Origin of the sequence: Paraglaciecola sp. 2405UD69-4 (assembly GCF_047525415.1) — a bacterium.
Taxonomy (GTDB): domain Bacteria; phylum Pseudomonadota; class Gammaproteobacteria; order Enterobacterales; family Alteromonadaceae; genus Paraglaciecola.
The window spans coordinates 230,687-288,357 of record NZ_JBLIXM010000002.1; the positions used below are offsets into that span (position 1 = coordinate 230,687).

General features: G+C 38.4%; 48 protein-coding genes (2 of these 48 running past the window's edge). 34 read left to right on the forward strand and 14 right to left on the reverse strand.

Annotation, left to right across the window (positions count from 1 at the left end; translation table 11 throughout):
* The 11 genes from nhaC to rmf all read left to right on the forward strand — a co-directional run.
* Positions 1–1,276: the 3' portion of a Na+/H+ antiporter NhaC gene (gene nhaC / locus ACMUMK_RS07585; RefSeq protein ID WP_414700528.1), read on the forward strand. 185 nt of this gene lie to the left of the window's left edge; 1,276 of the gene's 1,461 nt are visible here — the last part of the coding sequence; its start codon lies beyond the left edge, outside the window; it ends in the stop codon at positions 1,274–1,276.
* A 91-nt stretch (positions 1,277–1,367) separates the two neighbouring features.
* Positions 1,368–3,950, forward strand: a complete 2,583-nt coding sequence (pepN, locus tag ACMUMK_RS07590) for an aminopeptidase N (protein ID WP_414700529.1) — start codon at positions 1,368–1,370, stop codon at positions 3,948–3,950.
* Between the two features lie 15 nt (positions 3,951–3,965).
* A complete protein-coding gene (locus tag ACMUMK_RS07595; protein WP_414700530.1) occupies positions 3,966–4,187 on the forward strand; it encodes a DUF2835 domain-containing protein in 222 nt (73 codons plus the stop codon).
* 295 nt (positions 4,188–4,482) lie between these two features.
* Positions 4,483–9,318, forward strand: coding sequence for an NAD-glutamate dehydrogenase (locus ACMUMK_RS07600; RefSeq protein ID WP_414700531.1), 4,836 nt, complete (start codon positions 4,483–4,485; stop codon positions 9,316–9,318).
* 73 nt (positions 9,319–9,391) lie between these two features.
* Positions 9,392–10,399 (forward strand): quinone-dependent dihydroorotate dehydrogenase, encoded by a 1,008-nt coding sequence (gene pyrD, locus ACMUMK_RS07605; RefSeq protein ID WP_414701385.1) that lies wholly within the window; start codon positions 9,392–9,394, stop codon positions 10,397–10,399.
* A gap of 134 nt (positions 10,400–10,533) precedes the next feature.
* Positions 10,534–11,046: a cell division protein ZapC domain-containing protein gene (locus ACMUMK_RS07610; protein WP_414700532.1), complete on the forward strand. Its 513-nt coding sequence runs from the start codon at positions 10,534–10,536 to the stop codon at positions 11,044–11,046.
* Positions 11,047–11,158: 112 nt separating this feature from the next.
* The gene (gene rlmKL, locus ACMUMK_RS07615; protein WP_414700533.1) at positions 11,159–13,258 is read left to right on the forward strand and encodes a bifunctional 23S rRNA (guanine(2069)-N(7))-methyltransferase RlmK/23S rRNA (guanine(2445)-N(2))-methyltransferase RlmL; all 2,100 of its coding nucleotides are present in this window, start codon (positions 11,159–11,161) and stop codon (positions 13,256–13,258) included.
* Between the two features lie 14 nt (positions 13,259–13,272).
* Positions 13,273–13,506 carry a glutaredoxin family protein gene (locus ACMUMK_RS07620; protein WP_414700534.1) on the forward strand — a complete coding sequence of 78 codons (234 nt, stop codon included), beginning with the start codon at positions 13,273–13,275 and terminating at the stop codon, positions 13,504–13,506.
* Positions 13,503–15,404: an ABC transporter ATP-binding protein gene (locus ACMUMK_RS07625; RefSeq protein WP_414700535.1), complete on the forward strand. Its 1,902-nt coding sequence runs from the start codon at positions 13,503–13,505 to the stop codon at positions 15,402–15,404. The genes ACMUMK_RS07620 and ACMUMK_RS07625 overlap by 4 nt, the downstream gene beginning before the upstream one ends.
* 26 nt (positions 15,405–15,430) lie before the next feature.
* The gene (locus ACMUMK_RS07630) at positions 15,431–17,128 is read left to right on the forward strand and encodes a DUF3466 family protein (protein WP_414700536.1); all 1,698 of its coding nucleotides are present in this window, start codon (positions 15,431–15,433) and stop codon (positions 17,126–17,128) included.
* A 272-nt stretch (positions 17,129–17,400) separates the two neighbouring features.
* On the forward strand, positions 17,401–17,574 hold the full coding sequence (gene rmf, locus ACMUMK_RS07635) for a ribosome modulation factor (protein ID WP_414700537.1): 174 nt from the start codon (positions 17,401–17,403) through the stop codon (positions 17,572–17,574).
* 47 nt (positions 17,575–17,621) lie between these two features.
* Here the strand turns inward: rmf and fabA are convergent, their stop codons facing one another.
* Entirely contained in the window at positions 17,622–18,140 is a 519-nt protein-coding gene (gene fabA / locus ACMUMK_RS07640; RefSeq protein WP_414700538.1) for a 3-hydroxyacyl-[acyl-carrier-protein] dehydratase FabA, read from the reverse strand.
* A gap of 136 nt (positions 18,141–18,276) precedes the next feature.
* On the opposite strand from fabA, the gene ACMUMK_RS07645 reads away from it, so the two are divergent.
* From ACMUMK_RS07645 to bfr (ACMUMK_RS07685), 9 genes are all read left to right on the forward strand, one after another.
* Entirely contained in the window at positions 18,277–18,528 is a 252-nt protein-coding gene (locus ACMUMK_RS07645) for a hypothetical protein (protein WP_133471555.1), read from the forward strand.
* Positions 18,529–18,535: 7 nt separating this feature from the next.
* The gene (locus ACMUMK_RS07650) at positions 18,536–19,243 is read left to right on the forward strand and encodes a heparan-alpha-glucosaminide N-acetyltransferase (protein ID WP_414700539.1); all 708 of its coding nucleotides are present in this window, start codon (positions 18,536–18,538) and stop codon (positions 19,241–19,243) included.
* Positions 19,244–19,338: 95 nt separating this feature from the next.
* Positions 19,339–19,755, forward strand: a complete 417-nt coding sequence (locus ACMUMK_RS07655; protein WP_414700540.1) for a hypothetical protein — start codon at positions 19,339–19,341, stop codon at positions 19,753–19,755.
* A 114-nt stretch (positions 19,756–19,869) separates the two neighbouring features.
* A complete protein-coding gene (locus ACMUMK_RS07660; protein ID WP_414700541.1) occupies positions 19,870–21,276 on the forward strand; it encodes a TolC family protein in 1,407 nt (468 codons plus the stop codon).
* The gene (locus tag ACMUMK_RS07665) at positions 21,269–22,870 is read left to right on the forward strand and encodes an efflux RND transporter periplasmic adaptor subunit (RefSeq protein ID WP_414700542.1); all 1,602 of its coding nucleotides are present in this window, start codon (positions 21,269–21,271) and stop codon (positions 22,868–22,870) included. Before ACMUMK_RS07660 ends, ACMUMK_RS07665 begins: the two co-directional genes overlap by 8 nt.
* A complete protein-coding gene (locus ACMUMK_RS07670) occupies positions 22,870–26,007 on the forward strand; it encodes an efflux RND transporter permease subunit (protein WP_414700543.1) in 3,138 nt (1,045 codons plus the stop codon). The genes ACMUMK_RS07665 and ACMUMK_RS07670 overlap by 1 nt, the downstream gene beginning before the upstream one ends.
* A 432-nt stretch (positions 26,008–26,439) precedes the next feature.
* Positions 26,440–28,026 carry a cation:proton antiporter gene (locus tag ACMUMK_RS07675; protein ID WP_414700544.1) on the forward strand — a complete coding sequence of 529 codons (1,587 nt, stop codon included), beginning with the start codon at positions 26,440–26,442 and terminating at the stop codon, positions 28,024–28,026.
* Between the two features lie 120 nt (positions 28,027–28,146).
* Entirely contained in the window at positions 28,147–28,620 is a 474-nt protein-coding gene (gene bfr / locus ACMUMK_RS07680; protein ID WP_414700545.1) for a bacterioferritin, read from the forward strand.
* 1 nt (position 28,621) lies between these two features.
* Positions 28,622–29,089, forward strand: coding sequence for a bacterioferritin (bfr, locus tag ACMUMK_RS07685; RefSeq protein ID WP_414700546.1), 468 nt, complete (start codon positions 28,622–28,624; stop codon positions 29,087–29,089).
* A 51-nt stretch (positions 29,090–29,140) separates the two neighbouring features.
* Here the strand turns inward: bfr (ACMUMK_RS07685) and ACMUMK_RS07690 are convergent, their stop codons facing one another.
* On the reverse strand, positions 29,141–29,602 hold the full coding sequence (locus tag ACMUMK_RS07690) for a hypothetical protein (RefSeq protein ID WP_414700547.1): 462 nt from the start codon (positions 29,600–29,602) through the stop codon (positions 29,141–29,143).
* 231 nt (positions 29,603–29,833) lie between these two features.
* Here ACMUMK_RS07690 and ccoN point away from each other — a divergent pair, with 231 nt between their 5' ends.
* The 11 genes from ccoN (at position 29,834) to ACMUMK_RS07745 (ending at position 39,999) form a co-directional block, all read left to right on the forward strand.
* The gene (gene ccoN / locus ACMUMK_RS07695; protein ID WP_414700548.1) at positions 29,834–31,267 is read left to right on the forward strand and encodes a cytochrome-c oxidase, cbb3-type subunit I; all 1,434 of its coding nucleotides are present in this window, start codon (positions 29,834–29,836) and stop codon (positions 31,265–31,267) included.
* 12 nt (positions 31,268–31,279) lie between these two features.
* The gene (ccoO, locus tag ACMUMK_RS07700; RefSeq protein ID WP_414700549.1) at positions 31,280–31,885 is read left to right on the forward strand and encodes a cytochrome-c oxidase, cbb3-type subunit II; all 606 of its coding nucleotides are present in this window, start codon (positions 31,280–31,282) and stop codon (positions 31,883–31,885) included.
* Position 31,886: 1 nt separating this feature from the next.
* A complete protein-coding gene (locus tag ACMUMK_RS07705; protein ID WP_414700550.1) occupies positions 31,887–32,060 on the forward strand; it encodes a cbb3-type cytochrome oxidase subunit 3 in 174 nt (57 codons plus the stop codon).
* The gene (gene ccoP, locus ACMUMK_RS07710) at positions 32,053–33,009 is read left to right on the forward strand and encodes a cytochrome-c oxidase, cbb3-type subunit III (RefSeq protein ID WP_414700551.1); all 957 of its coding nucleotides are present in this window, start codon (positions 32,053–32,055) and stop codon (positions 33,007–33,009) included. The genes ACMUMK_RS07705 and ccoP overlap by 8 nt, the downstream gene beginning before the upstream one ends.
* Positions 33,010–33,090: 81 nt before the next feature.
* On the forward strand, positions 33,091–33,582 hold the full coding sequence (locus ACMUMK_RS07715; RefSeq protein ID WP_414700552.1) for a FixH family protein: 492 nt from the start codon (positions 33,091–33,093) through the stop codon (positions 33,580–33,582).
* A 4-nt stretch (positions 33,583–33,586) separates the two neighbouring features.
* A complete protein-coding gene (locus tag ACMUMK_RS07720; RefSeq protein ID WP_414701386.1) occupies positions 33,587–35,956 on the forward strand; it encodes a heavy metal translocating P-type ATPase in 2,370 nt (789 codons plus the stop codon).
* A 13-nt stretch (positions 35,957–35,969) separates the two neighbouring features.
* Entirely contained in the window at positions 35,970–36,161 is a 192-nt protein-coding gene (gene ccoS, locus ACMUMK_RS07725; protein ID WP_414700553.1) for a cbb3-type cytochrome oxidase assembly protein CcoS, read from the forward strand.
* Entirely contained in the window at positions 36,154–36,825 is a 672-nt protein-coding gene (locus ACMUMK_RS07730; RefSeq protein ID WP_414700554.1) for a sulfite exporter TauE/SafE family protein, read from the forward strand. Before ccoS ends, ACMUMK_RS07730 begins: the two co-directional genes overlap by 8 nt.
* An 89-nt stretch (positions 36,826–36,914) precedes the next feature.
* Positions 36,915–37,853, forward strand: a complete 939-nt coding sequence (gene uspE, locus ACMUMK_RS07735; RefSeq protein ID WP_414700555.1) for a universal stress protein UspE — start codon at positions 36,915–36,917, stop codon at positions 37,851–37,853.
* A gap of 168 nt (positions 37,854–38,021) precedes the next feature.
* The gene (gene ttcA, locus ACMUMK_RS07740) at positions 38,022–38,942 is read left to right on the forward strand and encodes a tRNA 2-thiocytidine(32) synthetase TtcA (RefSeq protein ID WP_414700556.1); all 921 of its coding nucleotides are present in this window, start codon (positions 38,022–38,024) and stop codon (positions 38,940–38,942) included.
* Between the two features lie 10 nt (positions 38,943–38,952).
* Positions 38,953–39,999 carry a patatin-like phospholipase family protein gene (locus ACMUMK_RS07745; protein WP_414700557.1) on the forward strand — a complete coding sequence of 349 codons (1,047 nt, stop codon included), beginning with the start codon at positions 38,953–38,955 and terminating at the stop codon, positions 39,997–39,999.
* A gap of 33 nt (positions 40,000–40,032) precedes the next feature.
* On the opposite strand, the gene ACMUMK_RS07750 is transcribed toward ACMUMK_RS07745, so the two are convergent.
* From ACMUMK_RS07750 to ACMUMK_RS07795, 10 genes are all read right to left on the reverse strand, one after another.
* The gene (locus ACMUMK_RS07750) at positions 40,033–40,662 is read right to left on the reverse strand and encodes a DUF2987 domain-containing protein (RefSeq protein ID WP_414700558.1); all 630 of its coding nucleotides are present in this window, start codon (positions 40,660–40,662) and stop codon (positions 40,033–40,035) included.
* Positions 40,659–41,471: a glucosaminidase domain-containing protein gene (locus ACMUMK_RS07755; RefSeq protein WP_414700559.1), complete on the reverse strand. Its 813-nt coding sequence runs from the start codon at positions 41,469–41,471 to the stop codon at positions 40,659–40,661. The genes ACMUMK_RS07750 and ACMUMK_RS07755 overlap by 4 nt, the downstream gene beginning before the upstream one ends.
* A complete protein-coding gene (locus tag ACMUMK_RS07760; RefSeq protein WP_414700560.1) occupies positions 41,464–42,225 on the reverse strand; it encodes a hypothetical protein in 762 nt (253 codons plus the stop codon). Before ACMUMK_RS07760 ends, ACMUMK_RS07755 begins: the two co-directional genes overlap by 8 nt.
* Before the next feature lie 32 nt (positions 42,226–42,257).
* Positions 42,258–42,899, reverse strand: a complete 642-nt coding sequence (locus tag ACMUMK_RS07765; protein WP_414700561.1) for a LysE family transporter — start codon at positions 42,897–42,899, stop codon at positions 42,258–42,260.
* Between the two features lies 1 nt (position 42,900).
* On the reverse strand, positions 42,901–43,641 hold the full coding sequence (gene cobB / locus ACMUMK_RS07770; protein WP_414700562.1) for a Sir2 family NAD+-dependent deacetylase: 741 nt from the start codon (positions 43,639–43,641) through the stop codon (positions 42,901–42,903).
* 85 nt (positions 43,642–43,726) lie between these two features.
* The gene (locus tag ACMUMK_RS07775; RefSeq protein WP_414700563.1) at positions 43,727–44,374 is read right to left on the reverse strand and encodes a TetR/AcrR family transcriptional regulator; all 648 of its coding nucleotides are present in this window, start codon (positions 44,372–44,374) and stop codon (positions 43,727–43,729) included.
* 52 nt (positions 44,375–44,426) lie between these two features.
* A complete protein-coding gene (locus tag ACMUMK_RS07780) occupies positions 44,427–46,619 on the reverse strand; it encodes a malate synthase G (RefSeq protein WP_414700564.1) in 2,193 nt (730 codons plus the stop codon).
* Positions 46,620–46,680: 61 nt separating this feature from the next.
* On the reverse strand, positions 46,681–47,181 hold the full coding sequence (locus tag ACMUMK_RS07785; RefSeq protein WP_414700565.1) for an ureidoglycolate lyase: 501 nt from the start codon (positions 47,179–47,181) through the stop codon (positions 46,681–46,683).
* Positions 47,182–47,201: 20 nt separating this feature from the next.
* Positions 47,202–48,248, reverse strand: a complete 1,047-nt coding sequence (gene alc, locus ACMUMK_RS07790) for an allantoicase (RefSeq protein WP_414700566.1) — start codon at positions 48,246–48,248, stop codon at positions 47,202–47,204.
* A 192-nt stretch (positions 48,249–48,440) separates the two neighbouring features.
* A complete protein-coding gene (locus ACMUMK_RS07795; RefSeq protein ID WP_414700567.1) occupies positions 48,441–49,424 on the reverse strand; it encodes an NAD(P)H-quinone oxidoreductase in 984 nt (327 codons plus the stop codon).
* Between the two features lie 80 nt (positions 49,425–49,504).
* On the opposite strand from ACMUMK_RS07795, the gene ACMUMK_RS07800 reads away from it, so the two are divergent.
* Positions 49,505–50,692, forward strand: a complete 1,188-nt coding sequence (locus tag ACMUMK_RS07800; RefSeq protein ID WP_414700568.1) for a class I SAM-dependent rRNA methyltransferase — start codon at positions 49,505–49,507, stop codon at positions 50,690–50,692.
* Between the two features lie 48 nt (positions 50,693–50,740).
* On the opposite strand, the gene ACMUMK_RS07805 is transcribed toward ACMUMK_RS07800, so the two are convergent.
* Both ACMUMK_RS07805 and hrpA read right to left on the reverse strand, forming a co-directional pair.
* Positions 50,741–51,043, reverse strand: a complete 303-nt coding sequence (locus ACMUMK_RS07805; protein WP_414700569.1) for a PilZ domain-containing protein — start codon at positions 51,041–51,043, stop codon at positions 50,741–50,743.
* Between the two features lie 84 nt (positions 51,044–51,127).
* Positions 51,128–55,036 (reverse strand): ATP-dependent RNA helicase HrpA, encoded by a 3,909-nt coding sequence (gene hrpA, locus ACMUMK_RS07810; RefSeq protein ID WP_414700570.1) that lies wholly within the window; start codon positions 55,034–55,036, stop codon positions 51,128–51,130.
* 304 nt (positions 55,037–55,340) lie between these two features.
* Between hrpA and sbcB the strand changes: the two genes are divergently transcribed.
* Together sbcB and ACMUMK_RS07820 are read left to right on the forward strand one after the other, a co-directional pair.
* Positions 55,341–56,771: an exodeoxyribonuclease I gene (gene sbcB / locus ACMUMK_RS07815; RefSeq protein ID WP_414700571.1), complete on the forward strand. Its 1,431-nt coding sequence runs from the start codon at positions 55,341–55,343 to the stop codon at positions 56,769–56,771.
* Between the two features lie 120 nt (positions 56,772–56,891).
* Positions 56,892–57,671: the 5' end (the start) of a DUF342 domain-containing protein gene (locus ACMUMK_RS07820; RefSeq protein ID WP_414700572.1), read on the forward strand. Its footprint extends 876 nt past the window's final position; the window shows 780 of its 1,656 coding nt (coding positions 1–780); its start codon is at positions 56,892–56,894; the stop codon falls past the right edge of the window.

A 57,671-nucleotide genomic window follows, 5' to 3' on the forward strand; every position in this document is an offset into this window, starting at 1 on the left:
TAGCTGGGACGATATAGAACAAGGTATTATCAAGGGAATATCAAGATCTCTCGGGGCTATTTTAATATTGCTTGCGGTAGGCTCTTTAATTGGTACTTGGATGTTATCTGGCACAGTTCCAACGCTTATTTATTACGGTTTAGACCTATTAAACCCGTCGATGTTTTATGCTGCTAGTTGCTTAATATGCGGCATAGTGGCTATGAGTATTGGTAGCTCTTGGACTACTGCGGCCACAGTTGGTGTAGCCTTAATGGGTGTATCAATTGGTATGGGAATGTCAGAAGCCATCACAGCTGGTGCGGTGATATCAGGTGCATATTTTGGTGATAAAATATCTCCTTTATCTGAAACTACTAATTTGGCTCCCGCCATAGCCGGAACCAATCTTTTTGACCATATTCAATACATGATGTGGACGACTATACCTAGCATCATTATTACGCTCATTATTTTTATTATTATTGGATTTGGCGCTGATCAGCAGGATTCCAGTAGTAAAATTTTAGAAATGCAATCTATTTTAAAACAAGAATTTAACCTCGGATTACATATGTTGGTGCCTCTTGTGGTGCTTTTGGGTATGGCAGTGAAGAAAGTTCCTGCATTTCCTGCTGTCGCAATTGGCGCTTTATTAGGCGGAGTATGGGCGGTGATATTCCAACCTGATGTCATCACAAGTTTAGCTAGTTCACAATCAAGCTCACTAAGGGCGTCTATTAAGGTTGTATGGACGGCACTGTTTGACGGCGTTGCTTTTAATACATCAAGTGAGACTTTAAATTCATTACTTAGTCGTGGTGGCATGTCTAGCATGCTAAATACCATTTGGTTAATTATGTGTGCTATGACTTTTGGTGCGGTTTTAGAAAGAGTTGGGCTATTAAAACGTGCGGTAACAGCTTTCTTGAAAGGGGCAAAAGGGGCCGGTGATATGGTAACTCGAACTATACTTACCTGTATCGGTACTAACCTGATTACGGCTGACCAATACATGGCAATCGTAATGCCTGGCAGAATGTACAAAGACGAATTTGAAAAACGTGGTTTGGATCAATTAAACCTATCTAGAAGTTTAGAAGATGGCGGAACCTTGACATCACCTTTAATACCTTGGAATACCTGTGGTGTTTATATGCATGGTGTTCTAGCTGTTAACCCTTTAGATTATATGTTTTACGCATTTTTTAATTTAATTAATCCAGTTTTGTCTATTATTTATGCTTATTTAGGTATTAAAATTTTACGAATTCCAGTACCTGAAGCAAAGTCGTAATACATTTAAACTATGTATAGTTTTATAAAGGCTGTTTAAATCTAAGCAGCCTTGTTTCATTCATCTATATCTAATAAAACTTGAGAAAGTCATGTCTACTAATACACCTATCGTAAAAAAACGTTGTGATTACCTAAAGCCAGATTTTACAATAAATAAAGTAAATCTTGAGTTTCAACTAGAAGCAACTGCAACTCGAGTGATTTGCATTACGCAAATAGAGCGTCAAGGTGGACACCAAAAGCCACTGATACTTAATGGTGAAGGTTTAGAATTGTTGTCTGTTTCAGTAAACGGAGCAGAGTATAGTGATTACACGGTAGATAAAGAAAGCCTTAGTTTACATACAGATTTAGATAAGTTTGAATTACGTATAGAAAACCTAATTAACCCTCAAGAAAACACCAGTTTAGAAGGGTTATATTTGTCGGCTGGGGCTTTTTGTACCCAATGTGAGGCAGAAGGCTTTAGAAAAATCACTTACTTTCTAGACAGGCCAGATGTATTAGCTGTTTACGATGTAAAAATCATAGCCGATAAAACCCAATTTCCATTTTTATTATCAAATGGCAATAAGGTGGCTGCAGGTGATTTAGCGGATAATAAGCACTTTGTTTCCTGGCAAGACCCTTTCAATAAACCTAGCTATTTGTTTGCGTTAGTCGCTGGAGATTTTGACCTTCTTGAAGATACTTTTATTACCCAGTCGAATAGAGAAATTGCTCTGCAACTATTTGTTGATAAAGGAAAATTAAGCAGAGGACAACACGCGTTAGACTCATTAAAAAAAGCAATGAGATGGGACGAAACAGAGTTTGGTTTGGAGTATGACTTAGATATTTACATGATTGTAGCCGTAGACTTTTTCAACATGGGCGCCATGGAAAATAAAGGTCTTAACGTATTTAACAGTAAATTTGTACTAGCCAATTCAGAAACCGCTACCGATGAAGATTACTTCAATATTGAAGCGGTTATTGCCCACGAATATTTCCATAACTGGACCGGTAACAGAGTAACCTGTCGAGACTGGTTCCAATTGAGCTTGAAAGAAGGTTTAACTGTTTTCAGAGATCAGCAATTTAGTGCTGATATGGGCTCTGCTATTGTTAACCGAATTAAAAATGTAAGGATTATTAGAGAGCATCAATTTGCAGAAGATGCTAGTGCCATGTCACATCCCATCAGACCTGATGAAGTGATGGAAATGAATAATTTCTATACGGTTACTGTATACGACAAGGGCTCAGAAGTTATTAGGATGTTGCATACTATTTTAGGTAAGCAAGGCTTTTTAGCGGGAATAAAGTTGTACTTTGAACGTTTTGATGGTCAAGCGGTTACCTGTGATGATTTTGTTCAGGCTATGGAGGATGCAAATAACAAAGACTTAACCCAATTTAGGTTGTGGTATAGCCAATCTGGTACCCCAAGTATTGATGTGACTGATGAATACGATGCAGAGTCTAATAGCTATAAGATTACGTTTAAACAAACCAATGAAGCTACTTTTGGGCAACAAATTAAACACAATTTAGTGATACCTATTCAATTTAGCTTATTAAATACTGCCGATGAAAAAGAGCATACCTTTGAACTTAAAGATGAAATTCAAACCCTAGAGTTTAAAGAGGTGAAAAACAAACCTCTGCCATCGTTACTTCATAATTTTAGTGCCCCAGTCAAATTACATTATGATTATCAACCATCTGAGCTTGCAAAAGTCATGGTAGCTTCACCTGATGATTTTGCACGCTGGGATGCTGGGCAATCCTTGTTTAGTGAATGCATTCATCAGGCGAGTAAATTGGCTGAAAATGAAAGCCAGCAATTAATTGATAGTACGGTTAAATATTTTGAAGAAATCGTTAATAGTAAAGATATGGATATTGCCCTTAAAGCTGAGATGTTATCTGTGCCAAGCTTTGAAACACTATTTCAGCAAGCAAGCTCAGTTAACATCGACAGCCTATATAAAACACGAGAATCCCTTTTAGTTAAAATGGGGCAAGCATTTGAACCTCAGTGGACAGCTATTTATAAAAATAAATCACTACAGAAGTATAGCTATAATCAAAATCAGGTTGAGCAGCGTAAACTTACAAACTTAGCTCTCAAGTATCTGAGTTTTGGCAATAAGAGCCTAGCAGCTGATTGCATAAGAGAGCAATTCTCTGGTTGCGATAACATGACAGATTCACTGGGGGCATTGTCTGCTGCTCAGTCAACAGGTTTAGACCTATTTGAAAACCTAATGGAGCAATTTGAACAAAAGTGGCATGACGATCCTCTGGTACTGGATAAATGGTTTGCACTACATGCCAATACATACAGAACCGATATTTTGTCTCGAATAGAACTCTTGATGAGTCATAGCCAATTTACAATTAATAATCCTAACCGGGTTAGAGCGTTAATAGGATCATTTGCATTTTTTAATGTTAAAGGTTTCCATAACTTAGATGGGAGTGGCTACAAATTTGTCGCAGATTATTTAATTAAATTAAATAGTGTTAACCCTCAGGTTGCAGCTCGTATTATTACGCCTTTAATTCAATGGCAAAAAGTCGACAAAGAGCGCCAGGAAATGATGCAGCACCAGCTAATGCGCATTGGAGATACAGAGGGGCTTAGCAAAGATTTATTTGAAAAAATTTCGAAAAGTTTACCTTAAGATGAGAGCTTTTGAATGCAAGCCTTTTATTTTTCATTATCACTAACCTATGATGAATGTGAATCTCTTTATCAACCAGGTATAAACACAGTAGTTATGACTGCTGAAAACGGTAAACGGATTCAATTACCCACAAAAAATTTACGACCTCACGTTACCCGTTCGGGCATTAAAGGTAGGTACAGGCTTATTATTGATAATAATAGTAAGTTTAAAAGTTTCGAGAAAATGGCGTAACGACTACGCCATTTCTTAAAACTTTTTTTGCATAAATATTTACCCAAATATGCAGTTTTTGCCTATATAGGCGCTTTTCTTATATAAAGTTGCATAGCTATGAAATATGTTAAAATTACGTAAATTAATCCCTTTTCTTAGGGTTTATTTTTAGCGAGAATACAGTCACTTAAGCCAAAAACTGTATCTTTCTCAGTCTTTTGTCTAACCTATTATTGTTTGTCATCTAGAACGTTTACCATTCTGAATGATGAATACTTTTTCAAAATTTAGTCAACTTAGTTTGGGCAAGCATATGACAGTAGTAAACAATCAGCACTCTGTTCTTCTAGAAAACGTGTATCAGTTAATTTCTAAAAAGGTAGCCTTAAAAGATGTAGAGCAGGTTACTCGTTTCTCTAAAACCCTATTTAAAAATATCGCAAGTAACGACTTAGACAAAAGAAGTGACAGTGATTTGTACGGCGCAACCCTTAGTCTTTGGAATGAATTTGTAGATTACGAGGGTAATGCGCCATTTATTAGAGCCTTTAACCCAGAAATAGGGAAGCATGGCTGGCAATCTACTCATAGCATTGTTGAGGTTATCGTGCCGGACATGCCATTTTTAGTGGATTCTATCCGCATGGCGTTAAACCGTATGGGTATTACAGCACATCTACTATTACATAGTCCGATTGCTTTATGTCGCGATAAAAAGGGCAAATTGCTTTCCTTTGAAAGCCCAAACAGTGATAAAAAAGATTTACTTAAGCAAACTGTGTTTCTAATAGAGGTGGACCGACAAACTTCTAAAAAAGCCTTAGATACTTTAGCTAAGGAATTGATGTCCGTTGTAAATGACGTCTCTCTGGCAGTAAATGATTGGCAGCCAATGCGTAAGCGTCTCCTTGATTTAGTAGACAGTATTAGCAACAAGCCAGCCGTCACTAGCAAAGAAGAACATGAAGAACTGATTAAGTTTCTAAATTGGTTGAGTGATCATAACTTCACCTTGATGGGGTATCGTTCTTATAGTGTGACGGGAATCGATGGTGATCACCGCTGGGTAGCAGACAACGACACCAGTTTGGGGTTAATGAAAAACTCTAAAACTGATCGTGAACGTGTCCTTTCAAATATACCTTTAACTGCCCGAGAAGAAGCCCTTAGCTCAAATCCACTCATGTTAACAAAAACCAGTTCTAGGTCTCGTGTGCATCGCCCCGCATACCTTGATTATATTGGAATAAAACGTTTTGATGAATCTGGAAATGTAATAGGTGAAGACAGGTTTATAGGATTATATTCTGCTTCTTTTTACAATAGCAGTGCCACACAAATTCCCGTTCTACAGAAAAAAATTGAAGAGATTTCTAAATTGTCAGGATTTGACCCTGGCACACACGGGCACAAAGCTTTTCTCAACATTATAGAAACTTACCCTAGAGATGAATTGTTACAAGGTACAGTCGCTGAACTGGCACAAATTATCTTGGGCATATTTCAGATGCAAGAGCGGGGAATGTCTAGGTTATTTGTACGCAAAGACAACTTCGGCCGTTTTATATCTAGTATGGTGTTTGTTCCTAGAGAGCGCTACAACACAAAGCTAAGAAAAGAGACCCAAGCTTTGCTTAAAAAGTCATTTTTAAGTGAGCAAGAAGTAGAGTTTACCACTTATTTTTCAGAGTCTGTTTACGCCAGGACACACTACATAACCCGAGTTAAAAATAACAATGCGGAATATAATGTGAAGGAAATAGAGAAGAACATCATTGAGTTAAACAAAAGTTGGGAAGACAAACTTTCAGCGACTATCCGCGATAACCATGGTGAAGCCAAAGGTAAAAAGCTAGAGCGTAGTTATATCAATGGTTTCTCTAGCAGTTATAAAGAATGCAATTTACCCAGCGCAGCGCTTATTGATATTGAAAAGCTCGAACAGTTAAGTGCAGATAAAAATCTAGATATGTTGTTTTATCGTCCTTTAGAAGAAGGACCTGACAGCAAAGCAGTTAGATTAAAGCTATTCCACAGAAATGAGCCAATACATTTGTCTGCAGTTTTGCCTATGTTGGAGAACTTTGGGTTACGCGTAATCGACGAAAGTCCATATAAAGTAACCTTAGATGATGGTTCCGTAAACTGGATCATGGACTTTTCTATGTTACATAATGCCAGTAATGACTTAGACATGGACCAAGCACAAAGCTTATTCCAAGCTGCTTTTTCACAGGTTTGGTATAACCAATTAGAAGATGATTCTTTCAATAGATTGGTGTTAAGTGGAGGTTTGCCTGGACGTAACGTAACTATTTTACGTTCGTACGCTAAATACATGCGCCAAATTGGTAGTTCTTTCAGCCATGATTATATTGCCGGTACCATGGCAAATTATCCAAAAATCGCTGCCTTGTTGATAGCTTTGTTTCATCAAAAATTTGATCCTGCCATTAAGCGCAGTAGTAAAGATGAAGACAAGTTATTAGATACCATTAAAGAACAATTAGATGAGGTTTCGAATTTGGATGACGATAGAATCATTCGTCGTTATTTAGATTTAATACTAGCAACCTTAAGAACTAACTTTTATCAAAAAGACCATGAGGGTAACGATAAAGCTTACATATCTTACAAGCTATTACCTGAGCTGATCCCTGAAATGCCTTTACCTAGGCCTAAGTTTGAGATTTTTGTATACAGCCCAAGAATCGAAGGTGTGCACTTAAGAGGGGGCAAAGTTGCCCGAGGTGGGTTGCGCTGGTCTGATAGGCAAGAAGATTTTAGAACAGAAATCTTAGGTCTAGTAAAAGCGCAACAGGTAAAAAATACCGTGATTGTCCCTGTTGGAGCCAAAGGTGGATTTGTATGTAAAAAACCTCCTATTGGACAAGGCAGAGAAGCTTTTCAAAAAGAAGGGCAAGAATGCTACAAAACCTTTATCCGCAGTCTCTTAGACATAACTGATAACATAGTTGATGGCAAAGTGGTTCATCCCAAAGATGTGGTGCGATTGGATGAAGACGATGCTTATCTTGTTGTGGCAGCAGATAAAGGTACAGCGACGTTTTCAGATATTGCAAATGGCATAGCCGAAGAGTTTAATTTTTGGCTTGGTGACGCTTTTGCATCCGGTGGCAGTATTGGTTATGACCATAAAAAGATGGGCATAACCGCAAGAGGTGCTTGGGAGTCTGTGAAACGCCACTTTAGAGAAATGGGTAAAGATTGCCAAACCAGTGATTTTACCTGTGTTGCTATTGGTGATATGGCAGGAGATGTATTTGGTAATGGCATGTTATTGTCCAAACATACAAAATTGGTTGTGGCGTTTAACCATTTAAGTATCTTTTTTGACCCCAATCCAAATATTGAAACCAGTTACAAAGAGCGTAAACGTCTATTCGAAGATCCCTCTTTGAGCTGGGATGACTATGACAAGTCATTGATTTCTAAAGGGGGGAATGTCTTTAGCCGCTCTGCTAAATCAATTAAATTAAGCCCTGAAATGAAAAAGATGTTGGACACTAAACAAGCCAGCATGACGCCAAATGAACTAATACATTCAGTATTAAAAATGCCCGTTGACTTACTATGGAATGGCGGAATTGGCACGTATGTTAAAAGTAGCAAAGAAACCCATTCCCAAGTGGGTGACAGAGCTAACGATGATGTTCGTGTAAACGGTAATGAGCTAAAAGCTAAAATTATAGGTGAGGGCGGTAACTTAGGTGCAACCCAATTAGGGCGAATAGAGTTTGCTGAAAATGGCGGTAGGGTAAATACAGACTTTATTGATAATGTTGGTGGTGTTGATTGTTCAGATAACGAAGTTAATATCAAAATTCTGTTGAATACCTTAGTAAGTGCTGGTGATTTAACCATTAAGCAGCGTAATAATTTGCTTTACGAAATGACAGACGAAGTAGGAGACTTGGTAATTCAAGATTGCTACAGACAAACTGAGTCTATATCCATTTCAAAACTAGGTGGAGTAGGCCAATTAAGAGAGCAACTTAGGTTTATTCATGGTCTCGAGCGTGAAGGGTATCTAAACAGAGAGCTAGAGTTTATCCCTACCGATGATGAAATTTCAGACAGATTAGCAAAATCTTCAGGTCTTACTAGGCCTGAGCTATCCGTTTTAATTGCCTACGGAAAAATGGTTATGAAGGAGCAATTTAATGTTCCGACAATCACCGATAACCCTTACCATGGAAAATTATTAATTGAAGCATTTCCTGTAAAACTACAACAACAGTTTTCTTCACAAATGCAGCAACATCCGCTTAGAAGTGAAATTATTGCCACTAAGCTCACCAATAATATTATTAATGATTTAGGCATGAACTATGTCTTTAGAATTAAGGAAGAAACTGGTGCCGGTGTTGATGAAATTGCCAATGCATACGCAGTAGTAAAAGGCATATACAGAATGGAAACTTTGTGGAAAGAAGTTGAGGCTCTAGATAACTGCATACCTTCAAAGGTTCAACTTGGTATGCTAGATAGTATGCGCCGCACTATGCGCCGGGCGTCTCGCTGGTATTTAAGGCACGGCAATAAATCTATTGGAATACAAGAAGCAATTGATAGTTACCAAACAACTTACGATGACTTGTATGCAAACTTAGAAAACTACTTGGTAGAAACTGAATATACAGAATTACAAGCAGCTTGTGCTGAGCTAGAAAAGTCAGGCGTTCCTAAAGAAACTGCTTATAAAGTAGCAGCTTTAAGTAATATGTTCCCCTGTATGGACATAGCGCAAATTGCCCATGCTGAAAACAAAGACATTCAACTGGTGTCTAATTTGTACTACAAACTGGGTTCTAAGTTAGAGTTACATTGGTTCTTAGAGCAAATAGATAAACAAGCTGTGAGTAATCATTGGCAAGCTCTAGCTAGAGCTTCATATCGAGAAGAGCTAGATTGGCAGCAGCGTTCTCTAACCTCAGTACTTTTATCTGGGTCAAAAGGTAAAAATGCTGAAGTAATTCTAAAAAACTGGATGGACAATAATCAATCTTTGTTAGATCGCTGGTATCATATGATGTCGGAGTTCAGAACCAGTAGCACTCACGAGTTTGCCAAGTTTTCCGTAGCCCTTAGAGAGTTAATGCTTCTAAGCATCAACGCTAACGACTGATAAAACTGTCTAACATAGCCCTGGTTGTTACCTTTGGTATCACCGGGGCTTTTTTATGCCTAAAGAGAAAGATATGTATTCAATTATTCAAAAATGTTTATTCACTCAAGATGCAGAGTGGAGTCACGACTTTACTATCAATTGGTTGAGAAGGACGCAAAACACCCCTTTAAACTTTATATACAAGCAAACTATTGCACCAAAGCCAGTCAATGTTTTTGGTATTACATTTAAAAACCCAGTGGGCTTAGCTGCAGGCTTAGATAAAAATGGCGAGTGTATAGATGCTTTTGGAGCCATGGGATTTGGGTTTGTAGAAATTGGAACGGTTACGCCAAAACCCCAAGCAGGGAATGATAAGCCTCGCATGTTTAGATTGCCAAAAGGGCAGGCGATTATTAATCGCATGGGATTCAATAATAAAGGCGTAGACAACTTAATTAAAAACGTTAAGAAGTCAAAATATGACGGAGTCCTTGGAATTAACATTGGCAAAAATAAACTTACGCCAGAAGAAAACGCCTTAGATGACTATCTAATTTGCCTTCGTAAAGTCTATAACTATGCAAGTTACGTAACCGTAAATATCTCTTCCCCAAACACGCCAGGATTAAGAAACCTACAACATGGAGATGCCTTAGAAACGCTTCTAAAAGGTCTTAAAAATGAGCAGAAATTATTAGCAGTAGAGCACGGGAAATATGTCCCGATTCTAGTGAAGATCGCACCTGATCTAACTGATGTGGAAATTGTCGACATGGCAAATTCTTTGATCGAAGCAGAGATCGACGGAGTTATTGCAACAAACACAACTTTAGACAGAGATCTGGTTAAAGGGCAGGAATATTCTGAAGAAATGGGCGGTCTAAGCGGGGCAGTGTTACAAGCTAAAAGCGAGGCTGTTGCAGAGAAGTTATGCAAAGAGATCGCAGGTAGAATACCAGTTATAGGCGTAGGGGGTATTCACTCCGGATCAAGCGCAAAAGAACGGATCCAAGCTGGATCGCAGCTGATCCAAGTGTACTCATCTTTGATCTACAAGGGACCTAGTTTGATCAAGGAGATCGTGGATTCCTTATAAGGATCGTCGACAGATCTAGACATTTTAGAATAATTAAATATGGCAAATTAGCACCCTAATAGTAGAAATTTGTGTTAGCTTTTTAGGTCATAAATTTACTAATAATTGGTGCTAATTTTTTTATGTTGCAGCCTATGGCAGATTGGTTTTGGTTCTCTGAAAATGGTCAACTAATGTTGTCCATGGGAAAAGAGTGGCAATGTACAACTGCCTATAACGAACAACATATTGTGGATCTCCCAGATGAGAAATGTTTGTTTAGTCTTAGAGATACTGAAATTTACCTGTCCATCGGTAATTGTTTAGTAAATAGTGATATACAGTTTTCTGAAGCAAACCTTACTCATATTCTCATTAACGCCACTGCAGCCTTAACTTTTCACAAACCAGTGTCACCGAAAAGTTGGTTGTTTAATGAAATAGAATATTTTGGGGCTAATCATAGGTTAGCTAAAATTCATACATCGGTGGGTGAAGGTATTGTTTTGGTGTTGTGCGATGAAAAACAACTCGCTACCTGCATGTTAATATCAAAAGATGTACAAATTAATCAAAAGAAATCCCTGAAACAATTCGACCTTGTAAAAGTGGCAGTAAATCGTTTAGAGCCTCTTCTGGTTGCCTCCGGTACACAATTAACTGCTTAGCTAGTAAATATCAGTATTTAAAAGCAGTCCTTTTCCTGATTAAACATGCGCTTAATGCTTATTTACCGTATAATCCCGCCCGTTTTAGCGCCATATCCATGTGAGATACATAATGTTTGAATTTTTAATAACCACTTCTAAAGGCTTAGATGGCCTGCTTTTTGATGAGATTGCAGCTATTTGCCCAGATGTGGCATTAAAAAGTAAGCCCGGTCAGGTATTAATGACTGGGCAATTAAGTGATGCCTATAAAATTTGTTTGTGGTCGAGGTTAGCTAACCGCGTCTTGGTTAAATTAGCGGAAGGTGAAATTGATACTGCAGACGATGTTTACAAAGTAACAGACAAGGCGAACTGGCCTAGTCATTTTGGGGTCCATGACACCTTTATGGTTGACTTTAATGGCACCAATCAAAGTATTAATAATACTCAGTTTGGTGGTTTAAAAGTTAAAGATGCCATAGTTGATCAGTTTTCGACTTTTTTTGATGAGCGTCCATCAGTCAATAAGCTTTCTCCTGATATCCGAATTCAAGCTAGATTGTGGCGCAATGTATTAGCTGTATATATAGACTTATCTGGCCAAAGTTTGCATCAACGCCATTATCGGGCGAAAACAGGTTTAGCTCCGGTCAAAGAGCATTTAGCTAGTGCTATGTTAATTAGAAGCGGTTGGACGGTAGATATAGACAAGCCTTTATTAGATCCTATGTGCGGTGCAGGGACTATTGCAATCGAAGCGGCATTAGTTTCTAAAAACGTCGCTCCTGGCCTTAGCCGCAAACAATGGGGATTTGATGCTTGGAAACAACATGAAGTTGACCTATGGAATGAACTTAAAAACCAAGCAGATGCTGAGCAAAAAGAACCAGCCGGAAAAATATACGCTAATGATATAGATAAGTCCGTTGTTGCAATTGCTAAAGAAAATGCTCGTATAGCGGGAGTGCTAGATAATATTGACTTTAGTACTCATGATGCCTGTAAATTTGGTTTATTAGAAAATAACCATGGTTATATAGTCACTAATCCACCCTATGGCGAAAGGTTAAGCGACAGTAATAAGCTTATTCCTACCTTTCAAAAATGGGGCTTAGCGTTAAAGCAGAATTTCCAGAACTGGAAATTGTCTATATTAACTTCAGACCGAGATTTGCTAAGGCAAATGAAGTTAAGCTCGAATAAAGAATACAAACTCATGAATGGTAAGCTTGAGTGTGTGTTAGTGAATTTTGAGTTAGATGAACGTAATTGTATTGTTCGAGAAACCAAACCAATAAGTAATGACTTTGCAAACAGACTAAAAAAGAATTTGCAAAAAACGCAGCGCTGGTTAAAAAAGCAAAATACCAATTGTTATCGTATTTATGATGCGGACTTACCCGAATATAATGTTGCCGTTGATAGGTACGCTGATTATCTAGTGGTGCATGAATACGCTGCGCCAAAAGACGTACCTGAGCATAAAGCAAAAAGACGGTTACAAGATGTTGTTTTGTCATTGCCACAAGTCACAGGTGTGGATGCAAACAAGATAATTCTGAAAGTGCGTGAGCAGCAAAAAGGTAAAAATCAGTATCAGAAAGTATCACAACGTAAAGAAACCATTGAGGTTTTTGAAAATGGCGCTAAATTCCAAGTTAACTTATTTGATTACTTAGACACTGGTTTATTTTTAGACCATAGAATTACCCGTCAAATTGTACAGCAAAAATCTGCGGGCAAAGATGTATTGAATTTGTTTGCTTATACGGGCAGTGTGTCGGTCCATGCTGCTTTAGGTAGAGCAAAATCCATTACAACTGTTGATATGTCAAATACCTATATTGATTGGGCGAAAGAAAACTTTAAGATAAATGGTCTTAAAGGGGCATATGAGTTTGTTCAAGCAGACTGCTTAACTTGGTTGAAGAACCATAATAGCCAGTATGATTTAATGTTTATTGACCCACCATCATTTTCTAATTCAAAGCGAATGGAATCCACATGGGATGTGCAAAGAGATCACATTAACCTGTTGAGCGATGCCCTTAAATGTTTAAAACCTGGAGGCGAAATCATATTCTCTAACAACTTACGTCAGTTTAAGTTAGATGAGGCTTCTTTAGGTAAAATGGGGGTTACGATTAATAATATATCTAAACAGACATTGCCTGAGGATTTTCAGAGAAACCCTAAGATCCATCATTGTTGGTCTCTAGTTAAGCAGTAGGAACATTAAGTCTTATGTCATTAATTTTTTATTCTGGTAAAGAATGTTGCTTGTGTGACCAAGCAGAGTCTCTATTAAGAGAAGTATCACCAAAAGCGCTGGCAATGGCTACAAAAGTCGATGTTCGCTCAAGTACAGACTTATATCATAATTATGGTGCAAGGATCCCAGTGTTACTTGATGAACAAAGCCAAACAGAGTTAGCTTGGCCATTTAATAAAGAACAATTAGAAGAGTTTTTATCTTGAGTTTATTTCAGTTAAAAAATGCCAGTATTATTCTTGGGCATCCACCATTATTAAATGGTATCGAGTTAGTTATTCAGCCAGGAGAAAGGCTGTGTTTGGTTGGTCGAAATGGCTGTGGTAAGTCAACCTTACTGAAAGTCATAGAGGGTGAAATCAAACTTGATGATGGTCAACGGATTGTTAGTGGTGATGTGAAAATTTCCCGTCTACCACAAGACCCACCGTCAAGTGTGCAGTGTTCGCTGTTTGATTATGTATCTGAAGGTTTAGCTGAAGTTGGCCAATATTTAAAGGAATACTTTCAAACCGCAGATTTAGTTGCTGAAGACCCATCAGAAGCCAATTTATCAAAATTGGAATCATTGCAACACAAAATCGACCATCATAATGGTTGGCAGTTTGAACAAAAAATTCAACAAGTATTAACTAAGCTGCAGTTAGACCCAAATCAGCAACTCAGTGACTTATCAGGTGGTTGGCGAAGAAAAGCTGCACTAGCTAAAGCCATGGCAAGTGAACCAGATGTTTTGTTGTTAGACGAACCAACAAACCACCTTGATATAAATATGATCAAGTGGCTTGAAGAGGCCATAGCTGGGTATTCTGGAGCAGTTGTATTTGTAAGCCATGATAGAGCGTTTATTAGAAAAGTAGCCAGTAGAATTATTGATTTAGACCGAGGTAATCTTGTAAGTTATCCTGGTAGTTATCAAGCATATTTAGAACAAAAAACTCATGACCTAGAAGTTGAAGAAGCCCAAAATGCCTTATTCGATAAAAAATTGAGCCAGGAAGAAACCTGGATTAGACAAGGCATTAAAGCTCGCCGAACCAGAAACGAAGGACGGGTTAGGGCACTTAAAGCCTTACGTTTGGAGCATTCTCAGCGTGCAAATAAATTGGGTAGAGCAAAAGTCAGTGTGAGCGAATCTAAGAGCTCAGGAAAGATTGTTTTTGAGACCGAAGCGCTACATTACAAAATTGCAGATAAGCTCATAGTAGAGTCATTAACAACCACTATCTTGCGGGGCGAAAAACTAGCATTAGTTGGCCCTAATGGATGTGGTAAAAGTACTCTCATCAAACTCTTACTTGAAGAATTAGCGCCAACCTCTGGAACAGTGAAATCTGGTGCAAATATTGAGGTCGCTTATTTTGATCAGCACAGAGACCAGTTAGACGGTGAGCTTAGGGTTATAGATTGTATTGCAGATGGTAAACGTGAAGTGACCCTAAATGGGCGTACTAAACATGTTATGAGTTACCTGCAAGATTATCTGTTTACGCCTGAGCGAGTAAATTCCCCGGTTAAATCTTTATCTGGAGGCGAGAAAAACAGATTATTACTGGCTAAACTAATGCTCAAGCCCAGTAATTTACTTATTTTGGATGAACCGACAAACGACTTAGATGTGGAAACACTTGAGTTGCTAGAAGATACCATTTCAAATTACCCTGGCACAGTAATACTAGTAAGCCATGATAGAGAGTTTGTTGATAATGTAGTGACATCAAGTTACTTTTTTGAAGGTAATGGTATTGTTAAAGAATTTGTTGGTGGCTGTACAGACATAGCTAACTGGTATCAACAATTTTCATCTGATAAAAAATCAAAAACTGAAACTAAATCAGAAACTAAGAGTCTAAAGGCTAAGCCCAAGGATGGAAACAGTAAAAAACTATCATATAAACTTCAACATGAATTAGAATCGTTACCTTTAAAAATTGAAACCTTGGAAACTCAGATTGAGACCTTACAAGAAACAGTCAATAAAGCTGACTTTTTCAAACAAGATGCATCGGTTACAGACCCAATACTTAATGAACTGAGTGAGAAACAAAGTGTTTTAACTCAATCATACGACAGGTGGGATGAAATCGAAGGCATGCTCGAATAATACATAAGTAGTAAGCAGGATATTAAATGATTAAGAAAAAGCTGGCTGTAGCACTATCTATTGCTCTTTTATCAATAGGTCCAGTAGAAGCCGCTAAATATAGAGTGGTTGAGTTAGATGTTGCCAATGTAGGAGAAGACAGTTTTCCTAGTGCTATCAATGATGATGGCGAAATGTCTGTTAATGTTGCATCACCCTATAATGTGCCAATCGATTTAGATCTACTAGATTTTGACTCTATCGCGTTAAATGCTTTGTTAACGGATCCAGCAGCGGCGAGCTTTGGCAATATTAATGAAGTAGATTATGAATTACTTTTAGGGTTTATCAGAGATCAAAGCGGTTCTCAATTATCTCAACAAATTGCATCCCTCATTAGTTATCAAGCATCTGAAGATGAAACAAACTATATACCTGTTTTTGACCAAGAAGCGTCAGAAGATGGCGATTACACCTTTAGTTCAAACGTAACCACCCGTGACATTAATAACTCAGATTTTACCGCTGGAAGTAGCCAAGGTTACTATTTTAAAGTGGATTACCAGCTAGATGATGGCGAAGATGTTACTTTTGTCGTAAATGAGTTTGGTAGAAGAGGCTTTGTTTCAAGAAATGGAGTGACTACAGAATTGCCACCTCCTGAAGATTTTGCTGGTGGTTTTAGTGAAGCCTATGGCTTAAATAACAGTAATCAGGTAGTCGGGTTTGGAACCACAGAATTTTTAACAGACTCTTTTGAACTAGCAGAAGAAAACTGTGAAGACGAAGACTTAAGAGGTGATGTACCTTATGAGTCGTGTATCTCTAGCTTGGCTGCAACACTGACTTCTAATTTGACAGATGCGTCTCAATTAAGAGGCTTAATTTGGGAGCTAGATGACGAAGGGAATCTATTAGATACCACTGAACTTGGTATTTTGTTTGAGCCAGAAGCAGAAGACACCTCTGGTTACACTAGCCGAGCTGTGGCAATTAATGACAATGGTATTGCTGTAGGCGTATCAAACGGTGAATATACTAACGCTCAAGGAACAGTAATTCGTAATTACGGTGTTATATTTAATGGTGATGAAATCATCAATCTAACTCCTAATCCTGAAGAGTTAGTCGCGTTGTCAACTGTAAATATTAGTACCGCGACAGATATAAATAACAATAACTTGGTGGTTGGATATCATGCTCAGCGTGTAAACGGTTTTACCAGAGATAAATTTTTTGTTTACGATATGAGCTTAGGTGAACTTGAATCACCCGATGATTTTTTTGCAGGCTCAAGGAGTGTCGCCTTAGCCGTTAATAATAATAATTTAGTGGTTGGCTTTGGTGAAGTTGATGCAGCAATAAATGGAAGACGAAGCGAAGGCTTTTTGTATGACCACAATACACAGGAGTTTAACCGAATCGGTGATTTAATTGATTGCGATTCGATTTATACCATAGTTCAAGCTAATGCCATTAATGATAACGATGAGATTGCAGCAACCGCTTTGTATTTGCAGCCGGCACGGGATTCTAGAGGCGAGTTAATTCTAGACTCAGGTGGTAATGAAATCCTAGTTGATAAGATAGCTGCAGTGAAGCTCGTGCCTATTGAAGGTGGAGAAATAGAAACCTGTGAAGTCCCTATTGAAGAAATAGCAAGACCACGCCAAGGTGCATCACTAGGATGGCTGATAATGTTTTCAGGTTTGTTGCTTTTATGGCGCAGAGTAGTAAAAAGATAAAACCGATACCCAATTAAAAAACCGCTACTTAGCGGTTTTTTTGTATGTCATTGGTAATTGATAATATTAAATTTATATTACAACAGGGTTTAAAAACAATTTTTTTAGTAGAAATTGGTTTATGAAAATTACTTTTGTATTTTCAATGATTTATTAGAAATACATCAGAAAAAATGCGTTCGGCTATTGAACCAATATTACAATTCTATTATCTCTTATAGCGTGGTTCACAAGAACTACTAACTCACCTTAAAACCGAAAGAGAGAACTCAATGAAAAGACAGAAAAGAGACAGACTTTCCAGAGCACATTCCAAAGGTTACCAAGCAGGCGTTGCAGGGCGTTCTAAGGATAATTGCCCATTCCAAAGTTCAGAAGTGAGGTCTGAGTGGTTAGGCGGTTGGCGAGAGGCCATAGATGATAAAAATTTAGGATTAATTAAATAAAAATAAAGCCCCAGCAAAGGGGCTTTATTATGTGTGATAGGGAGAACTTAAAAGCTGCTAGTGTCTTGGAACAAACCAACTTTTAAATCTTTAGCTTGATAGATAACTCTTCCATCAACAGCAACAGTACCGTCACCTAACCCCATAAATAATTTACGCTTGATAACACGCTTCAAATCAATGCGGTAAGTTACTTTTTTGGCTGTTGGTAATATTTGACCAGTAAATTTTACTTCACCAACTCCTAATGCACGACCTTTACCTGGCCCACCTGACCATCCTAAGAAAAAGCCAACTAATTGCCACATTGCGTCTAATCCTAAACAACCAGGCATGACTGGATCACCCGGAAAGTGACAATCAAAAAACCATAAATCTGGAGTGACATCTAACTCAGCTTCAATATAACCTTTGTCAAATTCCCCACCTGTTTCATGTATCTCTACAATTCTGTCCATCATCAACATGTTAGGGGCAGGAAGCTGACTATTGCCAGGACCAAATAAATCGCCTCTACTACAGGCTAAAAGTTCTTCTCTCGTGAAACTATTTTGTTGCATTGTCATTCTATATACTTGCCTAAATTATTTTAGGTAGTAATTTAGCGAACACTTGTAAGCTAAACAACTCTGAACAGTCAAAAACTTATACTTTTTAATAAATTAAGATGTAAAAAGCATAAAACTAAGTAACAAGGGCAGAATGAGCAAGTTAAAATCTACGGCAAATGCAGAAAAGCAAAAACGTTTTCGTGAAAGACAAAAAGAAAAGGGTAACAAGCAGGTAAGGGGATATGTCACGCCCCAGGCTAGATTTTGTTATAAAGAAATATCCGAGAAAACGGGGTGGACAGATAGTGAAATCTTATCCAATTCGTTACGCATAACCTATGCGGCCTATAAATGTGGCCAAATTAAGTTACTGAATGAATGGTTAAAAGATAATAATAATTAATAAAAACATGAAGTTAACTAAAAATAAAGTACACCGCTGTTATGAACTTGATGTGTTAAGAGGTTTTGCCATAGTTTTGATGGTCATTTTTCATTTTTGCTATGACTTAAGCATATTTGGCTGGGCCTCATACAATACTGGGCAAGATTTAGAATGGAGAATTTTTAGAGCCATTATTGTAACTAGCTTTTTATTGGCTGTCGGTATGAGTAGTTATTTGGCTTACCATAAACATATTAATCTCAGAAAGCTCACAATGGCGACAGCTAAATTGCTATTTGTTGCGTTAATCTTAACTATTGGCAGCTTGTTCATGTATCCCAGCGCTTGGGTATATTTTGGGATAATTCATTTGATAGCGGTGGCTTTACCTATATCTGTACTTTTTGTACGTATACCTAATTTTTCCTTGATTATAGGTGTACTAATTATTCTGTCTTATAGTTTAGGCTGGTTGTCTATGGAGCCAATTTGGTCTTGGTCGGTCAAACACTTAGGTATCCCTAAAACAACAGTGGACTTAGCCAGTATTATACCTTGGCTAGGTGTGGTGCTTATTGGTGTGTTTGTCATGCATAAACAGTTGTTTTCTATTAGGCTTCCAGAAAATACTGTATTTAATAAGCTAAGTACCTTAGGTCAATATTCACTTATTATTTACTTAGTACATCAACCCATTTTGTACGCTGTGCTATTAGCGGTTAAATCTTTGTAATAAAAGCTAGGTGGTTTATGGTGTGGACTGATTCATTACACGCCATAGCAGCCTGCCTTGATTGACACTCTATTCATTTTGATTACACTAGCTACATGAAAATCACCATCAAATGTTTATTAATCATGCTTACCTTATTGACTAGCCAAGTCAGCAAGGCGTATGAGGCTGTGCCATCGGCTGAGCACTGCGATATGCAAATGCAGTCTCATGTGCAGCAGGGTAGTGAGCAAATGGACATGTCTTCAATGATGGATAATCATAGAAGTGGTGATTCAAGCTCTGCAATGGAAAAAATGGAATGTTGCGATAACTCTGACTCTGAAATGGCTATTTCTAATATATGCAATGATGGGCAATGTGGGTGTGAATCCCTTGTTGGCTCTATTGTTATTTTGATATCTCCCTTTGAGTCAATGGAACTGCACAGTGTAAGTATACCTATTGCCTACTTCCCGCAATACCTGCCATCTCCTTCTATTGATCAAGTAAAACGACCTCCAATCTTTTAGTTCTCACCCCAGCTCAAGTGGGGAAAATCGAAATATTTGATTTATTTATTTTAAATAAGACTGCTTTTAGGCATTGCCTTACTTAGTGGTTATTTGACAATTTGAGAACAAACAATGCGTAACATTTTTAGCACTCTAGCTACTGCCCATTTAAGGAAGAGTATAAATAGCTCTGTGAGGGCCAATATCACTGCTTGCATGGTACTTGGCTTATTGTCCTTTGAAGCGAAAAGTCAATCGATTGCAGCAACAGGCACACCACTTAGTTTGTCTGACACTATTAAAATCGCGATACAAAATGACGATTGGCTATCAAAGAGCCAAAGTATTGAAAATGGGCTATACGCTTTAAGTGAAGGTGCAGACGCACTACCGGATCCAGTCATTAGCATGAGTGTATTGAACTTACCGAGTAATGGATTTGCCTTTAACCAGGAGGAAATGACACAACTACAACTTGCTGCTAGTCAACAGTTGCCAAGGGGCGATACCCTCAAACTTCAACAAGAAAAGTATAAAACTGTAGCTGAGGAACAGCCCCTATTACGGTTTGATCGTAAGGCTAAAGTAGCCCTTAGAGCCGAGGAGCTTTGGTTAGACGCCTATAAAGCCCAAACGAGCTACCAATTAGTTGAAGAAACTCGCCCGTTGATACAAAAGTTAGAAGAAATTGTTAGCACCAGTTATGCCTCCTCTGTTGGCAGTGCAGGTCAGCAAGATATTATTCGCGCAGAGTTGGAAATTATGCGCTTACGTGACCGCTTGATTGAATTGAAAACACAAAAAGCAGTATCACTTAAAAAGCTATCTCAATATCTTTTTAGTAGCCGAACTTCAGGAATGACAGATTATATTCCCAACTCCGGTATCCAATTACCTAGTAAGTTGAATGATATTTCTTACTTGGATAAGAAGCGTATCTCATTATTCGATAGTCAATCTAATCAAGGGGTTATTCAATTAGTCTCTATGCATCCATTAGTTCGTGCTAAAGCTCAGCAAGTAAAAAGGTATGAAGTTGATACCAAAATAGCGAAACAAAGTTTAAAGCCCCAATATGCAGTTAACGCTAGCTATAGTTTTAGGGATGACACGCCACAAGGAACCAGTAGAGCTAACTTTTACTCGGTGGGAATTAGTATGTCTATGCCGCTGTTTTCATCAACAAAACAAGACGCTGAAATTTCCAGTAGGGTGCAAACAACTGAAGCTGTTAAAACCGAAAAACGCCTACTTATACGAGAGTTTTTAGCCACAGTTAATAGTGCATATGCTGATTATAAAGGCTTGTGTGAACGTATAAACATTTATGAGACTGGGATTATCCCTCAAATAAAACAGCAGACCCAAGCCTCACTAAACGCCTACACCAATGATGCAGGTAATTTTGCCGAGGTAGTTCGTGCCCAAGTGTCTGAGCTTGATGCACAACTTACTTTACTTGGCTTAGAAGTGGCTAAACATAAAGCTATCGCCACACTTCGTTATTATTTACCTTTGGAGGCTCACACCTATGAATAACGCTCACCTTTCAAAACCCAATGGGTTAGGCGTAACTCTTGGATTAATTATGGGAATTGGGATTAGTGCGCTATGTTATTGGGCGTTCATAAAGCCTAGTGACCATACTAGTAACGAGGTTAAAAGCAGTGAGGCCCCTCTTTATTGGGTTGCTCCTATGGATCCAAATTTTAAGCGCGACAAACCAGGTAAGTCACCTATGGGTATGGACTTAGTCCCGGTATACAAGACTGAAAAAACTAAGGAGACCAGCAAGGGCACAGTTGAGATTGAGCCAAGCATAGTTAATAACCTTGGGGTAAAAACCACTGAGGTGAATTTAATTACGCCATCGGTTGATATTCGAGCCTTTGGGCGGGTGGAATATGCTCAAAATTTAATGGTTCATGTGCATGCACGTGTCGAAGGTTGGGTAGAAACCCTTTATGTAAGAAGTGCAGGGGAGTTTATAGAAAAGGACGCTCCATTGTACGACTTATATTCACCTGAACTAGTGAATGCACAAGAAGAGCTGTTACTCGCTTTGAAGCAAGGTAATGCAAATTTAATTCAAGCCGCTCAGTCAAGATTAGAATCCCTAAATGTTCCTGCTACCTTGGTAGATAGTTTAAAGCAAACCCAAAAAGTACAACGCACAGTAACTTTTACTGCGCCCCAAAGTGGATTTGTAAACAATTTGCAGATCCAAGAAGGCTTTTTTGTTACCCCTAGCAAAACCCTGCTGTCAGTTGCACCAACTAATCAAGTTTGGGTTATCGCTAGCATATTTGCAGAGCATGCCAATTTTATTAAGGAAGGGCAAAAGGCAAGTATTACATCAGAGTATTTCCCAAATACTAAGCTAAGTAGTCAGGTTGAATATATTTATCCGTCATTGCATAACAAGACCAAAACCTTACAGGTACGGTTTTTATTGGATAATCCTGGCTTGTTACTAAAGCCAGAAATGTTTGTAGATGTATTTTTACAGCTAGATATTGCCCATGGCTCAGATAAACACAGCATAAAAGTGTTGGCAGTACCTGTGGATGCAGTGATTAGAACTGGTTTGCAAGATAGAGTCGTTTTGGCATTGGAGGAAGGTAAGTTTAAATCAATTGAAGTCGGTGTTGGTCGTAAGCTGGGTGACTTCTATGAAATTACAAATGGCCTTAGCGAAAACGATAAGATAGTTACCTCAGCTCAGTTTTTAATTGATTCAGAAAGTAGTATCACTTCTGACTTTAAACGTATGGCAGCTGATGAAGATAGTTCTGCTACATTCTCAGCGATTCAAAAAGATAACCAACAAAGTGCTTGGACGTTGGCAACAGTAAACGAAGTATTCATTGAAGACAGTATGCTAAATCTAACACATGGCCCACTTGATACCTTTGGCATGATGGGAATGACTATGGATTTTTTAGTTTCAGAAAACCTTGATATGACGCAATTTAAAGAGAATCAAGATATCCATGTTGAAATAGTTAAGACAGCGTCAGGTATGTTTCTAGTTAAAACTGTGCATTTTACAGAGCAACAGTCGCCAAAAGTTGAGATGCCCAGTGAGGCAATGGAAATGGACCACAGTAAACACCACAGAGGTGAACACTAGTGATTACATCAGTTATTCAATGGTCTATTCATAATCGTATATTAGTCTTGTTAAGCACCTTAGTTATTATAGGTGCTGGGTTATTTACCATTAAAAATACCCCCATTGACGCCATACCTGATTTATCAGATGTGCAGGTTATTATAAAAACCACTTATCCTGGACAAGCCCCCCAAGTAGTTGAAGACCAAGTTACTTACCCCCTTACAACTGCAATGTTAGCTGTGCCAGGTGCAACAACTGTTAGAGGGTTTTCCTTTTTTGGTGACTCTTATGTATACGTGATTTTCGACGAGAAAACAGACTTATATTGGGCAAGAAGTCGAGTGTTGGAATACTTGTCTCAAGTGGCACCGAGTTTACCAGGTTCAGCTAAGGCACAGCTTGGGCCAGATGCAACTGGGGTAGGTTGGGTGTACATGTATGCTTTGACAAGCACCAGCGGTAAACAAAGTTTGAGCGAACTTCGCAGCTTGCAAGATTGGTTTTTAAAGTATGAGTTACAAACAGTACCTGGGGTATCAGAAGTAGCCTCAGTTGGCGGTATGGTAAAGCAATACCAAGTAATAGTTGATCCTATTAAATTACAGGCTTTTGATATGCCTTTGTCCCACGTACAAAGGGCAATTCAAAGGGGGAATCAAGAAACTGGTGCGTCTGTAATAGAAATGGCAGAAGCCGAATATATGATCCGCACCACAGGCTACATCGAAAACAAAACTGATATAGAAGCGATCCCATTGGGTATGTTAGACGAAACCGGGACACCCATTTTAGTTAGAGATGTTGCAAAAGTTGAAATTGGACCACAATTACGCAGAGGTATAGCAGAGCTAAACGGGGAAGGGGAAACTGTAGGCGGTATTGTGGTAATGCGCTATGGCGAAAACGCCCAAGCAACCATTGATGGTGTCAAAGCTAGGCTGGCAGAACTACAAAAAAGCTTACCTGAAGGTGTAGAAATAGTCACAGTATATGACCGCTCCAAACTAATAAAGGACTCAGTCGATAACTTAAGTAAAAAGTTAATCTCAGAATTTTTAGTGGTGGCGTTAATTTGCCTAGTGTTTTTATTCCATGTTAGGTCAGCATTGGTGGCTATTATCAGCCTACCCGTGGGAATTTTAATAGCATTTATTGCAATGAATATGTTGGATATTAATGCCAATATTATGTCTTTAGGTGGCATTGCTATTGCTATTGGAGCCATGATTGATGGTGCAATAGTTCTCGTAGAAAACCTACACAAACACATAGAGAAAACGCCTTTAACTAAGGATAATCGCTGGAAGCTAGTGGCGACTGCAGCTGGTGAAGTTGGCCCTTCGCTATTCTTTAGCTTACTTATTATTACAGTAAGTTTTATACCGGTATTTACCCTAGAGGCCCAAGAAGGGCGTATGTTTTCACCCCTTGCTTACACTAAAACATTTGCCATGGCTGCAGCGGCAGTACTTTCCATTACCTTGGTACCAGTACTAATGGGATATTTTGTAAGAGGGAAAACTGTCAAAGAGCAAGATAACCCCATAAACAAAGGCTTGATAGCTGTCTATCAACCGATTCTAAAGTCAGTTCTGACGTACCCCAAAACAACGGTTTTGTGTTCGCTAATTATATTACTGATAGGACTGTGGCCAATATCAAAAATTGGTACTGAGTTTATTCCGCCATTAGATGAGGGCGACTTAATGTATATGCCAACCACTTATGCCTCAGTATCTATAGGAGAAGCTAGGTTTATATTACAACAAAGTAATAAACTCATTAAAACCTTACCAGAGGTAGAAAGCGTTTTTGGAAAGGTAGGTCGAGCTAATACAGCCACGGATCCTGCGCCCTTAACCATGATAGAAACATCGATTCGTTTTAAACCTAAATCCCAGTGGAGACAAGGGGTAACTAAAGAGGCGATTATTGAAGAGCTGGACCAATTAATTGATTTTCCTGGTGTCACAAATGCATGGGTCATGCCTATAAAAACACGTATTGATATGTTGGCTACGGGCATCAAAACACCAGTTGGCATCAAGATAGCCGGGCCAGATCTCGCTGTTATTCAAGATATAGGAAAGCAGCTAGAGTCAGTAATATCAGGTGTTGCGGGTACTGCTTCTGTTTATGCTGAACGAGTAGCTGGCGGACGCTATATCACTATAGATATTGACAGGCTTAACGCCGCCCGATTTGGCCTTAATATTCTTGATGTACAATCTTTTATTTCAAGTGCTGTAGGTGGAATGGATTTAACTACAAGTGTGGAGGGATTAGAGCGTTATCCGGTGCAAGTAAGGTTTCCACAATCCTACCGTGATTCCCCAGAACAATTGGGGTTACTGCCAATAGTGACTCCTAGTGGAGCCCATATAACCCTAGCTGACATAGCGACTATTGGGATTGAAAATGGCCCAGCTGGGATCAAAAGCGAGAATGCTAGGCCTAATGGTTGGGTGTATATCGACATAGAAAATGTAGACATAGGCCATTATGTTACTGAAGCTATCAATGCCGTGAATCAAGACCTTCAACTACCGACAGGATATTCGATTACATGGAGCGGACAATACGAGTATATGCAAAGAGCAAAGGCCAAATTAAGTTATGTTATACCTTTAACCCTTGGGATAATTATTGTGCTTTTATATCTAAATTTTAAAAGCATTCCCCAAGTAGCCATGATTTTGGGAACACTGCCTTTTGCATTAACGGGCGGGATTTGGTTACTTTACATAGAAAACTTTAACTTTTCTGTTGCAGTAGGCGTTGGTTTTATTGCTTTAGCAGGGGTAGCAGTAGAAATTGGGATCATAATGTTAACCTATTTAGATGCCAAGTATACCCAACTATGTAAACACGCCACCACAAGCAAGCTAATTAAAGACAGTGCTTTAAAAAGTGCAGTAATTGAAGGTTCTGCCATGCGTATACGACCAGTTATGATGACGTCAACCTCAATCATATTTGGTTTATTACCAGTCATGTATGGCACTGGTACAGGCTCTGAAGTCATGAGTAGAATTGCAGCGCCTATGGTCGGAGGCATGATAAGTGCGTTAGTTTTAACACTTATAGTTTTGCCTGCAGTCTATTACTTATGGCGCTCAAACAACTCTGAAGTGACTAAGGATAAACTTTGAGCTTAGCTTTAATTAAGAGTTTTAAAATTACTTAGCCTTGTATTTATAATGACAAGGCTAAGCTCTTTGTTAAGTTTTAAGTAGAGTCAGTAATAGTGAATTATAGATTTTGGACACCATAAAGTACCTAATCCACATTAATACTCAAGTACCTATAATGTATATTATGTTAAATTAAGTGTTTTAATAAAGATAACGATCTACTCTACTATGTTATTAAATTAAGCCTCTCAAATGGATTCGCATATTTTCACTTCTTCACCTGCTTTCATTCAAATCTATGCTTGTTAAGCAATTCAGAATTGTATTTAAGTCATTAGCTTTAATCGCAAACTAAAATACATCAATCTAGAAATGATAAAGAATAAAGCTTCTGGCATTCTTTCTGAAAAGCTTTACCATATATTTTAACCTAACTTTTAAATCGCTATTATGGAATTTGCATTTATTCTCTTAGCCTTTGCTTGTGGCTTTGGCGCTAAGTTACTCGGTCTACCCACATTAATTGGTTATCTAACGGCTGGGTTTGTCTTAAATTATTTGGGATACAAATCAACAGAAGATCTTCAAACTTTAGCTGATTTAGGCATTACATTGATGCTTTTCACTATTGGCTTAAAGTTGAATGTTAGAGACTTACTTAAAAAAGAAGTCTGGCTAGGAAGTATTTCCCACACCGTTATTTGGATCACCTTTGTCAACTTGGTGCTGGCTGGCTTGGCTTGGGTTGGACTTGAAATTTTTGCGACCTTAGATTTCTTTACCCATAGTTTGTTGGCCTTTTCTTTGAGCTTTAGTAGTACTGTTTGCATAGTTAAAATACTCGAAGAAAGCGGAGAAATTAAAACCAGACACGGCAAATTAGCCATAGGTGTCTTGGTTATGCAAGACATAGTCGCTGTGCTGTTTTTGGTTGTAGCTACCGGGAAAATTCCAAGTGTTTGGGCGCCTCTATTACTTTTATTATTCTTTATTAAACCTATATGGGCCAAAATCCTTGAGATAGTTGGCCATGGCGAGTTATTGGTGCTATCTGGTTTTATGATTGCCTTAGGTGGTTATCAGTTATTTGAACTTGTTGGTATTAAGGGAGATTTAGGTGCCTTAATTGTAGGAATGATAATAGCTAAACACGTAAAATCCGCAGAATTATCAAAGGCATTAATGACCTTTAAAGACCTTTTTTTAATAGGTTTCTTCTTAACAATTGGTTTCAGTGCCCTACCCACTCTAGATTTGTTACTGACAGCTATTTTGTTATGTATACTAATTCCGGTTAAGTTTTTATTGTTCTTCAAACTATTCTTGATGCTCAGACTAAGAGCTAGAACCAGCTATTTAGCTAGTTTAGTGTTGTCTAACTACAGTGAATTTGGGCTAATTGTGGTGGCATTACTGGTTAGCCTAGGTTGGTTAACGGCGCAGTGGCTGGTTATATTTGCGTTAGCGGTTTCATTTTCATTTGTTATTACAGGTCTATTTTATAAATCCTCCCATAATCAATATACCAAGTATAAGGATCTCCTCAGAAACTTTGAGAAAACAGAGCGCTTAAAAGAAGATGCTTACATACAACCAGATGATGCCCAGGTTATTGTTATTGGTCTTGGACGGGTTGGTAAAGGTGCCTATACATCTCTTAACGCAATTATTGGCCATAAAGTATGGGGAATGGATGCTGATCCCATGCGAATAAAAAACCTTACAGATGAAGGCTTTAAGGCTATGGTTGGAGATGGTGAAGACGTTGATTTATGGGAAAATATGGACTTGAGCCATGTTGAACTTATCTTGCTAGCCCTACCCTCAATTGATGATATTTGTAACATTACAGAGCAACTAAAACATGCTGGTTACAAGGGAAAAATTGCAGCCATTGCACGCTATGAGGATGAAATTCAACCTCTACTCGATGCTGGAAGTGATAAAGTTTTCAACTTTTTCACAGAAGCTGGAATAGGTTTTGCGGAGGAAAGCTTACACTTGTTACCTAGCCGCAACTTAACCAATAAAGATTAAAAATGAGAATCATTATTACTACCTATATTGTTGTTTTATAAGGATTTTTTCTGGTTTTAGTGGATTTGCATTTTTATACATACTATACTTTGCCATATCAAAAATGCGTGGTGAACGAAAATGAAAGGCGATAAACAGGTAATAACAGCTCTAAATGAAGTGCTAACTTTTGAGCTTACATCCATTAACCAATATTTTTTACATGCGAAAATGTATAAAAATTGGGGATTTGAAAACCTCAGTAAAGTAACTTACAAAAAATCTATAAAAGATATGAAGCAAGCTGATGAATTGATTGAGCGGGTTTTGTTTCTTGAAGGTATTCCTAACCTTCAATTATTAGGTAAGCTAATGATTGGTGAAGATACTAATGAAATGCTTAGCTGTGACATGACATTCCAGCAGTCTCAAATTCCATTGTTGAAAAATGCTATAACCCTTTGTGAAGAGCTTCAAGATTTTGTTTCTAGAGATCTTTTAGAAGGCATTCTTAAATATGAAGAAGATCACATTGACTGGATAGAAACTCAGCAATATCAAATAACTCACATGGGTATTGAAAACTACCTACAAAGTCAGTTAGAGGAAGATTAATATGAAAGGCCAACAAATTGTAATTGATAAACTTAATGGTTTATTAGCATATGAGTTAGCGGCAATGGACCAGTACTTCATTCATTCTGAAATGTATCAAGATTGGGGGCTAACTAAGCTATACGAGCGTATCTCCCACGAATTTGAAGATGAAAAAGGTCACGCTACTAAGCTAATTGAACGCATATTGTTTTTAGAAGGTGTGCCAGATATGACTAAACGTGATGGTTTAGTTATAGGTACGGACGTACCAAGCATGCTAGAGAGTGATTTACGTGTAGAGTATGTGGTTGCTGAAGCACTTAAAGATACCATTAGCTTGTGTGAAACTGAAAAAGACTATGTGACTAGAGACATGCTTTTGGTATTGCTGGACGATACAGAAATGGATCATGCTCACTGGTTAGAACAACAACTTGGCTTGATTAAACGCTTAGGTTTATCTAATTATTTGCAGTCGCAAATGTAGTTGAAGTTTAGGCCACTTCTTATAAAGCCAGATACTTAGTTATCTGGCTTTTTAGTTTCTGTGTGTTTCAAAATTAAAGAACCATGATTTAGTGTTGCCATTTGCGTCTGTGGTTTGCACTATTAATTGCCACTTCATATCTGGTTCGCTACACGCTCCTAAAAATAACACCCCATGGTAACTAGTCTTAGAAGATTCATGATTGATATTTTGCAAAATCACCGCAGTCTTGCCCATATACATATTGATTCCTTGTACCCAAGCCTGTTTTATCTTCAGAGAAGGAGCTAGGTCTATTCTTAACATTAGCTCTTCTTCTAGTGCTATATCTTGGTCAAACTCAACAGATACAGAGGTATTTTGATTGGTTAGTTCACAATAATTTGCACCGTTTAAGTTGCATTGGGTACTTTGTTTTATACTTAATGTATTGCTTTGGTTAAATAAAACACCAACGACAACCAAAATTATCGCGACCGTGATCAATGTTCTTGTAAAAAAGGTGGGACTCACAATTTCTCAACAGGTAAACTTAAAGGATATTTAGTGTGATAAAAAAAAAGAAGACTGACAAGCCTGTTTTATCTTTCTTTTTGCTCATTAAATCCCTAGAATATTTGGGGTTATGGATCATATTAAGCTAAATATCAATTGCTTAGCTAATTGGGCAAATATCAGACTATGCTGTATTTTATTTGTAAAAAGTCAGTAAATTTATTGTTAACAGAGTGGAAGATTCATTAAATGAGTGAAGCTATTCAAGTACATCCCGAATACAACTATAAAGTAATTCGGCAGTTTGCGGTTATGACCGTTGTGTGGGGCATTATAGGTATGGGTATGGGGGTGTTTATCGCCGCTCAACTATATTGGCCTGCGTTAAACTTCGATACTCCGTGGTTGACCTTTTCTAGGTTAAGACCGTTACATACCAATGCCGTTATTTTTGCTTTTGGTGGGTGTGCATTGTTTGCTACGTCTTTATATGTGGTACAGCGAACATCTAATGTTAGGTTGTTTAGTGATAAACTAGCCAGCTTTACCTTTTGGGGTTGGCAGGCTGTTATCGTTTTAGCGGTTATCACTTTACCTATGGGTCTTACAAGTTCAAAAGAATATGCAGAGCTAGAATGGCCTATTGATATTCTGCTAGCATTAGTTTGGGTGTCTTACATTATCAACTTCTTCGGAACTATGATTATACGTAAGGTTTCTCACATCTACGTAGCTAACTGGTTCTTCGGTGCTTTCATGATCACGGTAGCTGTTTTGCATATTGCTAATAGCATGGTTATCCCGGTTTCGTTAACCAAGTCTTATTCGATTTATGCCGGTGCTGTAGATGCCATGATTCAGTGGTGGTATGGTCATAACGCGGTTGGTTTCTTCCTAACTGCAGGCTTTTTAGGGATGATGTATTACTTTGTTCCTAAGCAGGCTGGTCGTCCGGTTTATTCTTACCGTTTATCTGTGGTTCACTTTTGGGCACTTATCTCATTATACATTTGGGCTGGCCCTCACCACTTACACTACACTGCCCTACCTGATTGGACTCAATCTTTAGGTATGGCCATGTCTATCATTCTATTTGTACCTTCGTGGGGTGGCATGATTAATGGAATCATGACTTTATCAGGTGCATGGCACAAATTAAGAACTGACCCTGTATTACGATTCTTAGTAGTGTCTTTATCATTCTACGGTATGTCTACATTTGAAGGCCCTATGATGGCTATCAAAACAGTTAATGCCTTGTCACATTACACAGACTGGACAATAGGACATGTACACTCTGGAGCCCTAGGTTGGGTTGCTATGGTTTCTATCGGTTCTATTTATCACTTAATCCCTGTTTTATTTGATAAGCCTAAAATGTATAGCATCAAGTTAATCAATGTTCATTTCTGGTTTGCTACAGTTGGCGTTGTTTTATACATAGTTGCAATGTGGATGTCTGGTGTTCTTCAAGGTTTGATGTGGAGAGCAATTAATGACGACGGAACATTAACCTATAGTTTTGTAGAATCATTAGAAGCGTCAAAACCTTTCTACTTTGTTAGATTCCTAGGTGGTGTATTAGTTGTGATAGGCATGTTAATCATGGCTTATAACTGCTACAGAACAATTAAAAGTGATAGTAAAGAACAGGCTTTAGAGCCTGAAGCGCAAGCAGTGTAAGGAAGTCTATCAATGAAAAATGCACATGAAATAATTGAAAAAAATGTTGGACTCTTAGCCATCCTAATATTAATTGCTATTAGCTTAGGTGGAATGGCACAAATTACACCCTTGATGTTTCAGCAACAAACTATGACGCCTGTAGATGGTTTAACTCCTTATACCCCTTTACAGATGGAAGGACGTGATATTTTTATCCGTGAAGGTTGTGTTGGCTGTCATAGCCAAATGATCCGCCCTTTCAGGGCTGAAACAGAGCGTTACGGTCATTACTCAGTAGCGGGTGAATCAGTTTGGGAACATCCATTTTTATGGGGTTCTAAGCGAACCGGTCCTGACCTTGCTCGTGTAGGTGGTCGTTATAGTGACGCTTGGCATCAAGTTCACTTAATTAACCCTAGAGATGTTGTTCCAGAATCAAATATGCCTGGGTTCCCTTGGTTGATGGAAAATACTTTAGATGGCGAATTAACAGCGAAAAAACTATCAGTATTCAGAGACTTTGGTGTTCCTTATACAGACGAAGATATTGCTGGTGCAAAAGACGCAGTTAAAGGCAAGACTGAAATGGAAGCCTTAATCGCATATTTACAATCACTTGGTACGGCGTTGAAATAATATGGATTACGCAACAAGTGGCAGTATCTATACAGTTTTAGTGTTTGTTTGTTTTATAGGAATTGTTTGCTGGGCCTATAGTAAAAAATCAAAAGCTGGCTTTGATGAAGCAGAAAAGCTAATTTTTGATGAGCAGCCCCAACAAAAAAATCGGGAGTCTAACGTAGATGAGTAGTTTTTGGAGTGTCTGGATTTCAGTTATTACACTGGGATTAATTTTTGGTTGTTTTCTATTGTTACGTTGGTGTTTATCTAATAAAACCGGCGTCAAAGAAGGCGAAGATATGCATCATGAGTTTGATGGCATAATCGAAATTAACAATCAACTACCAAAGTGGTGGACTTACTTATTTTATATTTGTATCGCTTGGGGCCTTATTTACTTAGCTTTATATCCAGGATTAGGAAACTATAAAGGTTTATTAAATTGGCAAAGTTCAAACCAAAACATTCGCTCTTTAGCTGAATCAGAAGCGGCGGTTGAATTGGTAAAAACTAATGGTGTTATCAGCCAATATGACCGTGAGGTTGAGTTTGCTAATGAGCAGTACGCGCCTATTTTTGACGCTTACTATAAACAACCCATTACAGATCTTGCAAAAGACCCTGAAGCATTGAAAGTTGGACAACGTTTGTTTAGTCAAAACTGTTCGCAATGTCATGGTTCTGATGCTCGTGGCCAAAGAGGCTTCCCTAACCTAACAGATGATGATTGGTTGTATGGCGGTACTCCTGAGAAGATCACAGAAACCTTGATAAATGGTAGACAAGCACTGATGCCAGCTCAGCTAGACGCTATGGGTGAGCAAGGCATTAAAGAGTTGGTTGCTTATGTACTTAGCTTAAGTGATAGACCTGACTTAGACCAAGACTTAGTTGAAGCAGGACAAGCAAGGTTTGCTATTTGTGCAGCTTGTCATGGTCAAGACGGTAAAGGTAATTACGCTTTTGGTGCGCCTAACCTAACTGACCAAACCTGGTTATATGGTGGTACTGAAAAAACAATTACGGAAACCTTAACCTATGGTAGAAATGGTGTGATGCCATCGTTCAAGAAAACCTTAGGTGAGAAGAAGATCCATTTAGTAGCTGCATATGTATATAGTTTGTCTCAAGACAAATAGTTACATTAGGTTATAATGAGAGCCCCTGCCTTTGCAGGGGCTTTTTATTTTAGAAATTTAAACTTAGAGCACCCCAACTAGATGCAATCAACACCTTCAAAGATTTGGTATAAACAATTTTGGCCTTGGTTTTTAATATTTGTTCCTCTGATGTCAATGGTTTTAAGTTTTACCATGATGAGATTAGCGTTTAACTCAGAAGATAGCATGGTAGTCGATGACTACTATAAAGAAGGTAAAGGTATCAATTTAAAATTTCAAAAGGTTGAAAACGCTAAAAATTTGAATATCAAAACATCAATTGAAATTTCTTCAGATTACGCTGCGATTACCTTTTTAGCAGGCGCACCTACACAAGGCGAGGTGTTAACGCTCAATTTTTTCCACGCTACTCAAGATTTTAAAGATTTTTCGGTAACCCTTTTAAGGGATGCCAAGGGAGTTTATCGCGCTCCATTAGAACAAGACGTTACAGGAAAATGGCAAATAACCCTGCAGCCATTTGATGAAAGCTGGAAGATTCAAAAGGTGGTAACCCTTCCAAGAGCTGCAGCATTTGAGTTCAATCCATAGCTTTATGGAAATAAAGTGTTTTCATTGTGGCCTTGATGTACCAGTAGGCACAAATTTTAAAACAAAGGTCATGAAGCAGAGCCAGCAGTTTTGCTGTCCAGGCTGCTTAGCGGTAGCAGAGTCTATTGTGGAAAATGGCCTTGAAGATTATTACCATTACCGCAGTGAGTTTGCAGAAAAAGCCACAGACGATAACCAAGATATTTTGGATAAGCTTTCGGTTTTTGATGACGATTTAATACTTAGTGAGTTTGTTGGTAAAAATAATACCACCCATGATATTCAATTAACCATAAGTGGCATTAATTGCGCTGCCTGCGGATGGTTAATTGAAAAACAATTGTCTAAATTACAAGGTATTGTGCAAGTTGCTGTGAATGTTTCTGCTAGACGAGCAACAGTTAGCTGGAACAGTGAGGTTTTACAGTTAAGTTCAATTCTCAAACATATCGAAAACATTGGCTATCATGGCAAACCCTTCCAACCAGAAGAGCATGAAGCTTCATATAAACAAGAAAACCAAGCATTTTTAAAAAAGTTAGGACTGTCTGGTTTAATGACTATGCAAGTCATGATGTTAAATATTGGGGTGTTTTTTGATTTATTTGGTCATATTGATGAGCAAACTAAACAGTATTTTAATTGGGTAAGTTTACTACTAAGCACCCCGGTACTTTTATATTCAGCCTCTGGTTTTTATAGCGGTGCTATTCGGGCTATTAAAGCTAAATCAGTCAATATGGACGTACCCGTTAGCATTGCCTTGTCATTAACGTATTTAACAAGTGTGATGGCAACTTTTCAAAATAATGGACAAACCTATTTTGAATCTTTATGTATGTTTGTGTTTTTACTGCTAATAAGTCGCTATTTAGAACATGGTGCTAGATACAAAGCCTCTCAGCTGTCTGCCAATATGCTCGAGTATATGCCAACTATGGCAAATTTAGTTGAAGGTAATCAAGTTCAACCTGTATTAGCCAAGTCTTTAAAGTTACAACAAAGCGTGCTCGTTAAAGCCGGCGAGTTGGTGCCTGTTGATGGTGTCATTATTGATGGCCAAGGGCAACTTGATGAAGCAATGTTAACCGGTGAATTTGAGCTTATTAGTAAATCAGTAGGTGAGCCAGTATACGCAGGTACGGTTAATCAACTCGGTACACTAACAATCAAAGTCACTAGTGTTTTAAAGCATTCCGTACTAAACCAAATTAACGAATTACAAAACCAAGCTCTAGCTAATAAACCCAAAATAGCGGGCCTCGCTGACCGATTTTCTCAGTATTTTGTCGCCATAGTATTATTTATTTCTGCAGTCACTTATCTTGTTTGGTATCAAATAAACCCAGAAGAAGCCTTATGGCATATGATTGCGGTGCTCATCGCTACCTGCCCCTGTGCTTTAGGTCTTGCTACCCCTTCTGCCTTATCTTGTGCAGTTGCACATTTAAATAGTAAAGGCATTCTACTTAAAAGAGGTGACGCCCTGGAGCAGGTATCAAAAGTCGACTGGGTAGCATTCGACAAAACCGGTACACTTACCGAAGGCAAGTTTTCTTTAGTGGCGTGTGTAAACAATACAGATAGACCAGATGAGTATTGGCTGCAGATAGCAGCATGTTTAGAACAATATTCGGAGCACCCCATAGCAGCAGCCTTTGAAGGGATTAAACGTCCCTACTCTGTTGACGGTTTTTCAGCGACCATAGGCAAGGGAGTTATAGGAACGATTAATAACCTAGAGTATAAGCTCGGCTCTGAGGTTTTTATGGCACAAGAAATACCTGACTCTATGGACTCATGTAACGTATTTCTAAAGGCAAATAATCAAGTAGTTTGTGGATTTGTGTTGGCCGATAAAATACGCCCTAGCACCAGTAGCGCATTAGCGTCCTTTAAAGATAAGACTATTACATTGATTAGCGGTGACGCTGAACAAATGGTGAGTACAGTAGCCAAAAAACTAGATATAGCTAATTGGTTGTCTAAGCACTCCCCTGAGCAAAAATTAGCAGTTATCAAAGATGCCCAACAACTAGGCCATACTGTACTTATGGTGGGTGATGGAATAAATGACGCGCCAGTATTAGCCCAGGCTGATGTTTCTGTCACTTTGGGGGTTAGTTCAGACTTAGCAAAATCATCAGCTGATATAGTCTTGTTAGATAACTCTTTAGATAAAATTGCTGTGGTTTTTTCCATTGCAAATAGGTGCAAAAATAAAATCAAACAAAATATTGGTTGGGCCATAGGGTATAATATTTTGGTTTTACCTTTAGCAGTTTCGGGGATACTAACGCCTTGGATGGCGGTCATTGGTATGTCACTTAGTTCATTAATTGTCGTTATCAACTCAATTAGGCTTTTAAAATAATGGTAGGTGTTTCGTGAGTATTATTTATGTATTAATCCCTATTGCTATCTTATTGGTTTGCATTGCTGTTATCGTTTTTTTCTGGGCTGTTAAATCTAACCAGTTTGATGATTTAGAAAGGCATGGTAGTAGTATTTTGTTTGACGATGACCTTCCAAAACATAAGCGCAACGCCCCACCCTCTGATACCAAGAAGCATGAATGATCTTTCATTTTTATCTGCACTAGTCATTGGCCTCGCTGGAGGGGTACATTGTGTTGGTATGTGTGGTGGCATAGTTGGCGCTTTTTCTTATGCAATCCCTAAAGGTGCATCAACCCAAATTTATGCTATTTCCTATAACTTAGGCAGGATCAGCAGCTATACCTTAGCCGGTGTATTAACAGGTTGGCTTGGGCAAATGGTTTCGCAGCAAGTAGACCAAGGAATAGTGCTGCTACAGTTTATAAGTAGTATTTTTTTAGCTGTATTAGGCCTTTATATTGCGGGGTGGTGGCAAGGATTACTTAAAGTAGAAGCGCTAGGTCGTTATTTATGGAGGTATATTGGCCCCCTATCAAAAAAAATGCTCCCCTTTAAAAGCCCGTTACAAGCCTTTCCTTATGGTGCAATTTGGGGGTGGTTGCCTTGCGGTTTAGTATACTCGGTATTAACTTGGTCGCTGGCCAGTGGTTCCGCTATAAATGGGGCGAAGATCATGTTAGGTTTTGGCTTAGGTACAATACCTATCATGTTTTTGATGGCCCTAGGTTTTGAAAAGTCTAAAGCTTATTTACAACATCCAATCGTTAAAAAAATCATGGGTGTACTATTGTTAATTTTTGCCCTATTCCAAATGTATCATACCTTTCAAAGCTCCATGCATTAACTTTTTATTAACTTATTCATTGACAAAAATTTAGTTATATTCATACACTTAACTTGAACATTCTGGTTATTTTTGAAGGGGATGAAGTTATGAAATATGAAAACATTTTAGCTGTAATTGAACCTGATTCAGAACATCAAAAATCTCTAAATCGAGCCATAGAAATTGCTCGAATGAATAACGCTAACATCACTGCATTTTTGTGTATTTACGATTTTTCCTATGAAATGACAACTATGTTGTCCATGGATGAGCGCGAAAACATGCGACAAGCGGTAATGGATGATCGCAGTGATTGGCTTAGAAACCTAGTGGCCAAAACCATTAGACAAGAGCATATCAAGGTAACTGTTAGGATAGTTTGGCATAACCGGCCCTACGAAAGTATTGTTCGTGAGGTACTAGAATTTGGACACGATTTAATTGTTAAAGGCACACAGCAGCACGACACACTTGAGTCTGTGATATTTACCCCCACAGATTGGCATATTATGCGAAAAGCACCGGTACCTGTTTTACTGGTCAAAGAACATGACTGGCCAAAAGGTGGAAAGATAATTGCTGCTATCAATACCGGAGCTGATGACGACGCTCATGTTTCTCTTAATGAGCAAGTCACTCAACAGGCCAATAATTTTGCTAAGCTTTTAGACTCAGAAGTTCACCTAGTCAATGCTTACCCCAGCACACCAGTTAATATTCTCTTAAACATCCCTGACTTTGATCCCCTATCTCATCAAGAGACAGTTAAAGTTCATCATGAGACTTCTATTTTAGAGCATGGTAAAGCCTATCAAATTGCTGAAGAACGATGTCATATTGCTATGGGGCAGCCTGAAGATGTTATTCCAGAATATGCCACTAAGCTTGATGCTGAACTAGTGGTGCTTGGAACCGTAGGCAGGCAAGGAATTTCGGCAGCCCTAATTGGTAATACTGCAGAGCATGTTATCGATAAACTAAATTGTGATGTACTGGCCATTAAACCAGACGGCTTTGTCTCACCAATAAAACTTATTGAGTCTTAAACTATCTATCTTACCATTTTACCGACTGGCCTAGAATTAAATTAAAGTGTTCTAGACCAGTTTAAAATCTCTGACATTTAAATCTGCTCTTAGATAGCCAAGTAATATGAGGTATAATTTCGCTATTGTTATAGCTACAAGCTTTAAGTTCATTTAAATAAGATACCCATGAGTCAAACATCAATCCAAGATACCAACTTAACCCCACTAAAAAATCGTAAACGTATCAGGCATTTTACTGGTAAAGCCATTGCAGATTTTAATATGATAGAAGATGGTGACAAGGTAATGGTATGTCTATCAGGTGGTAAAGATAGTTACACCATGTTGGATGTACTTCTTTATAAACAAAAAATTGCGCCTATTTCATTTAGTATAGTTGCGGTAAATTTAGATCAGAAACAACCAGGGTTTCCTGAACATATATTGCCTGAGTATCTAACTGAATTAGGTGTGGATTTTGAGATTGTAGAAGAAGACACCTACTCAATAGTTGTTGATAAAATTCCTGAGGGAAAAACGACCTGCTCACTGTGTTCCCGTTTACGTCGTGGTATTTTATATAAAACAGCAAGCCGTTTGGGAGCAACAAAGATCGCCTTAGGACACCATAGAGACGACATGATAGAAACGCTTATGTTGAATATGTTCTACGGCGGACAGTTAAAATCAATGCCTCCTAAGTTAGTCAGTGATGATGGAAAACATATTGTTATCAGACCTTTAGCATACTGCGCAGAAAAAGATATTGCTGAATATTCAACCAATATGAACTTTCCTATTATCCCTTGTAACTTATGTGGCTCTCAAGAAAACCTACAACGTAAAAAAATCAAAGAGATGCTTCATGACTGGCAACAGCGTTTTCCTGGGCGTATTGAAAATATGGCCAGATCTTTACAAAATGTGGTTCCATCTCACCTAGCCGATAACAGCCTTTTTGCTTTTGATAACTTAAGCACCCAAGAGCAACCCTATGAAAATGGTGATCTTGGCTTTGACGAGCCACAAATTACACAAGCTTCAGACAGTCCTAGTAAACATGACACTGTAAATCTTGTTACTCCAATAACAGTGACTAATATCTAAGGAAAATGTAATGAAAATTGGATTAGCATTAGGAAGTGGAGCGGCCAGAGGCTGGGCACATATAGGTGTAATACAAGCCCTAGAAGAAATGGGTATAGAAATAGATATTGTCACTGGATGCTCCATTGGCTCCTATGTAGGGGCGGCTTACGCTTCTGGAAAGTTGACCGAGCTGTCACAGTGGGTAGAAAGCCTAACAGAGTGGCAAGTTTTCTCTTTAATGGGGGTGGGTTTTCATAAAGGCGGCTTAATGAGTGGCCAAAAAGTATTTAAAGCCCTAGAAGAAAACTTTAGTGTGGAATCATTCGAGCAGCTAAATATGCCCTTTGGCGCAGTCGCTACTGATTTATATAGTGGTAGAGAAGTTAATTTCACCTCTGGTTCCATATCCAGTGCAGTGAGAGCTTCTTGTTCTATCCCTGGGTTATTTCCACCAAGTTTACATGAAAATAGATGGTTAGTTGATGGTGGTGTGGTCAACCCCGTCCCTGTAAACATGTGCAGAATGTTAGGGGCTGACTTTGTCATTGCAGTTAACCTAAGTGCAGACTTTAGACCACAATCATTGGTTAACCGAGAAGTTGACCATGGTAATAATCAAAAGAAAACCTCTGACTTTTTCAAGCGAAGCCAAAAACAAATACAGCAATGGTTTAAAAAAGATTCGAATACTTCTGAGGTAGAAGAACAGCCATTAGTGAAGGAAGCGGTAAAAGAAGAAGAGGAACCTTGTTTAACACAAGAATGTCTAGATATGCTTGAGCCAGCATTACAAAAAAGCCAAGATGAAGAAGATACTTCACAGCGCGAAGTCACTGCGCCACCTGCCCCTTCTATTATTAATGCTATGACTGGCTCTTTGGATATATTATCCGCAAGGGTAACCCGTTCAAGGCTCGCAGGCGATCCACCTGATATACTAATTGAACCTCAGCTAAGAGACTTTGGGATGATGGAATTTTACCGGGCTAAAGAGCTAATTTCAGAAGGTCATGGCAGCGTTGAGCGTATCGCTGCACAAATTAAATATCATTTGAGCTTAGATGAAATAAGATAGTCACGACTATCTCGCTAAGCTTAAACAAGCTTGTTATTTTTCGATTAAAGCTGTTACACGAATAGGCTTTACAGGAAAGTTTAAAGTTGTAATAGCCTTAAGCTTGTCAGTACTTAATGGTAAACGGCTGTTTTTATCTAGGGTAAACTCAGAGTTAGAGAATGCCGAGTTTGAGTTAAAATGAAAAACTAAACCTTCAACTTTTGGCATCATGAAAGATAGTATGCCGCCCATATCATCAAAAAATACTGTGTACTGTTGCAATAAATCACTTAGCTCCTCATTTGTATATTTTTGAGATAAATATTCGGGCTTAGTTTCTAGCTGAACCGACATATCACATTGATTTGCCTGATCTTCTATATCTATCACTACTATGGCTTTTGCCATCTTCAAAATTTTATCGCTGGGAACGGTAAACCGAGAGCTAGGCTCTATGACCAAAGGCAGCGTTTGTTTTTGAGTTACTATCTTAGCTGAAGAAACCTTACAAAGCCGCTGCTGTGCTATATGTTTAAAGCCAAAAGCAAACCTTAGAGCTTGGGTGTCATCGTTTTGAAGCTTCTTGACATGGCTATAAAAACTTGTGTATTCAACGTCTATGGTTTCACCCAATGTATAAGTGCTGAACAGTAATAGCATTAAACAAATTTTTATTTTCATGATCCTAACCCCATATATTGTTTATTTACTCTTAACATATTCAGTAATTCGTCAATGTACTCCTGCCCTCGCTCTGAATAAGACAATAACCCCGTAGATAATACCTCTGCAGTGATTGCCTTACCTTCGTTACGTTTTGCCGCCCGTAAAGCTCTTAAATCTTCATAGGCATATAATCTATTGATATTACGCATGTAAGTCATAACCCCATGGGACAAGTCTTTAAACTTAGCAACTTCATGGGCAGCACCGTCATTTCTTTGTTTAGGAACAAAACCACAACCTTCTTTAAAACACCATAACCCAAAAAAGTTGTACCCTTTTTTTGCAAACCTTGATGTGCCCCACCCCGATTCAATGGCCCCTTGAACTAACACTAAAGCCTCTGGCACAGTGTCTACCTTAATTAAAAGCTCTTCAAAAACAGCTGTATCTAGTGTCTCATATTCCACAGTATATTTTTTAACTAGGTAATCAAACACAGCTTGCTGCTGTTTATTGAAAGCCCCATCGGTCTTATATAAGCTGAATAATGCGGATACTGCATGTCTTTCAGCTGTAATAATTTGGTTTTGACGTTTAACTTCAGGTAAAAGATAAGCAAAGAACTTTTCTTTTTTAATCGCAACATCTTCGTACTTATTAAAATCTGGTACTGGGTTTTTATCGGAAGCTAAGGGCGGTACTTTCAAAGCTGTGAGTGAAACTTTTACTTGCTTGGTTTGGTAACTATGATTTTGCTGAGTGACTACAATAAAAGTAATAACCGCTAAAAAAGCAATCAAAATAGATAAAGAATTCTTAAGCATTAAATACAGATTCCTGTTTAGGTGAGTAAGTGTTGACGCTGACATTGATGCCAAAAAGATCACGGTACAACACACCTTTAAAATTAAAATAAAAGGGAATTAACCAAATATATGCTACTCCCAAAGATAACATTCCCAATAAAAACAGCACCATAGAGCCAATATAGAACAAGCTTAAGCTGGGCCAGTGACGATTGAAAACCTTAAAGGATTGAACGATAGTTTCTTTTGGAGGAAGCTGTTTTTCAATTAATAACATCATAGAAAAACTAGTGGCCATTCCTAAATAGAATGTTGCGACAACACCCAGTAGCAACCCGGCTAGAGATAATACTTGGCCTACAACATCAGTTAAAACTGCCAATAACAAAGCCAATAAAACAATAATAAATGAACCAAAAGCACGTTTTAGTAAGGGGACAAATTCTGGTTTTAAGCCAACACTGCGGGATATACCAATTAATAACATGGCAGCAACTATAGGTGCGGTTATCACGACGAAAACTAATTCCATTATCACTTGGGTTCTTGGTGTAACGGTTGTCATATCTGTGATACCAAAAATACTTTGCAATGCCCATACAAACACCATAAGTATAAACAGCATCAAGGCTACACCTTGCATTACCTCAGATTTACCCTTTTTTGTTAGCTCCCAAGCTTCTTTGGCTAATGACTTTAAATCTAACTTAGTGTCACCATTGATAGATTTTTCATAACTGCCTCCGATTACTTTAAACTCTTCATTTTCCACTATTCACCTACTTAGAAAAAACAACTTTATTATCAGGGTATAATTAAACTAATCGCTAATAGAATTAGCACCGCTCCCATCACACGGTCAAACCAATAACCTTTTGCACCAATAAAAGCTCGCACCTTATCAGAGCTTAAAATAATAGATAAAAAACAAAACCAAAGACTGGTGGCTAGCGCCAAATATAATCCATACCCCAATTTAACAAGGTTAGGCGTATCGGCTGACACTACCACAGCAAAAATGGACAAAAAGAACAAGGTTGCCTTTGGGTTAAGCCCATTGGTTAAAAAACCAATCATAAATGCTTTTTTATCAGATATGACCACAGATGTAGCCAAGCTATCCGTTGTAGTTTGGTTAGAAGGAGCTTTACTGCGAATAGCACCAAACCCTATATAAAATAGGTAGGCTGCAGCCACATAGCTAATAAGTTTAAACAGATCTGGATTGGCTTTTATTAGCAAACCAATGCCTAATAAGGAGTATGCTACATGAACTAATATTCCCACACCCACGCCTACACTAGTGATTAAAGCCAAGCGGCGTCCATATCGAATGCTATGCTTTAAAACAACCGCGAAATCTGGACCTGGGCTTGCAACAGCAAGAATGTGAACACTAGCAATAGTTAAAAACTCAACCCAGTAATTTTCTACATACTCAAACAACTCAACAACCTTTTAATAACTGTTCGACAAACTCATCAACAACCCTTGATGCCGAACCATAGTGTTTTTCTGCAAACCTAGTAACCCCTTCACTTGGCTCTAAATTTAGCTCAACACTATGTACTTGATAATGATTCGCTAAATTAACGAAGCCTGCCGCAGGATAAACAGTTCCTGAGGTCCCAATTGATACGAATAAATCTGCTTCCATTAATAATGATTCAATGCGCTCCATATGTTTTGGTATTTCTCCAAACCAAACAATGTCTGGCCGCATTTTGCTGCTAGGTTGACAACAACTACAGCGACTAGTGCCATCTATATTGCTAAAGGTTTCTACATTTTTTTGTGACTGCAAACACCTTGCCGATAACAAACTGCCATGCATATGTAACACATTGTTACTGCCAGCCCTTTGATGCAAATTATCTACGTTTTGTGTGACTATCCATAAATTATCAGCAAGCTTAGCTTCTAACTTTGCCAAAGCATAATGGGCGGCGTTAGGTTTAACTTCGGGGCTTAATAGCTGTTGACGCCTTTCATTGTAAAAGCGATAAACCAGACTAGGTTTCTGCTCGAACCCTTCTGGTGTGGCGACTGCTTCAACAGCATGGTTTTCCCATAAACCATTGTTATCTCGAAATGTTTTTAAGCCAGACTCGGCTGAAATACCTGCACCAGTGAGCACCACAACTTTTAAAGTGGCTATATCTTCTGGCAGCTGAAAATTCGTTAACATAGAAAAATGTGGACTTAGCTAAATGAATACCGCGCGCATTATCCTTTTAAATGGATTGGCTGGCTAGCAAAAGTTACCCTTGCTATTAAAGGGGGTTAATTCCACAGCCTTTTAATACAATATGAGTAATAGACGCGACGATACTTTCAAAATGTTGTTCGCTTAGGCTGTCAACATTTAAAGCCGCCACTACCTGAACATTAAAATCGGCATAGTGTTGGGTGGCCCCCCAAATTAAGAACAATAGGTGATAAGGGTTGATATCGTCCATCAAGCCCTTACTAATCCAAGTCTCTATCACTTTTACTTTTTGCTCTAACCACAGTGTAAACTCTGAGGATAAATATGACTTGAGCGCGTCAGCGCCGTGGATAATTTCACTAGCAAAAATCCGTGAGCCTTCAGGATCATCCATAGAATATCTGACCTTGGAACGTATATAGCTAGACAGTGCGACTTTAGGATCATCAAAGTCGTTAAAGGAGTCAAAGTTTCTGTTCCAATTCGTGACTATGTCCGTTAATAAAACTTTGTACAGCTCTTCTTTATTTGCAAAATAATAATGAATATTCGCTCTTGGAATATTAGCGCGTTCTGCAATACGTTTAATAGAAGCGCCTTTAAAACCGAAAGTAACGAACTCTTTTTTGGCAGCGTTTAAGATGATAGTCACCTTCTTTTTACGAACGCTCCCGATATCTTCTGTACTTTGGCTGGTAATATTAACGGTCATAATACTGTTTGGGCTTGGTAATGAATCAATTAATATTCATTACCAGCACTTTCTAACCTAATTGCAGTTTCGCTTTTAATTCTTTACGTTTTTGATGCAGTAAAGGCTCTGTATAACCGCTTGGTTGTTCTTTCCCCTTAAAAATCAAATCTATTGCTCCTTGAAAGGCAATACTTGCATCAAAATCATCTGCCATAGGAATATAGATAGTATCACCAGCGTTTTGTTCATCAACAATGACGGCCATTTTCTTGAGGCTCGCCATTACCTGCTCTTCTGTTAACAGGCCATGCTCTAACCAGTTACAAATATGTTGGCTGGATATCCTTAAGGTTGCCCTATCTTCCATACGACCTACATTGTCAATATCAGGAACTTTAGAGCAGCCTACTCCTTGATCAACCCAGCGAACCACATAGCCTAGTAACCCTTGAACATTATTATCTAACTCATGCTGTTTTTCTGTATCAGTTAAGCTACTTGGATGAGTTAATAACGGAATAGTCAACAAGGCATCTAACTGATCGTCTGTTTGAGCATCCAAAGACGCTATTAATGTGTCTTGAACTTGGGCAACATTAACTTGGTGATAATGCATCACGTGAAGCGTGGCAGCAGTTGGTGAAGGAACCCAAGCACAACTCGCACCTGATTTAGGGTGGCCAATTTTAGCTTCCATCATAGCGGCCATTTCATCTGGTATAGCCCACATACCTTTTCCAATTTGTGCTTTGCCTTTTAATCCTGCACTTAGGCCAATCAAAACGTTACGGCTTTCGTATGCAGATATCCATGCTTCGTTTTTCATTAACTCTTTGCGGGCCATAGGGCCTGCTAGCATAGAGGTGTGAATTTCATCTCCGGTACGGTCCAAGAATCCAGTATTTATAAAGGCCACCCGACTACTAGCTGCACGGATACATTCTTTCAAATTAGCGGATGTGCGGCGCTCTTCATCCATAATACCCATTTTAATGGTGTTCGCAGCCAATCCGAGTTTAGCTTCTATGGTACTAAACAAGGCATCGGTAAAAGCCACCTCTTCAGGGCCATGCATTTTAGGTTTAACAATATAAATGCTTTTCTGTTTAGAGTTCACATATTGTGAAGAGCCATATAAATCATGAAGGGATATCAAAGTGGTGATAAGCCCATCTAATATTCCTTCAGGAACTTCTTCACCTGTACTGGTTAAGACCGTATCAGTTGTCATTAAATGTCCAACGTTGCGGATAAACTGTAAACTACGTCCCGGAAGAACTAAGGTTTCAGCCTCTGGGGTTAGGTATTCACGGTCTGGATTAAGAGATCTAACAATCTCTTTACCACCTTTAACCAATTTTTCAGTTAAATCGCCTTTCATTAAGCCAAGCCAGTTACGATAAACTGCTGTTTTATCAGCACCATCAACTGCCGCTATAGAATCTTCACAATCTTGGATAGTACTTAATGCTGACTCTAAAACTATGTCTTTAACGTTTGCTAAATCTGTTTTACCAATTGGACTTAGTGCATCTATTTGAATTTCAATATGTAGGCCATTGTTTTTACATAAAATAGCACTAGGTTGGTTTAGGTCACCTTTATAACCCACAAACTGTGTTGCATCTTTCAAAGTGCCTTTAGCGCCTGATGCTAGCTCTACTACTAATTGTTTTTCCTCAATTAGGTAGCGGGTTACGTCATTATGACTTGCACTTTGTAATGGAATACTTTCATCCAGAAACTGCCGTCCATAGGCGACAACTTTAGCGCCTCTGATTGGGTCATAACCTTTATTTTCAGTTTCATGCTCATCCACTATTATGTCTGAGCCATATAAAGCATCATACAAACTGCCCCACCTAGCATTAGCTGCATTTAGAGCAAATCTTGCATTCATCAAAGGCACAACTAACTGTGGTCCTGAAATTAATGCCACCTCAGGATCTACATTGTCTGTGGTTATTTTGAAATCTTCACCTTGAGGTACTAAGTACCCTATTTCTTCTAAAAACGATTTATAAGACTCGTGATTTAACGGTTTATTTTGAGGCGCTACATGCCAAGCATCAATTTGTTTTTGCAGATGTTCTCGAGTCTCAAGTAAGGCTTTATTTTTCGGAGTAAACTCGTCTAATACATCGGCAAGTGATCGCCAGAAGCTTTGACTCTCGATATTTAAACCAGGAAGCACCTCTTCATTTACCAACTTATGCAAACATGCAGCAACTTGATAGCCGTGTTCAATCACTCGTTCATTCATTATTTGTTTTCCTGTATTTCTAAGTACATTATAAATTTGTGTTATTTAGTAGAAGTTGGCATTACCAAGGCTCAACCACTATTGAGCCATCTAAGGTAACCACATCACAGTTGTCGCCTTCACCACCCCTATCGACAACCAAAAAGTCACTGACTTGGGTTAGTGCTAGGCAGTAGTGATGCCAAGTCCCTTTATGGTAATTCACCCCTTGGTCAGCTCTGGCTAAAAACACTTCAATTTTACTGGTATCTAGCTCACCTTTTGGTGCGACAACCACTAAATAGGGAGCCGTTCCCATAGGTACAAATGCTTGGCTAGACAAAGGATGCCTTTCCATCATTTTTATCGCTATGGGTTGCGCTAAGGGCGTTGACCTAAAAATATTAATTAAGGTTCGTCCGTTGTTCTCATTTACATCAACCTCTGCCAAATCATGATACCTTTGGGTATACCCATCATTAATACTGAAATTAGTCACTTGTGAACTTACTTCAATCACGTCACCGAAAGCTGCAAAGCTCTCACGGGTTAATGCTTTAGGTTTTACTAAGATATTGTCCATTTAATTGAGCCTTAGGTAAATTACGCTGCTGGTGTGCCAAAAACTCTCATGCGAGATATCCCACCATCTGGGAAAATACTCAAGCGTACGTGTGAGAATGACTGACTTGATTGAGTAAGAATCTCTTCGATAAATAAATGCTCCCTGTGAGCATATAATTTAGTTTTAGGGATAATAGTTTGCCATTCAACGGTTTGATTGATGAAATCATCACTGTCTGTATTGGTGGCCTCTAGCATAAAGGTGTCTGGGAAATTTCCTTTAAAGTGACAGGTATCTATCAATACTTTTTGAATATTCCCCGGCACTGCTAGCTTAACAATTGACCAGTCTGGTCCTGGATCACGTCTGCGTTTAGTTTCCCAACCGTCACCCATATCTTTGCCACGTCCGGGCATAATTAAATTATTTTTGTCACTGAAAAACATATCGCTAACAAGTAATGCTTTGGCGCCATTTTTAATGTATGCCAAGTCAATGAGTTCCCCAGTTACAAACTGTTTCCAATTTACATCTGCTTCACCATACACACGAAGTCTAGCGACGCCGCCATCAGGGAATATATTAAGGCGCACATGGGTCCAAGAGTCTGTATTATTTATTTCAAATAAGTTCTGACTGTGGGCTGCTACATCACTTTGTTCTAATATGGTAACCCAAGTGGTAGATTCATCTGGCTGCGTGTCACTTTTACAGGCTTCAACTGAAACACTTTGAGGCGCGTTACCTCTAAAGTAATTGGTATCTATATCAAAGCCTTTAATTTTTCCTGGAATACCTAATCGAATGATACACCAGTCAAATTCTCGACCATTGTCCCGTCCGTAGCTGCGTCTAGATTCCCAGCCGTCCATCCACTTTCCGCGCTCGGTATATTTATCATCAATAAATACACCGCGGCCTGGTTTCAGTAAGTTTTCCATCTCTGCAAAAAAATCATCACTACAAGATAGGGTTTCGCCACCTACTCGCTCACTGACCAAATCGACAAAATGGGTCTTTAATTTCAATTCTAATGCAGCCCCTTTTTCATCTAAGGTATTTTGTGCTTGAGTATCTTTAATCATTTACGATTTCCTAGGCGGTTATTAAGAGTATGTTTCTCAAAAGCTCTTTATCGAAAACAAGGAGCATATAAAAGTGAGTGGTTAGACTTGATTCATTGAAAAATCTAAAACCTGACACTTGTGTCAGGTTTGTATTCTAATCAATCTATTTGTTACTGTACAGCACAGCTAAGTACTTTTTGTTACCGGCCCCTACCAGCTAACGACTAACTTTCCTTTAGTATCATTATTTTCCATCCTTTGATGTGTTTTGGATACATCCGCGACTGAGTACTCGGTATCAATAATGGAAGTTAATGTGCCCTTTGAAAAACAATCCAAGTAATGGTCACTGAATTTTTGCACAAGCTGAGACTTGTATGCATCGCTTCTGTTTCTCAAGGTAGAGCCCTTGATACTGGCCCTTTTCCCCAATAGCAGTGCCATATCTAATTTGTCTGCGTAACGCCCCGCTAACATAGCTAGATATAATATGGCCCCATCTTGATTTAATAGTTTTAGATTACGATTTAGATAGTCGCCGCCAATAAAATCTACGACTAAATCACAACCACTCCACCTGTTTTTTACTTCTGTTAGAAAATCTTGTTCTTTGTAATTTATAAGAAGATCTGCACCTAATTTCTGACATAAGGCTAGCTTATCGGTACTTGATGCTGTGGTGGCCACTGCACAATCATGTGCTTTAGCAAGTTGAATGGCTGCAAGACCTACTCCGCTGGCACCTGCATGTATTAATACTTTTTGTTGCTCAAGTAGTTGTGACTCTAAGAAAAGAGCTTGATATGCCGTTAAAAAGCATTCCGCAATTCCAGCCGCCTCCGCTAAGCTGATATTACTAGGCACACCCATTAAGTGCTCAGTATTAACTAAAACATATTCAGCGTAGCCGCCACCTGCCACTAAACCAAATACCTTGTCTCCGATATTAAAGTTCACACTTTTTACTTGGGTATCATGAATGGCGACAACTTCACCGCTGACTTCTAACCCTAATATTTTACTTTCATTAGCAGGAGCGGGATATTTGCCTTGCCTTTGCAAAGTATCGGCTCTGTTGATACCAAAATATGCCACTTTTACTAAAACGTGATTAGCCTTTAATTCAGGTATCGGTGTTTCTGATATAGTCAAAGATTCTGGAAGTCCACCTTCTACATGGTGTATAAATTTCATAAAACTAGCCTGCCTTTTAGGTTTTGCATCCTATTGCCCTGATGTACAATCACGGCAAATTTTTTAAGTGAAGTTATCCTATGCCATCCAGCGTCATTTTACAGCCAGGTCGAGAAAAATCTTTGTTACGCCGTCACCCTTGGATTTTCTCAAGAGCTATTGAAAAAACCATAGGGAGAACAAACAGTGGAGATACAGTTGATGTGTTTTCACATAATGGTGACTGGTTGGGCCGTGGTGCTTGGTCACCAGAATCACAGATCCAAGTAAGAATATGGACCTTCGAAAAAGACGAGACCATAGATAATGGTTTTTTCCAGAGGCGCATAGCCACAGCACAAAGCTCCAGAGAAGATTTAATTGATAGGCATGGATTAACTGGATACAGATTAATAGCAGCAGAATCAGACGGATTACCAGGCATTACTATAGATAAGTACGCTAACGTTTTGGTTTGTCAGTTACTATCTGCAGGCGCAGAAAAACACCGAAGCAAAGTGGTGTGGGCCTTAACCAAGCAATTTCCAGATTGTGCTATTTACGAAAGAAGTGATGTGGCTGTGCGTAAAAAAGAAGGCTTAGAGCTGGTCACGCAAGTTTTGCATGGCGATGTACCTGATGAGATAACGATTGAAGAAAATAATGTAAAAATCCTCGTTAACGTAAAAGAAGGTCACAAAACTGGTTTTTATTTAGACCAAAGAGATAACCGCGCCATTGCGGCCAAGTATGCTAAAGGCAAAGAGGTACTAAATTGTTTTTGTTACACCGGTACCTTTGGTAGTTACGCCTTAAAAAACGGCGCTAAGTCAGTTACCAATTTAGATGTCTCCGATTTAGCTTTAGCAACAGCAAAAAGAAATGTAGAGATTAATGGCCTAGATACTGGCACAAGTGAATTTTTGAATTTAGATGTGTTTCAAGCACTTCGAGACTTTAAGCAACAAGGTAGAACTTTTGATGAAATCATATTAGATCCACCTAAGTTTGTTGACTCTAAAGGCTCTCTTAACCGTGCTTGTCGAGGTTATAAAGATATCAACATGTTAGCGATGCAAATAATGCGACCAGGGGGGATTTTATGTACTTTCAGCTGTTCAGGGTTATTGTCCTTTGATTTGTTTCAGAAAGTCGTAGCGGACGCAGCTTTAGACGCTGGAAGAAGTGTACAAATTATTGAACGCTTGGGGCAAGCCGCTGATCATCCCGTGTCGACTAATTACCCTGAAGGCTTTTATTTGAAAGGCCTTGTTTGTAAAGTGCTATAAACCCAAAGGTCTAATTTAGTGGCCATTGGCCACTAAACTTGGGTGTGTCTATTTCATTTCTAGAATTTCTACCCCTAGGGTACAGGTATTATCTGAACTCGACTCACACCAGACAACTTTAGTATCTGCCGTTAATGACGGTATTTGAGCATTGGTAGACTCAATATACACATTGATTAATGTTCCAATTTCAACTGAGCTTTCTTCTAACTCAAATGACATACCAGTAGCACTAATATCCTTACAAACTCCTTGAATAGAGCGTGACGACTCTTCGTCAACAATTTTTAGATCGCAAATTGAATTCACCATCATTCTAAAAAAATTGCGTTTATCATCGTATCCTAACATCCCATACCTCTTGCTGTTTAATCTACTCCCTCTTTTTATAGGGTGCTTAGATTATAAAGTCAACGATTGTTACTTATACTTAGACTAAAGAGAGTCTAAGTAAGTCATTATCCTCTTAACTGAGATAGGTGTTGCGGTACCTAATTGCTGCGCAAAAAAGGATACATGTAATTCTTGTAGCAGCCACCTCACCTCTTTTAATTCACTTGGTATGGGCTGATTGGCTGGTATTTGGTTGCATTTATTTTTATATGCCAATTCAACTTTTTCGATATTTAATTGATGCAATTTATCTTTAGTAGGATCAATAGGTAATTTTTCTAAACGCTTGGCTATCCCTTTTATATAACGTTGCCAATCATCTAGTTTTGCGGCACTCACATCTGCTACAAAGCCCTTATAGACTAAGCTATCTAATTGCGCCTTTATGTGACCATGGGCATATATTAAGTTAAGGGGGACATTACCTTTCATTTTTTTCTTAATATCATGGGCAATGGTTAATCCAACCTCTACCTTTTTTGCAACGTCCAACACCTGCTCGTTGATATCTTGACGGATAAGCTCTGATACTTTTTGAAAATGTTCTTTGTCTCGGACGTCTGTATTGTTCTGTAAACAATAACTTTCAATCATCTTATCTACGGCGGCATCTATACAATCGTCTATGAGGGATTTAATTTGTCCAAAGGGATTGAAATACAAACCAAGCTTAGCCTTGTTAGGAAGTTTATCCTGCAGGTATTTAACGGGAGACGGGATCGATAAAATAATTAACCTTCGCAATCCAATTTTGTGAGAGGCTTCAGCGATGCTTGCTTGTTCAAAAAGTTTTACAGCTACTGTTTTTCCTTCGTTAACTAACGCAGGATACGCCTTTATTTCATAGCCGGAATTTTTATTGATAAACTCTTTGGGTATATTCTCAAGGCTCCATTCAGTTAGCCCTGACTGTTCAACTTCAGGCGTGGCGACTTGCTGCAAGTTCTCTTTAACCTTAGATTTAAGTTGATGCTGGAGCTTTAATAAATCTCTACCTTGTGCAATCAAGTTTCCTTTGTTATCCAAAACCTTAATGTTGAATATTAAATGGGCTGGGAGCTTATCTAATGGCCACTGTGCTACGTCAACTTCTACCCCTGTCATACGTTTTAGTTTTAAAGACAAAGTTGGCAAAAAGGCTTGTACTTCACCTTTTTTATTTACTTGTTGCATATCAGCAATACAAGCATCTGCATAGTTAGGTGCTGGCACAAAGTTTTTACGTATCGATTTAGGTAAACCTTTAATTAACGCCACTATAAGCTCATGTCTTAATCCGGGTATTAACCAATCAAGTCCCTGTGTACTTACTTGATTTAGCAGCGCTAGTGGCACCATAAGACTTACGCCATCATCAATATCTTTGGGGTCAAAATGATAATCTAACCCTAAGGTGAGGTTATTTTGCTTAAAAGTTTCAGGGAATGAATACCCATCAATATGATTAGTCGTTTTCTTTAATAAACTATTAGGGTCAAAGTTGAGTAATTCAGGAGTAGTAGCAGAAGTCTTTTTCCACCATTTTTTAAAACTCGCTTCTGAACATACATAGTCAGGGAGTTTGTCTGCGTAAAACCCTATTAGTGTTTCTTCATCAACTAATAAATCTCGCCTACGGCTTTTATCTTCGAGATCTTCAACATTTTCAATTACCTTTTGATTGTGACTCAGAAAAGTAAACTTCATGTTACTTTCCATATTCACTAAGGCTTCTCTAATAAATATTTCTCTGCTAACTACCGGGTCAATTTGGCTATAGTTTTTTCGCCTTTGTGTGACTATGGTAAGTCCGTATAGGGTCACTTTTTCAAAGGCTTGAACTATGCCTTGCTTTTTAGACCAATGGGGCTCTGAGTACTCACTTTTTACTAAATGTTGCGCTAAAGGTTCTATCCAATCAGCTTCAATTTTTGCGGCGACACGACCAAATAAATGTGCCGTTTCAACCAATTCAGCGACCATGGTCCACTTAGGTTGTGATTTAGCTAACCCTGAGCCTGGAAAAATCATAAAGCGACTGTTTCTCGCCCCAAGGTATTCTCTATCCTTATCTTTTGTACCAATGTGAGATAACAAACCAGAAATAATGGCTTGATGTATAGATTGATAACTAGCCTCTTCCGAGCTAATGCCAAACCCAAGTTCGGCACAGGATTTTTTTAACTGACTAACAATATCTTGCCACTCTCGCATTCGCATAAAGTTAACAAAGTGTTTCTTGCACCAGTTACGTAACTGGTTAGACGATAAAGCTTGTTGTTGCTCTTTAAAAATCTGCCAGAGCTGAAAATAACCTAAGAAGTCAGACTCCTTGTTTGTAAAGTCTTCGTGCTTTTGATCAGCCTGCTGTTGTTTATCTTGTGGTCTCTCTCTTGGATCTTGGATACTTAACCCTGCCGCAATGATTTGAATTTCATGTAGACAGTTTAATTTGTCAGCTTCGATTACCATGCGGGCATATCTTGGGTCTATAGGTAGCTTAGCCAGTTGTTTCCCTTTTAAGGTCAGTCTTTGTCTGCCTTGTTTACTATCAATTGCCCCTAGTTCTTCTAGTAATTTAAAACCATCATTAATACTTCTAGAATCAGGTGGTTGTACAAACGGAAAAGCATCTATCTTTCCAAAGTTTAAGGACATCATTTGTAAAATAACTGAGGCTAGATTGGTTCTTAAGATTTCGGGGTCAGTAAATAAATCTCTATTTAGGTAGTCTTCTTCAGAATACAAGCGAATACAAATACCATTAGAGACACGTCCACAGCGCCCTGCCCTTTGGTTGGCAGAAGCTTGGGATATTGCTTCAATAGGTAAACGCTGAACTTTACTTCTGACACTATATCTTGAAATCCTTGCGGTTCCGGGATCTATTACATACTTAATGCCAGGTACAGTTAAAGATGTTTCGGCAACGTTTGTCGCTAATACAATTCTGCGCCCAGAGTGAGCGGCAAATACTTTATTTTGTTCTGCGTTACTTAATCGGGCGTACAAAGGTAACACTTCAGTATGACGATATTGACGCTTAGTTAAAGCATCAGCCGTATCTCGAATTTCTCGCTCTCCGCTTAAAAACACTAAGATATCGCCGGGCTTTTCTGTGATTAACTCATCTACAGCTTCTGTAATCGCTTGTATTTGATCATAATCACCTTGGTCTGTTTCTTTGTAGCGAATTTCTACTGGAAAAGTTCTACCGCTAACCTCTATTACGGGGGCATTATCAAAATGCTTAGAAAATCGCTGGGGATCTATGGTAGCTGAGGTAATAATAAGTTTTAAATCTGGGCGTTTAGGCAGTAATTGCTTTAAGTAACCAAGAATAAAATCAATATTTAAGCTTCTTTCATGGGCTTCATCTATGATGATTGTATCGTATTGATTTAAAAACTTATCCTGCTGAATTTCTGCCAGTAAAATACCGTCTGTCATCAGTTTGATATAAGTATTATCGGATACTTGATCTGAAAACCTTATCTTAAAGCCCACATGATGCCCAAGAGGCGTTTTTAACTCATCCGCGATTCGGTTTGCTACCGTTCTTGCAGCTAAACGCCTAGGTTGAGTATGCCCAATTAACCCTTTAACCCCCCTGCCGAGCTCTAAACAAATTTTTGGAATTTGAGTGGTTTTACCTGAACCTGTTTCACCGGCAATAATAACGACTTGATTACAAGAAATAGCATCTGCGATTTCTTGCTTTTTTTCACTAACAGGTAACTCAGGATATGTGACTTTGGGACATTGACTCAGTCTTTGTTCAAACAGTAATTTTGACCTTTGCACATCCTCATTTAGCTTAAGTAAATAATCTTGTTGTTTATCTGCTGAAATTTTTGCACCACGATGTAACCGCGATAACAAACGAAATTTGTCTTTGGATAAACATGAAGAAATATCTTGAGATATCTGTTTAATACTTACTTGCTGAACTTTGATTGATTCGGAGGACAAAAATGATGCTCTACTGTTGGGTTAATAAACAATGCTTTTTGAAGCAGGGCTAGATCCTAGAAGAACAGCACCATAAATTCCAGCACATTATATTAGCCGAGCATAAAGGTGATCAAATTTTAGCGAGTTAGCAGAGATGAATAAGTGCAATCAACACTGGTTTTGGCAAAAATAATCAAGCAAAAGCGTACTCAAAGTTGGAACGCTTTGATTTACAATAAAAAATTTTATATCAAACAAGATAACGTTAGAATAGACAGTAAATGTAACCATCTTTGAACGACAAAATAACTAAGGTATGAACGTGAATTCAGCAAGTATCTATTGGCATGATTATGAAACTTGGGGAGCAAACCCTAAAAAGGATTTACCATGTCAATTTGCGGGAATAAGAACGGATTTGGATCTAAATATCATAGGTGATCCTCTTATGATATTTAGTCAAATTCCAAATGATTGTTTACCTCAGCCCCAAGCATGCTTGATCACTGGTATTACGCCGCAAAAGTCGATACAAAAAGGTACTTCAGAAAAAGAATTTATAGACAAGATATACGCTGAGTTTTCTAAACCTAATACCTGTGTTGCTGGTTATAACAATATTCGGTTCGATGATGAGATTACCCGGTATACTTTATATCGAAACTTTTATGACCCCTATGCACGTGAGTGGCAAAACGGAAATAGCCGATGGGATATTATCGACCTAGTTAGAGCTTGTTATGCATTAAGGCCTGAAGGGATAGAATGGCCAATAAATGACAAGGGCTTACCTAGCTTTAAGCTAGAAGACTTAACAAAAGCTAATGGTATTGAGCATCAGGATGCACACGATGCTATGTCTGATGTTTATGCCACAATTGCAATGGCAAAGTTAATTAAACAACACCACCCTAAACTTTTTAACTATGTGTTTGATTTAAGAAATAAACATAAAGTAATGGAGTTAATAAATTTAAACCAACTAACGCCACTTGTGCATATTTCTTCGAAAATCCCTTCAGAAAATGGCTGCTGTACTTGGATAGTACCTATTGGGATCCATCCACAAAATAAAAATGCCATTATTGTTCTTAATCTTGCCCTTGATCCAAGTCCGCTATTTGAACTAACGGCAAGGGAAATAAAAGAAAAACTATACACGCCATCTATCCTGTTAGCTGAAGGAGAACAAAGGCTACCTGTCAAACTAGTGCATATAAATAAATGTCCAATTTTAGCACCAGCAAAAACCTTAACGGCAGAAAACGCCGAGCGATTGAATATTGATAGACAAGGATGTTTGGATAATCTGCAAATCATAAAAAACAATGAATCTTTACTCGCTAAATTAACAGAGGTATATAGCGACGAGCATTCAGCGGAGAATGTAGACCCAGAGCACGCTTTATATTCTGGTGGCTTTTTTAGTCAAAACGATAAAAATTTAATGGAACAAATAGTAAAAGCCAAGGCCAGTGAACTAACAGATGTAGCCTTCCCTTTTGAAGATGAAAGACTACACACTTTACTATTTAGATATAAAGCCCGTAACTTTCCAGAAACCCTTACCGATGAAGAAGTACAAAAATGGCAGCGATTTAGAGAGTTTAAATTGTTTGATAATGATTCTGCAGCAAGTATAAAAATGCCTGAATATATGGTGCAGTTAGAAGAATTATATGCAAAGTATGTAAATCAACCTGATAAATTAGCTATTTTAAAATCCTTGCATGACTACGCAATAAAGTTATAAATAGTTTGCTAATTGCAGCCCTGTTTTCTAATGTAAGCTTGGCTAAGGTCGATATAGGCATTAACAACAATACTAAGAATCAACGTCTAAACAATTCGTAATAAGAGGTAAGGCGAGTCAATGCAAGGTGTAATATTAAAACTCGATGAAACAGGGATTTATTTAACAGTCATAATTACCCCGGATTTAGTAGACAAAAAATTAGATGTTCAAGCCATTTATGGATTACTAAAAAACAGCGAATTTAGCCAGTTTTTTATTCTCGAAGAGAACATTATTGATCTTATCGCCTCTTATAATACAGCTAAAAAGAATAACAATATGTCAGTTATTTCTGCTCATATTGCAGAGAAAAAAGACAATAAAATTGAATGTATCATTCCTGAAGACAAGCTCTCAGTCACGATAAAAATTACGTGTGGCTATGGCGACGCCCCGCCAAAACCTGCGTTATTAAAAAGACTCTTAGCCGACAATGGCATCAAGCGAGGAATAAGTATAAAACGCTTGAGAGCACTTATACGTGAATGCGCAACAGCAAAACCAGGAGAATCTCTGCAGAGCCTTGTAGCAAAAGGTTTACCTCCAAGAAAAGGGAAACCATCACAGTTTGTGCCACTCGTACCTAATGCACTTGAGAGACTGTTAGCGCCACAAGAAACTGGTGGCAAGCGTGTAGATATGCGTGATCTAGGGGCTATTATTTCTGTAAAAAAAGGGGCTGAAATTTTACGTAGAACGCCTCCTACAGATGGTAGAGATGGCTACTTTGTTACCGGGGAAGTTATAAAAGCAACACCAGGTGATTGGGTTAACTTTAGGATGGGCGATGGTACTGTAATGAGCGATCATGACGAAAACTTACTTATTGCAGATATCTCTGGAATGCCCAAATTTAAA

Bases quoted from the DNA above. Each gene is read 5' to 3' on its own strand.
- ACMUMK_RS07665 (WP_414700542.1), top strand. From the start codon at position 21,269: ATGAATAACGCTCACCTTTCAAAACCCAATGGGTTAGGCGTAACTCTT.
- ACMUMK_RS07800 (WP_414700568.1), top strand. From the start codon at position 49,505: ATGCCATCCAGCGTCATTTTACAGCCAGGTCGAGAAAAATCTTTGTTA.
- ACMUMK_RS07775 (WP_414700563.1), bottom strand. From the start codon at position 44,374: ATGACCGTTAATATTACCAGCCAAAGTACAGAAGATATCGGGAGCGTT.
- ACMUMK_RS07715 (WP_414700552.1), top strand. From the start codon at position 33,091: ATGCAATCAACACCTTCAAAGATTTGGTATAAACAATTTTGGCCTTGG.
- ACMUMK_RS07675 (WP_414700544.1), top strand. From the start codon at position 26,440: ATGGAATTTGCATTTATTCTCTTAGCCTTTGCTTGTGGCTTTGGCGCT.
- ACMUMK_RS07755 (WP_414700559.1), bottom strand. From the start codon at position 41,471: ATGCTTAAGAATTCTTTATCTATTTTGATTGCTTTTTTAGCGGTTATT.
- ACMUMK_RS07660 (WP_414700541.1), top strand. From the start codon at position 19,870: ATGCGTAACATTTTTAGCACTCTAGCTACTGCCCATTTAAGGAAGAGT.
- pepN (WP_414700529.1), top strand. From the start codon at position 1,368: ATGTCTACTAATACACCTATCGTAAAAAAACGTTGTGATTACCTAAAG.
- bfr (WP_414700545.1), top strand. From the start codon at position 28,147: ATGAAAGGCGATAAACAGGTAATAACAGCTCTAAATGAAGTGCTAACT.
- ACMUMK_RS07600 (WP_414700531.1), top strand. From the start codon at position 4,483: ATGACAGTAGTAAACAATCAGCACTCTGTTCTTCTAGAAAACGTGTAT.
- rmf (WP_414700537.1), top strand. From the start codon at position 17,401: ATGAAAAGACAGAAAAGAGACAGACTTTCCAGAGCACATTCCAAAGGT.
- ACMUMK_RS07620 (WP_414700534.1), top strand. From the start codon at position 13,273: ATGTCATTAATTTTTTATTCTGGTAAAGAATGTTGCTTGTGTGACCAA.
- ACMUMK_RS07655 (WP_414700540.1), top strand. From the start codon at position 19,339: ATGAAAATCACCATCAAATGTTTATTAATCATGCTTACCTTATTGACT.
- rlmKL (WP_414700533.1), top strand. From the start codon at position 11,159: ATGTTTGAATTTTTAATAACCACTTCTAAAGGCTTAGATGGCCTGCTT.
- ccoN (WP_414700548.1), top strand. From the start codon at position 29,834: ATGAGTGAAGCTATTCAAGTACATCCCGAATACAACTATAAAGTAATT.
- ACMUMK_RS07645 (WP_133471555.1), top strand. From the start codon at position 18,277: ATGAGCAAGTTAAAATCTACGGCAAATGCAGAAAAGCAAAAACGTTTT.
- ccoP (WP_414700551.1), top strand. From the start codon at position 32,053: ATGAGTAGTTTTTGGAGTGTCTGGATTTCAGTTATTACACTGGGATTA.
- uspE (WP_414700555.1), top strand. From the start codon at position 36,915: ATGAAATATGAAAACATTTTAGCTGTAATTGAACCTGATTCAGAACAT.
- ACMUMK_RS07610 (WP_414700532.1), top strand. From the start codon at position 10,534: ATGGCAGATTGGTTTTGGTTCTCTGAAAATGGTCAACTAATGTTGTCC.
- ACMUMK_RS07705 (WP_414700550.1), top strand. From the start codon at position 31,887: ATGGATTACGCAACAAGTGGCAGTATCTATACAGTTTTAGTGTTTGTT.
- ttcA (WP_414700556.1), top strand. From the start codon at position 38,022: ATGAGTCAAACATCAATCCAAGATACCAACTTAACCCCACTAAAAAAT.
- alc (WP_414700566.1), bottom strand. From the start codon at position 48,248: ATGATTAAAGATACTCAAGCACAAAATACCTTAGATGAAAAAGGGGCT.
- ACMUMK_RS07745 (WP_414700557.1), top strand. From the start codon at position 38,953: ATGAAAATTGGATTAGCATTAGGAAGTGGAGCGGCCAGAGGCTGGGCA.
- ACMUMK_RS07750 (WP_414700558.1), bottom strand. From the start codon at position 40,662: ATGAAAATAAAAATTTGTTTAATGCTATTACTGTTCAGCACTTATACA.
- ACMUMK_RS07730 (WP_414700554.1), top strand. From the start codon at position 36,154: ATGAATGATCTTTCATTTTTATCTGCACTAGTCATTGGCCTCGCTGGA.
- ccoO (WP_414700549.1), top strand. From the start codon at position 31,280: ATGAAAAATGCACATGAAATAATTGAAAAAAATGTTGGACTCTTAGCC.
- ACMUMK_RS07595 (WP_414700530.1), top strand. From the start codon at position 3,966: ATGCAAGCCTTTTATTTTTCATTATCACTAACCTATGATGAATGTGAA.
- cobB (WP_414700562.1), bottom strand. From the start codon at position 43,641: ATGTTAACGAATTTTCAGCTGCCAGAAGATATAGCCACTTTAAAAGTT.
- ACMUMK_RS07650 (WP_414700539.1), top strand. From the start codon at position 18,536: ATGAAGTTAACTAAAAATAAAGTACACCGCTGTTATGAACTTGATGTG.
- ACMUMK_RS07785 (WP_414700565.1), bottom strand. From the start codon at position 47,181: ATGGACAATATCTTAGTAAAACCTAAAGCATTAACCCGTGAGAGCTTT.
- ACMUMK_RS07630 (WP_414700536.1), top strand. From the start codon at position 15,431: ATGATTAAGAAAAAGCTGGCTGTAGCACTATCTATTGCTCTTTTATCA.
- bfr (WP_414700546.1), top strand. From the start codon at position 28,622: ATGAAAGGCCAACAAATTGTAATTGATAAACTTAATGGTTTATTAGCA.
- ACMUMK_RS07720 (WP_414701386.1), top strand. From the start codon at position 33,587: ATGGAAATAAAGTGTTTTCATTGTGGCCTTGATGTACCAGTAGGCACA.
- ACMUMK_RS07795 (WP_414700567.1), bottom strand. From the start codon at position 49,424: ATGAAATTTATACACCATGTAGAAGGTGGACTTCCAGAATCTTTGACT.
- fabA (WP_414700538.1), bottom strand. From the start codon at position 18,140: ATGACAATGCAACAAAATAGTTTCACGAGAGAAGAACTTTTAGCCTGT.
- pyrD (WP_414701385.1), top strand. From the start codon at position 9,392: ATGTATTCAATTATTCAAAAATGTTTATTCACTCAAGATGCAGAGTGG.
- ACMUMK_RS07805 (WP_414700569.1), bottom strand. From the start codon at position 51,043: ATGTTAGGATACGATGATAAACGCAATTTTTTTAGAATGATGGTGAAT.
- ACMUMK_RS07780 (WP_414700564.1), bottom strand. From the start codon at position 46,619: ATGAATGAACGAGTGATTGAACACGGCTATCAAGTTGCTGCATGTTTG.